The sequence below is a fragment of the Saliniramus fredricksonii genome, assembly GCF_900094735.1.
Lineage (GTDB): Bacteria > Pseudomonadota > Alphaproteobacteria > Rhizobiales > Beijerinckiaceae > Saliniramus > Saliniramus fredricksonii.
In genome coordinates this window covers 1-55,657 of record NZ_FMBM01000002.1, presented here as the reverse complement: position 1 = coordinate 55,657, position 55,657 = coordinate 1, and the positions used below count along the sequence as shown (strand labels likewise).

Here is a 55,657-nt window from a genome sequence, read left to right as displayed (position 1 = left end):
GTCGCGGGAAACATGACGAGCGTCAGCAACAATGCGAAGCTCAGCCGCGCCCGCGCCCCCAGAGACTGCTCGCCGATGGCGGGGAGAAGCATCACCAATGTGCCGACCCGCGCGAAGGTGAGCAGGAACGCCACGGCGATCTGGGGAATCAGCAGGTCCATGGGCAATGATGTTAACCATATTCCGCGCGCCGTGCCCCTGATTCGTGCCGTGCCTCACCATCAAAATCGTCGCGCGGGATGCGCGCCTGCCGGTCATCAGCCTCCCGTGGCGATCTGCTCTGCGATCCGGCGCATATAGCCGCCGAGCGCATCACTCATGAAGGGCAGGAAGATCAGCAGCGAGCTGAACACGGCGATGATCTTGGGCACGAAGATCAGGGTCTGCTCCTGGATCTGCGTCAGGGCCTGGACCAGCGAGATGGCGAGACCGACGCCCAGCGCCACCAGCATCACCGGTGCGCCGACACGCAGGAATGTGAAGATGCCGTCACGCGCGATGTCGAGAATGAGCGAGCCTGTCATGGGATTGTTCCGATACCTGTTCATGGCTGCGCAAGCGCCGTCAGACCGGCATGCGCATGATTTCCTCGTAAGCCTGGATCACCCGGTCGCGCACGGCGACGAGTGTCTCGATCGCGGCCTCGCTTTCGGCCACGGCGGTGACGACGTCGACGACATCGGCCTTTCCGGCCGCGACGGCTGCGCCCTGCGCCTCGGCGGCCTGCCCGCTCTCGCGCACGGAGCCGAGGGCGGAGCCGACCATGGCGGAGAAATCGGGCAACTCACCCGTCTGAGCCGTACGCCCGGCGCCGGCGGCGGTGCTGGTCTGGCCGATATTCTGGACGGCGGCATAGGCGCCGGCCGCGAAAGCGTTGGTAGCCATGGGCGGTTACTCCCTCTTGCCGCGCCGTCAGGCGCGCAGGATGTCGATCGTGCGCGTGATCATGCGGCGCGTGGCGGTGACGAGGTTGAGATTGGCCTCGTAACTGCGCTGGGCCTCACGCATGTCCATCTGCTCGATGAGCGAATTGACGTTGGGCAGTTTCACCTCGCCGTTTTCGTCGGCGGCGGGATGGCCGGGGTCGAAACGCGTGCGGAACGCGCCCTGGTCCTCGCGGATGCGCCCGAGTTGCACCGTGTGCGACTGCAATTCGCGGTCGAACCGGTTGGTGAAGCTGGGCACGCGCCGGCGATAGGGATCACCGCCGGGGGTGTTTGCCGTGGAATCCGCATTGGCGAGGTTTTCGGCGATCACGCGCATGCGGCCCGACTGGGCCTTCAGGCCGGATGCGGCGACGGAAATGGTCTTCATGAAGTCCATGGGCGATCACCTTGAAAGAGGTCAGCGTCTGCCTGTCGCGATGCGCAGCATCGAAAGGCTCTTTTCGTAGAGAGAGGCGGCGAGCTGATAATCCGACTGGTTCTGCGCGGATCTCAGCATCTCCTCCTCGAGGTTCACGGCATTGCCGTTCGGGCGCACCTCGAAGCGCGCCGCGTTGCGTTCACTCATGCCGGGGCGCGCCTGGTCCAGGGCGAGATGCCCCGGCGCCGTACGCGCCACCTGGAGATTGCCACCGACGGGACGCCCCCGTGCATCGAGCTGCGGCTCGGCCACGTCGCGCGGCTTGAAGCCGGGCGTATCGGCATTGGCGACGTTTTCCGCGATCACCTTCTGGCGCGTCTGGTGCCAGTGCATGCGCGTCTTCAGCTTCTCGATCAGCGGCAGACCTGCGACGGACACCGGACTTCTCCGTTACTCGAATCGCGTGCGGCCCTCCGGCGGCACTGGGCAAAATTTGCCGTGCGTATGGTTAACGGGGAGTTAAGGAGGGGTTAAGGATGACATGCAAATGCCGCTTTTCCCCCGTTGAAATCCACAGAATGCTTGCGCGCAAATGCATTGAAGGCGATAACGCGTGTGGCCCTATCGATCAGCACGGCCATTCGTCTGCCGTGCGCAAAGAAGAGCGTGCGTCCATCTATGCTCGGTTTTGAAGTCTCACCCGTCGTTCAATACGTCATCGCCTTCGCGATCATCGCGATCCTTCTGGCCCTGTTCGCCATCGTCCTGAAGCGGATCGGCGGCAAGCGTTTCGCCATGGGTGGCGAGCGCGGGCGCGGGCGTCAGCCAAGGCTGGGTATCGTCGATGTCTATGATCTCGACCGCCAGCGCCAGCTCGTGCTGCTGCGCCGTGACAATGTCGAGCATCTCGTCATGCTGGGCGGGCCGAATGATTGCGTGATCGAGAGCAATATCGTGCGCGCGCCCCATGGCCGGGCAATGGCCCCGCCGGCGATGGAGGTTCCGTTCGAGCCTGCGCCGGAACAGGCTATCACCGGCCAGCCGGGCTATCAGCCGGGATTGTCGCAGGGTTCGCCCCCGCAAGCGGCGGCACCGATCGCCGCCGCCGCGATGGTGCAACCCGCCGCTCAGCCGCCGCCTGCCGCCTCGACCGGCGCGCCCCCTGCGCAAGCAGAACCCCCGCCACCCCCGGGATTCGCCCCGCAGCCGCGCCGGAACGCCGGGCCACAGCCGGAGATGGAACCGCCGGCACAGCAAGGCCTCTCGCAGGCGATGGAGCCGGTCGTCGCGCAGCCCGCGCAGAAGCGCGCATCAGAACCGGGGGCCGAATCCAGGCGCGGCCTGTTCGGCTTCGGGCGACAGGCGCAAACACGACCCGCCGAAAAGCCCGCGCCGCAATTCCCGCCGCGCCCGCGCACCACGCCGGTGGCGCCCGACAATCCCCCGCCTTACCCGCCGCGTTCGCGCACCACGCCGAACCTGCCCGATGCGCCATCCGACAGCGCCGGGGAAGCGCCGTCTCACGCGGCGGTCGGAGGCGGTATGGACGCAACGCGCCTTTCCGGTGCAGGCCTTGCAGCTGCGAGCGCCGATGACGCGTTGACTCGCGCCGGCGGCGAAGCCGTGCCCTCCCCCGCTTCCGCTCCGGAGGCCGCTCCCGCCGCTCGCGAGGATGCGCTGTTTTCCGATATGGCGCGCGAGCTCGAAGCCGCATTCAAGCGCCCGGCCCCGGCTGCGCCCGCAGACGCGCGGAGCGCCCGCGTAACACCATCCCCCGACGCCCCCGTCGACACACGCGGTGATGATGCACCGGCTCCAGAAGCGCCCGTTTTCATCAGCTCCGAGCCGCCCGCCTTCCCGGCGCGCACCGCCCCGCCGGTCGCAGAGGCGCCGCGCCGACAGAGCGAGGATGCTTTCTCCATCGAGCAGGCTTTCGCCGAGGCCGTACCGAGCAGGCGCGAGGCCGCCGGGTCTGCAATTGACAGGTCTCCTATCGACGACTCTCCTCTTGTCGAGTCTTCTCTTGCCAAGTCCGCTCTTGCCGAGTCCGCTCTTGCTGAGTCCGCTCTTGCCGAATCTTCGTCCACCGGGACCGCGCCTGAGATCACGGCACCCGAAACCGCGCCGGTCACCGGGGACGGCTCAGACGATCATGCCCCCGCCGGAAGCCCGCATGCTCCTGCACCCGGCATGACCCCGGCTCCGACTTCCGGTCCGGCGCATTTTGCCTCCGCCATCGAAGAGAGCCCGCAACCGCAGGCCCCTCCACGCGCTGATGTGCAGACGGATACGCAAGATCCGGACCCGCGCTTCCCGGAAACAGAAGAGCCGGCAGCATCTCCGGCCTTCGCCCAGGCGCAGGCAATCATCGCTGAAGAAGCGCTCGCGGAAGCAGCGGAAGCCGAGGCCGCGCCGGAAGGTGCCGCGCATACGCATGCGCGCTCCGTCGATGATGTCGCGTCGCACGCACAGCCGGGATCCGAAACGGCACCGGAGCCGGAACTCACGGCCGATGCCGACACCACGGAGCCGGCCATCGAGGAAGAGCCAGCCGCCCATCCCGCAACCGGGGCATTCGCGCCGCAGGACACTGTGCGCGCAAAGCGCGATACGACCGTGCAGGATGGCGTCACAGAAGAACCCGCAGCCCAGGCATCTGCAGACGAGGCATCCGCAGACGAGGCGCCCGCAGACGAGGCATCTGCAGACGAGGCACCCGCAGCGGAAGAGGCCAACACGGCAGATCAGCCACAAGCCGAACCGGCGCCGAAAGAAGAAAAGCCCGGCGGCAAGGTCGATCCGTTCTCGGTAGACGAGATCGAAGCGGAATTCGCCCGTCTGCTCGGACGCAGCACGGACAAGGGTCCCAAAAGCTCTTGATAGCCCGCTTGCGCCCGCTTGCCGCGCTTGCGCTGCCGTGATTCGCGTCGCACCGTCCCGTAACAGGACATGCGGAGCGAATCAGCGGTGCAGGCGGATCACGGGGGCAGGAGCCACACAGGCATGGGTTGCGCGAACGCGCTGCGGCGTGATCGCCGGGAGCGCGCGCGCGCGCGTCTCATGGCCCTGCGCATGCCCGCCGCCTGCCTGGTCGGCACGGGTGCCTTCCTCCTCGCCTTCCCCAGCCTCGCCCAGACCCTGACCCTCGATCTCGGTGAGGAGGGCGGCGTCACCGAGCGGGCGCTGCAACTGATCGCGCTGATCACGGTCCTCGCGCTCGCACCCTCGATCCTGGTGATGGTGACGTCGTTTACCCGGATCGTCGTGGTGCTTTCCCTGCTGCGCTCCGCATTGGGCACGATGACGGCCCCGCCGAACGGTGTCATCATCGGACTCGCGCTGTTCCTCACCGCCTTCGTCATGGCACCGACGCTCCAGGAAGCCTACGAGGAAGGCGTCGCCCCGCTCATCGCCGGTGAAATCAGCCAGGAAGAGGCCTTTACCCGCGGCGTCGCTCCGTTTCGCACCTTCATGCTCGCCCATGTCCGCGAGCGCGATCTCGAACTCTTCATCGACATGTCGGGTCAGACCGATCTCGAGGGCCCCGACGATGTCCAGTTGCACGTGCTGGTCCCGGCCTTCATGATCTCGGAGCTGCGGCGCGCCTTCGAGATCGGCTTCCTGCTCTTCGTGCCCTTCATCATCATCGATCTGGTGGTCGCCTCGATCCTGATGTCGGTGGGCATGATGATGCTGCCGCCGATCACGGTCTCGCTGCCATTCAAGCTGATCTTCTTCGTGCTGGTCGACGGCTGGAACCTCGTCGCGGGATCGCTGGTACGCAGTTACGGCTTGTAGCGCCTCAGATGTCGTCGCGCTTACGCGGCTTGTCGGTTTCATCCGCATTCTCGTCGCGCAGATCATCGTCATCAAGAATGCGCAACGCCGCCCCTTCGAGATCCTCGTACTGGCCCGAGCGCAGCGACCAGAGGAAGGCGATCAGCCCCATCAGGCCGAGGCTGAGTGCGATCGGCAGCAGGTAGATCAGGACATTCATGATGCAGCCTCCGAGGGCGTGACCGCCGGAGCGGGGGTGATCATCGCCGTCGCCTGTGATCTGGCATGCGTGGAAGCCGGAGCAGTACTCGCTCGAGCCCCGCGCCCCGCGCCCCGCGCGCGCATGGCGTTGAGCGTGACAATCACCGAGGAGCCCGACATTGCGACCGCCGCGATCAGCGGGGTGACGTAGCCGAGCACCGCAATCGGCACGGCGATCAGATTGTACACAGTCGAAATCCACAGATTCTGGCGCATGATCATCAGCGCCTTGCGCGACAGGGCGACGGCTTCGGCCACCGGGCGGAGGCGATCGCCGAGGGCGAGGGCATCGGCACAGTTCTGGGCCAGATGCGAGGCGCTGATCGGCGAGATCGAGGCATGGGCAGCCGCCAGCGCCGGAGCGTCATTGAGCCCGTCGCCCACCATCAGCGTGCGCCGCCCCTCACCGGCGAGACGCGCGAGAATGGCGGTCTTGTCGCCGGGCTTGCAGCCGGCATGCCAGTCAGCAATGCCGAGCGCCTCGGCGGCCCGGCGAACCGGCCCTTCGCGATCGCCGGAGACGATCATCACTCCGAGGCCGCGCCGTTTGAGATCGGCGACGACATCGCCGGCATCGGCGCGCAGGACCTGGCGCAGCAGCAGCACCGCCACGCGCGCACCATGGCGCAGGACGATCGGCGTCGCATCGGGCTCGCCACGCAGGGCATCCGTGACGGCATCCTGCGCATCGCAGAAATCCGGGCTGCCCAGCCGCGCCTCGATGCCGTCGACCATGGCGCGCACCCCGCGTCCCGGCTCCTCGACGACATCGTCGAAGGGCGCTCCCGCCGCGCCATCGCGCGCCAGTGCCCGGGCCAGGGGATGGTTGGAGCTCTGGCCAAGCCTGCTTGCGAGCGCCACCATCGCGTCATCGAGGGCGCCGCGATTGACGAGCCGCGCTTCGGGCGTGGTGAGCGTACCGGTCTTGTCGAAGACCACCGTATCGCAGGCGGCGATGCGCTCGACACCGTCACCGGCGGTGAGCAGAACGCCGGAGCGAAACAATGCGCCGGAGACCACGACCTGCACCGCCGGGACGGCGAGCCCCAGCGCACAGGGACAGGTGATGATCAGAACCGCGACCGCCGTGATCACCGCGAAATGCAGATCCGCGCCGACCAGCAGCCAGCCGATCAGCGTCAGCGCAGCGGCGGCATGCACCACGGGCGAATAGAGTTGCGCGGCACGATCGGCGATCTGCACATAGCGCGACTTCGCCATCAGGGCCTGATCGAGCAGCTTGTTCACCTCGGCGACGAGGGAATTCTCCGCCGCCGCGACGGCGCGCAAGGTCAGCGCTCCGGACAGATTGAGTGTCCCGGAATGCAGCTGTGCGCCCTCCCCCACCGGCTCGCGCGCCGTCTCGCCGGTGACGAGACTGGCATCGACATCCGACAGCCCCGTGACGACCACCCCGTCCACAGGCACCCGGTCCCCTGGACGAATCTGGAGGAGATCGCCGGTCCTGACCGCGAGAACCGGGATTTCAGTCACCCCGCCATCGGCATCGAGCCGCCGCGCCGTCTCGCCGCGCAGGGCGAGCAGATTGCCGGCCACGGCGCGGGTCTTCCTGCGCATGATCTGATCGAGCACCCGCCCGGCGAGCAGGAAGGTGAGCAGCATGGTGGCGGCGTCGAAATAGGCGTGTCTGGCTGAATTCATGGTCTCGATGACCGAGATCCCCACCGCGAGCAGCACGCCCAGCGAAATCGGCACATCCATACCGAGCGAGCGCGCCTTCAGCGAGCGCAGCGCCCCGCGAAAGAAGGGCTGGCCGGAATAGGCCACGGTGGGGATCGCGATCAGCGCCGAGATCCAGTGGAACAGATCGCGCGTCTCGGTATCGATATCGGCCACATTGCCCGACCAGACCGAAACCGAGAGCAGCATGATGTTCATGGTGGCGAATGCCGCCACCCCGAGACGCTTCAACAGATCCGATGTCTGCGCCGCCTCGATCTCCTCCTCACGGCTGCGCGTGAAGGGATAGGCCTTGTAGCCGAGTTTGTGCAGCCGCGTGACGGCAAGCCCGGGATCGACGGGGGCCGTTTCATGGCCATCACCATCCATCGCCGCGTCGAAAACGAGATGAAGACGCTTGTTCGTATAATTCAGCCGTGCATGGGCGATACCGGGTCCCGCGACACCCTGTTCGATCTCCCGGATACAGGCGGCACAGGTAATGCCGTCGATCGCGAGATCAAGCTGCGCGCAACCCTCCCTGTCGCGCGTCACGAATGCCGAATAATCGATCCGTTCGCTCATCCGTTCAGCGTAGCATGACGCGGTTGCGCGAATGGAAGACCTGTTCGTCACCCTCGCTGAAGGTCAACACCAGATCCCACTGTCCCGCCGGCACGTCCGCGAACCGGGCCTCGTAGACGCCGTACCCGATACGCTCCAGTGTCGCGGGGCGATCAAGATTGCTGTCGGCGGGGCGCGCGAGCACCACCTCCCCGGCCATGTCGGGCAGCATGTTGCCGTCACGATCACGCGTGGTGATCTCGGCATAGGCGCCGCCATCGGCGCGGCGCTCGACGAAAGCCTCGATTTGCCAGCCCCGCGCCTGCTGCTGTTCCGCGCTCGCGAGCGTGGTGTTGAACTCCTGGCTGGTGCGGTAGGCGCTGTCGGTCTCGAGCCCCCGGAACGTCGCGATGGCATTGGGCAGGAGCAGCCCGAGATTGACGAATATGACGACACCGAAGAAGGCGAGAATCATCGCCAGAACCTTGCGCCCGGTCAGCGGCTTGCCGCCGGGGACGTAGTCGTTTTCGAAACGCTCGGGGGAGGACATCGTTCGGCTTCCTGTTTTGCCCGACCCGCTCTCACTCGGCGGGTCGGATGAAATTGTCACTCGTCGTGGCGACCTCGCCGCTCTCAGGCTCTGTCAGCACGAAGGTGATCGGCGTCGATTCGGGGATGTTCGCAGGATCGGGAATGGTGACCAGCACGCGGACCTCGCGGGTCTGGGCCGGGCCGACGGGCATTTCGATCACGCCCTCCGAGACATGCAGCGCACCAAGCGCATCGAGATCGACTGCGGGCAGCCCCGTCACCGCGAGGGTGAAGGCACGTTCCTCCAATGCCTTGTTGGACAGGCGAATGGTGTAGGCGTTGCGGATCGAACCATCGGAAAGCTGCACATAGAGCGGATTGCGGTCGTGCTGGGCCGAGACGTCCATCGAGCCACGACCGACGAAGGTGAACAGCATGATCCCCGCGATCAGCCCGATCAGCGCCATGTAGACGATGGTACGCGGGCGCACGATCTTCGAGCGTTCCTGCGGCTTGCCCTCGAGGCGGCGCTCCAGATTGTACTCGCTGTCATAGGTGATGAGATCGCGCGGCAGGCCGACCTTTTCCATCACGTTGTTGCAGGCATCAATGCACAGGCCGCACTGGATGCAGCCGAGTTGCGAACCGTCGCGGATATCGACACCGGTGGGGCAGACGGCAACGCATTGGCCGCAATCGATGCAATCGCCCGCCGGCTCGCCCGCCTCGCGCAGGGCGCGGTTCTTCTTGACGGAACCGCGCGGCTCGCCGCGATCCGCCATGTAAGTGACGTTATAGGCATGCTCGTCGGTCAGCGCCGCCTGGATACGCGGCCACGGGCACATGTAGACACAGACCTGCTCGCGCATCCAGCCGGCCAGCGTGTACGTCGTGAAGGTGAGGATGCCGATCCAGAGATAGGCCACGAAGGGCGCCTGGAAAGTCGCAAGATTGTAGACGAGCGTCGGCGCATCGGCGAAATACAAGACCCACGCCCCGCCGGTCCACCACGCGATCATCAGCCAGACGAAATGCTTGGAGGCGAATTTCGAAACCCGCTCCGCGTTCCATGGCCCGTTATAGAGCCGCAACCGCTCGCGCCGGTCACCCTCGATACGCCGCTCCACCGCCATGAACAGATCGGTCCAGACCGTCTGCGGGCAGAGATAGCCGCACCAGATCCGCCCGGCCACGGCATTCATCAGGAAGAGGATCAGGGAGGCGAGGATCAACAGCCCCGTCAGATAATAGACTTCCTGCGGCCAGATCTCGATGAAGAAGAAATAGAAGCGCCGCGCCGGCAGGTCGATCAGCACCGCCTGATCGGGCGCATTCGGCCCGCGATCCCAGCGCAGGAAGGGCAGGAAGTAATAGACGCCGAGCGTGGCGACGAGGATTGCCCACTTGATCTTGCGGAACTGGCCCCAGACGCTTTGCGTGAAGAGCTGCTTGCGCGCCTCGTAGAGCGGGCCTTCGATATAGACCTCATGCTCTTCGTCGGGCTTGAGTTCTGGCTTGTTGGTGACGGCTGCGTCGGACATTTCGCCCCCGATACGGGATCCTGAAGATTGCACCGACTCTTATGCGAAACCAGCACTCCCGGCTTTGACAATGATCAAGCAGGGCTGCGACAAGCCGTCATGCAAGCGTTTTTACGCAGCTCCCGCGCTCAAGGCACCAGCCAATGCGCCTGGTGATCATCCGGGTCGAGACGAAAACGCGCGCGCCGGTGGCCGGCATGGTCGAGATAGAGTGTCTCGATCTCAGCGATGGTGATGGTCACCGCCGAGAAATTGGCTGCTCCTGCGACAATCGCGGCTTCGTCTTCAGGTAGCACGAATCCGCCCGCCGCCGCGATCGCGGTGCCCGGGGCCGGCTGTGTCGCGTAACAGGCCCGGCTCATCATCCGCGAGCCGTCCCAGGCCGCCTGCGCCAGAGCATCCCCCGCATGCAGTTGCGCCATTCCCTCCGCCCGCAGCTGGAACTTGCCACGCGCGTCATAGACATGCACGGCAACGCGCGGATCTGCGGCGATCTCTTCGCTCTTGAGGCCACGCTGGTCGGTGTGGAAGCGCAGGCTGCGCGCGCCCGTATCGACGGCGCGCAGCACCACCGTGCGCATGCGCGGGCGCCCGTCCGTGCCGAGCGTGGCGATGGTGGGGGTATGGAAGGGCGAGCGCCGGTCCTTCACCCCGCGCGCCAGGCAGGCCCAGGCATGGCGCAGGGTGGCATCGAGGTCATCGACGAAATCCGGACGGTAATGGGGCTCACCGGTTTCGCGCCGCTTCGTCTTCTCGCTCATCGCAGCCTCTTTAGCCCGATTCATGCTCCCGGGCTGCCCGCTCGCGCGCGATCAGCATCAGGTTGCGTGTGTAGATGAAGGTACCCAGCGCCTGGCCGAGGATGAAGACGGGATCCTGCCGGTAGATCGCATAGCCGAGCAGAATGAAGCCGCCGCCCAGCGAGAAGAACCAGAAGGAGATCGGGATGACACTGCGCCCCGCGCGCTCGCTCGCGATCCACTGCACCAGAAAGCGGGCGGTGAACATCAGTTGCCCGAGCAGGCCGATCAGCACGACCATGTCGAAATTGGCGATGAAGATCGTATGCAGCCCCGCACCGATATCATCGATCAGATTGGCGATCATGAACGCGTTACCTCTTCCACCTGCGGCACGCGCCGCCTGCGCCGGATCAACCACCAGACGCCCATCAGATCAAGCAGACCCACCCAGAGCCGGTCGAACAGGCCGTAATTCGACACGCCGGCGAAGCGTGAGCGGTCCTGCACGTCGACATGCACGATATCCAGACCCTCGCGCCGGATCAGCGCCGGCATGAAGCGGTGCAGCGCATCGAAATAGGGCAGACGCAGATAGGTGGCGCGGGCAAAGCATTTCAGCCCGCAGCCGCTGTCGCGGGTACCGTCTCGCAGAATCGCGCCGCGCACCGCATTGGCCAGCCGTGATTGCAGCCGCTTGCGCAACCCCTTGCGACCGAGCCGCTGGCCTGCCGCGAGGCCAACCCCCGGCCCGCCGGCCTCCAGCGCCGCGAGGAGTTTGGGAATGAAGGCCGGATCGTTCTGGCCGTCCCCGTCGATGGTGCAGCAATACAGCCCCGAGGCGCCCGTCACCCCCGTGCGCACGGCGGCGCTCTGGCCACAGCTCTGCGCATGGCGAAACACTTTCAGATGCGGTTTTTCCGCCATTGCCTCGCGCAGGATGCGCGGCGTCTCGTCGTTCGAACCGTCATCGACATAGACGATCTCGAACCCGTCGATCTCCGCGCAGGCTGCCTCGATCTCCGTGATCAGCGGCAGCAGGTTCGCCGCCTCGTTTCTGACGGGGACGATGACACTGAGACGGGGGCGGGAATGATCCTCGAGCGTCATGGTGCAACCCTGTAGACGCCGATATCGAGAGCGCGTCCGCCATTGATGTTGAAGCCCTCGACCCGCGTGAGCAGGGCCGGCGTGACCTCGCTCTCGCGTAGCGCAGCAATGAAGGGTTCCTGCTGGCGGGATTCGACGAAGACCATCCGGCAATCGCCCCCTTCGAGGAATGAGACGGCATCAGCGCCGGAATTCAGCATGGCGAGATCCGTCCCCACGAGGAAGACGAGGCTCGGCTCGCGATAGCCCAATGTTCCGAAGGCCGGATCGGCACAATCGAGACTGCGCGCCACGGCGGCCAGATCAGGCGAGACCTGCAGCGAGCGCAGGAGCGGCTGCACGAACTGGAAGACACCGATGGACAGCACCATGGCCGAGGCGACGGCGGTCAGGGCGGCGGGCACCACCCGGCCTTTCAGGAACTGTCGCCAGGCGAAGAGCCCGATCAGCGCCGCCACGACGACGAGCGGCATCCCGAAGAGCAGCGTCCCGTCACCGAGCTGGATCCCGGCGATCGGCAGGGCGATGACGAGCACCAGCGGCACAAAGGCGAGAAATATCCCGACGGGGCGCGCCAGCGGACGATGCGGGCCGACGAAACCGTGGCTGATCGCCATGGCGGTGAGGATCGCGATCGCCGGATAGACCGGCATCACGTAATGCGGCAGTTTGGTCGGCACCAGTTCGAAGACGATCCAGCCCGGGACGATCCAGGCAAGCAGGAAGGCCACGACATCCACCCGCCGGTTCGCCCAGGCGAAGGGCACGGCGATCGAAGCCAGAATGGCGGCGGGCCAGAAGGTGACGAAGAACAGCGCGAGATAGGTCCCCGGCGGCGCCCAGTGGTAGATCTGCGCGGTGCCAAGCTTGCCCAGCATGTCCTGCCCTGCCGATGCAGCGAAGAAATCGGCACCGGCCCGCCAGCCAATGGCGATGAACCAAGGCGCGGCGATGGCGAGGGCGATCAGGATGCCGATACCGGGGCGCAGGGCGCGCAGCCAGTCGAGGGAGCGCTCGCGGATGCTCAGGGTCACGGCGGCGAGACCGGCGAAGAGAAGGATCACCGGGCCCTTGATCAGAACGCCGAGCCCGATCGCCCCCCAGAACAACAGCACATGCGCCCATGGCAGGATGGCCGCGCCCCGGACCAGATAGGCGCGCGCCAGCGCACCCATGGCGACGACGATACAGGCCAGCAGCATGGCGTCGGTCTTGGCGAGCCGCGCTTCGACCATCAGGATCAGGCTGGCCGCCATGAAGGCGGCGGCGAGAAAGGCCTCACGCCTTCTGGCGAGAGCGAGCCCGGCCCAGTATGTGGCGAGTACCGCACCCAGCGCGCCGAGGATCGAGGGCACGCGGTAGATCGCGACATTGGTGCGCGCCTCCGGCACGCCGAGCATTTCCGCGACGCTCACGCTTGCAGCCTGCATCCAGTAGATGCCCACGGGTTTCTTGTGGCGCGCCTCGTCCTGGAAGCGGATATCGATGAAATCGCCGGTCTCCAGCATCTGCTTCGTCGCCTGCGTATAACGCGGCTCGTCTCGGTCCATCGGCTGCAGAAACGTGATTCCGGGCAGGAAACAGATGCAGGCGATCAGCATCAGGAGCGCGCAGGCGCGCGCATGCCCCCCCTCGACGAACAGCATCAGACGCCCGGCCAGACCGCGACCCTGCTGCGGCTGTGCGCGGGAAGGGGCATCGATCACGTCACGGGAGAAAGCACTGCTTTCGCGGGGCATCGTCATGCGGGACTCCGGCCGGCTCCCCGCCATCCGGGCGAGGAGGCAAAGGATTCCGGTCATCTCTCCAATCCGGCGCGAAATGTCAAACCCCGGAATGCTCCCGGGTCATGGATTGCAGGTCCTTAAGCAGCCCTTACCGGGATCTCCGAGAATCGAGGCTTTTCACTGACGGCTGATTTTCCCTGACGGCAGAGAGGTTTGGGCGATGCCGGGATTCGATAAAATTTGAACTGTCTGCTTCAGCGGCAAACAAAACCGATGCGCCATCGTCTCCCCGTGGACAGGGAGACGATCATGCTTTTGACCATGTCGAAACGTGCAGCCATCTTCGCATTGGCTATCGGGACATTCCTCGCCTTGCCGGTTCTCGCCGATGCGCGAGAGACGATGCAGGCCTCGGGCGCCGGAAACGCCGGCGTGCCCATCGAACAGGGCAGCGCAAGTCCCATCGCCGGCTGGGTGGATTTCTGCCGGCAACATCCGCAGGAATGCCGTGTCGACATGTCCGAAGCCGCCATCATCACCTTGACGCGGGACAACTGGGCGCTGATCAACGAGATCAACCGTGCGGTCAATGGAGAGATCATCGCCAGGACCGACATGGAGCTCTACGGCACCCCCGATCACTGGACCTTTCCCGATTCCGGCTACGGCGATTGCGAGGATTACCAGTTGCTCAAGCGCAAACGCCTCGCCGATGCCGGGCTGTCACGCCGCGCCATGCGCATGACCGTGGTGATCGACGAGCAGGGCGAAGGCCACGCCGTCCTGATGGTCCGCACCGATCGCGGCGATTTCATCCTCGACAACGTCACCGACGAGGTCGTGTCCTGGCACGAGACACCTTATGTCTACGTGTCCCGCGAAAGCCAGCACGCCACCGCCTGGACGTCGCTCGGCCATACTTCGGCCCCGACCGCCACGGCGGCGCGCTGAGGAGGGCAGCCGACGCACGAGATTGCGACCCCCGGTCACGTCCCCACCTCCCGTCCCCAGACCGGGCTCGCATACGGGGCCAGCTGCCAGACAGCTGGCCCCGTTCCTTTTGACCGCCTGTTCCGCTTCACGAACGTTGTAGCGCCGCAACGCCACAGCCCGGCGTTAACCGTGTTTCCCCTTAGGGCTTGAACGCGTCCCCGGCGCCTGTCAGCTTTGGTTAACATTTTATTAAAATGTCTGGCAGATTGGGGAGCCGGGGGCATGCGGGATCATCAGGCACGGGATGTCGCGGCAGAGGTGGTGCCGGCGCGGACCTCCGGCGGCAGGGAACGGAGCTTGCGCTTCGGCATGATCGCGGGGGCGATCATGCTCGCCATGATGACAATGCTCGACGCCGCCCCCGCACAGGCCCAGCAATATGCCACCGTGCCCGAGCGCGTCACACCGCTCGAAGCCGTCGGCGACGCCCGTCCGATCCCGGCCTGGCGCGTCTTCTGCCAGCGGCATCCGCTCGAATGCGCGGTCGATCCGCGCGAGGCGGGCCATGTCACCCTGACGCCGCAGATCTGGGCGCTGATCACCCGCGTCAACCGCGAGGTCAATGCCGCCATCGCCCCGATGACCGACATGGAGCAATGGGGCACCGCCGATAGCTGGGATTTTCCCGAGGCGGGCTATGGTGATTGTGAGGATTACCAGTTGCTCAAGCGCAGGCGCCTCGCCGATGCCGGCCTGCCGCGCCGGGCCATGCGCATGAATGTGGTGCTCGATACGCGCAATGAAGGCCATGCCGTGCTCGAGGTCAGGACTGATCGCGGCGTCTTCATCCTCGACAACGTCACCGACGCGGTCCTGCCCTGGGACGAGACGCCTTACGTCTATATCAAGCGCGAGGGGCGCGACGATGCGCGCTGGGTATCGCTGGGGGGTGTCGCGGCCTCGCCCACAGCCGTGGCCGGCACCCGCCGCTGAACGGGCCGGGCGGCGCGAATGGCGCAGGGGCCGGCATGCCCGTCTGCGTGCTTGCCCGCTGCAAGATGCCTTCCGGCGGGTTAGACTGGCGCCGGTTTCACGACGTGGTCATGCGTTCGTGCCGATATAGCAGCCCCGGGAGCCCTCAGATGGACAAGTTCGACCTCGCCATGCGCGATATCCCCCTCGTCGCGGTATTGCGGGGGATCACGCCGGAGGAGATCATTCCGGTTGCCGACGGGCTGATGGCGGCGGGTTTCCGCCTCATCGAGGTGCCGCTGAATTCGCCGCGCGCCTTCGACAGCATCGCAGCGCTCGCCGCGCATTGCCCGCCGGAAGTGCTCACCGGCGCGGGCACGGTGCTCGACGTCACGCAGGTGCGCCGGCTTGCGCAGATCGGCGCACAGCTGATGGTGACGCCCAATACCGATCCAGACGTGATTCGCGCCGGTGCTGCGGCGGGGCTCATCCCGTTGATCGGCTGCCTGACCCCCAGCGAGGCGCTCAGCGCCGTGGCGAACGGGGCGCGCGCGCTCAAGATCTTCCCCGCCTCGCGGATGGGGCCGGATTATCTTGGGGATATCCGCGCGGTCCTGCCCGCTGGCACCAGGCTCATCCCCGTCGGCGGCATCAATGCGCAGAGCATGGCAGCCTTTCACGCGAAGGGCGCCGACGGGTTCGGCTTCGGCACCAATCTCTACAAGCCCGGCATGAGCGCCGAGGAGGTGGCGTCGAATGCGCTGGCTCTGGTTCGGACTTGGCGTGCTCTTTGAAACGCGCCATCATCTGTCTCGAAAAAAGGCCGCGCCGGAAACCGGTGCGGCCTTTTCATGATCGGATGATATCGGGAAGCACAGCCGGGCGCGCCCGGCAGTTCAGCTCAGAGTACGCCGTGTGTCCTGCAAGCCCTGCTTGATCAGTTCATCCCCGAGCGGCCCCTGAACGGAGCCACGCAGAACGGTCTCGGAAGCCTTGACCGCCGAGGCGATGGCAGCATCGCGGACCTCGATCATGGCCTGTTCCTCCGCCTGGGCGATCTTGGATTCGGCCGATGCGGTGCGCCGCGCGATGAAATCGGTGAGACGCGCCTCGGCCTCTCTGGAGATGCGTTCCGCCTCCTCGCGCGCGGCATTGACGATCTCGGTCGCCTCGCTCTCGGCGCGTTCGCGCTTGCGCTCGTATTCCAGAAGCAGGGCTTCGGCTTCGGCGCGCAGTCGGCGGGCCTCCTCAAGCTCTGCGGAAATCCGCTCGGCGCGCTTGTCGAGCCCGCCGCCGACTTTCTGGAAGACATTGAAGCGGAAGAGCAGCCAGATCAGCAGCAGAGTGCCGAGAGTCTGCCAGAAATAGGTGTTGGCGAGCAGTGCACTCATGATGACGGCTCCTTGTTCAGCGCTTCATCGCGGCGTCGAGTGCAGCCGAGACGGCGCCCTGCGGCGGCGCGTTGCCGGAAAGGCGCTCGACCATGGCGGTCGCGGCTTCCTCAGCGATTTCGCGGACATTGCCCATGGCCTCGGCCTTGCGGCTGGCGATGGTCTTTTCCGCATTGGCGAGCCGTTCGGCGAGATCCGCCTCGAGCTGCGTGCGCTTTTCTTCGCTTTCGGCGGCGAGCTTGTCGCGCGTCTTCTGCGCGAGCGCCTGCGCCTTGGCCTTGGCCTCGGCAAGCGCTTTTTCATAAGCTTCGCCTGCCTCTTCCGCCTTCTGCTTGGCGAGGGCGGCAGTGTCGAGATCGCGGGCGATGGTCACCTGACGGTTCTCGATGATGCCGTGCAGGCGTGGCGCGATGATACGGACCATCAGCGTGTAGAGCACGGTGAAGGTGATCACGAGCCAGATCAGCTGCGACAGGAAGGTATCCGTCTCGAAAGGCGGGAACGCGCCCTGATCTGCAGCGGCCTGCGCTACCACAATGCTGGTTTCTATCGCCATCTTACTGACGCCTCTTCAATGCGCGTGCCGGACTGTCCCCAGCCCGGCGCGCATGCGATTGGCTGGCTCACGCAACGGGGCAGCCGGATGCCGCCCCGCCGCACTCTCCCGATTCCGGAAGAGCGTCAGACGACGAAGAGCAGAACCAGCGCGACGACGAGACAGAAGATCCCGAGGCCTTCCGCAAGGGCGGCACCGATGAAGGCGCGGGCGAACTGGCCATCGGAAGCGGTCGGATTGCGCAGCGCACCGGAGAGGAAGTTGCCGAAGATATTACCCACGCCGAGCGCAGCGATACCCATGCCGATGCAGGCGATACCCGCGCCGAGATACTTGAAGGCCTCAGTGAGTTGAATCGGATCCATGTTGAACTCCTTGGGATTGACAGGCGAACTGAAGGGTGTGGACGAATGCGCCGATCCTCAGTGTCCGGGATGCAGCGCGTCGTTGAGGTAGATGCAGGTAAGCACCGTGAAGACGTAGGCTTGAAGGCCTGCAATGAAGATCTCGAAGGCGATCAGGGCGAATGTCATCAGGAAGGGCAGCGGAAACAGGACGTACCCGATGCCACCGACCGACAACAGCGACACGATGAAGCCGGCGAACACCTTGAGCGCGATATGGCCCGCCAGCATGTTGGCGAACAAGCGCAAGCTCAAGGAGATCGGACGGGAAAAGAACGATATCAGCTCGATCAGCACGATAAACGGAAGCAGCCACGACGGCACACCGGAGGGCACGAAGAGGCCGAGAAAGTGGAAACCGTGCTTGACGAGTCCGTAGACGATAACGGTACCGATCACCAGGATCGCGAGTGCGAAAGTGATGATGATATGGCTGGTTACCGTAAAGGCACCCGGTATCATCCCCACGAGATTGGCCACGAGTACGAAAAGAAACAGCGAGAAGACCAGCGGGAAGAAACGCATGCCCTCCTTGCCGGTCACCTCGCGCAGCATGTTCGCCACGAATTCGTAGATCGTCTCGGCAAGGCTCTGCCAGCGATTGGGCACCAGCAGCGTGCCCCGCGTCGCCAGCATCAGGCCGCCCGTGATGAAAGCGACGATGAGGATCATGTGGAGACCGGAATTGGTCAGGGCGACAGGCGAATCACCGATCATGCCGAAGCGGATGATCTCGGAGATCTCGAACTGCTTGACCGGGCTCGCCATCGTCTTCGGATCCTCGTTGCTCGCCGGACGCCGCATCAGGATGCGTGAGCCAGCCGCCAAAACCAGTTTTTCCGTCGCTGCGCAGCCCTGCGGCGACGCCTTCAGTCACGCGCGTCGTCCTCGGGCCGCCGTGCAGACACGGGGGACTTATCCGAGGTCGCCTTGCGATTCAACTCCCCGGATGCGCGCAGCATGTTCAGCATGCCCGATCCGAAACCCAAAAGCAGGCCGATGATGAACCCCCAGGGCGACGAACCCACGAAACTGTCCAGCATCCAGCCGAGAAATCCGCCGGCAATCACGCCGGCAATGAACTCGGCCGAAAGGCGAAATGCCTGGCCGAGCCCGCTGGCATCGGAGGCCTTGCGCCGTGCGGCTTTTGCGGCTTTCTCCTGCCCGGACGAGATTTCGCCCAACCGGGAGTCGAGACGCGCGAGCCTCGTGGACAATTCGGCTTCGTCGCCGGGTTTCGGCTCGTCTTTGTCATTCCCGTGCCGTTGCGGATCAACCATCATGACACCGTCAAGGGAGGGAAGGACAAGAAAAACCGGCCCCCGTCAGCCGCGCGCACCATATTGGGGGCTCGATACCGTGTCAAGGATCACGATGAAACTATTAACTATTTGATTCATATAAATAAATCGGCCCAGCGTGAAAACTTCGTCCGGTTTGTTTCGCACCTGCAGCGTTTCAACCGGCCTCCCGCAGCTGTTCCGCCTGCTCCAGATCGACGCTGACCAGTTGCGAGACGCCGCGCTCGGCCATGGTCACGCCGTAGAGCCGGTTCATCCGCGCCATGGTGATCGGATTGTGGGTGATCACGAGAAAACGCGTGCGCGTGGTGCGGGCCATCTCGTCGAGGAGATCGCAATAGCGCTCGACATTCGAATCATCGAGCGGCGCATCGACCTCATCGAGCACGCAGATCGGCGAGGGATTGGTCAGGAACACCGCGAAGATCAGCGCCGTCGCGGTCAGCGCCTGCTCGCCGCCGGAAAGCAGCGTCATGGTCTGCGGCTTCTTGCCGGGCGGACGCGCGAGGATTTCGAGCCCGGCTTCCAGCGGATCATCCGAATCGACCAGGGTCAGCTCCGCCTCGCCGCCGCCGAACAGGGTCGCAAACAGCGCCTTGAAATGGCCGTTGACCACGTCGAAAGCCGCCAGCAGGCGCTCGCGCCCCTCGCGGTTGAGGCTCGACACGGCCTGGCGCAGGCGCTTGATCGCCTCGACCAGGTCGTCACGCTCGGCGCCCAGCGTGTCGCGCCGCTCCTCGATCTCGCGCAATTCGTCTTCCGCGCGCAGATTGACCGCGCCGAGGCGCTCGCGATCATGGCGCAGGATCAGGAGCCTGTCCTCGACATCGCCGGCGGGCGGCGGCTCGGCACCCGGCTCCAGCCCGGCAAGCTGATACAGCCCGTCCGGCGTGGTCTCCAGGTTGTCGCGGATTGCCCGGTCGAGCTCGGCGAGCCGCGCCTGCTGGGCATCGCGGCGTGCCTGCGCGGCCGCTGCCGATTCACGCGCCGATGAGAGCGCAGCGAGCGCCTCGCGGGCAGTCCTGTCGGTCTCGGCCTGCGCCGTCTCGCCCTCGGCCAGCCGGTCGGCGGCTGCGCGCCGGGCCGCCTCGGCCTGCTCGATCTCGCTTTCGAGACGCCGGCGGCGCATGTGAAAATCGTCCGGCGCCTCGCGCAGGGCTTCGAGCTCCTCGCGCGCCGCCGCGACGCGCTCGTCGACATCTTCGAGCGCCGCGCGGGCGTTTTCTGCGCGCTCACTCCAACTGCCGGTTTCGAGGGCGATCGCCTTGCGGCGGCTCTCGGCCAGTTCCGCCTCGCGCACCAGACCCTGAAGCGTGGCGCGTGCCTCGGCAGCTTCAGAGCGCGCCTGTGCGGCAGAAAGCCGCGCATCCTGGAGACGCGCCTCCAGTTCCGGCGCGGGAGTAAGGTCATCGAGCGCCTCACGCGCCTCCCCGGCGCGGCTCTCGGCCTCTTCCAGATCGGCATCGAGGCGCGCGAGCGCGTCTTCGAGCCCCGACAGACGCGCGATCCGGTCGGCATCGGCCCGCTCGGCCTGCGAGCGGCGTGCCGCCGCATCGTCGCGCCGGCGCCGCGCCTGGCGGGCCGCCTCCATCGCCTGATTCTCGCCCGAGGCCGCTGCGCGGGCCGAGGCCTGGGCAAAATCGAGATCACGCCGGGCGAGATCCGCCTCGTCGCGCGCCTGTGCCGCTGCGCGCTGCAGATCACCCAGCCGGTTGCGCTCGGCGAGGCGTCGCGCGGCGGCGGAAGGCGCGTCGGCGGCGGCGGCATAGCCGTCCCAGCGCCACAGATCCCCCTCAATCGTGACGAGCATCTGCCCCGTGGCGAGGTGCCGGTGCAGCCGGGCGCCGGTCGCGTGATCGATCACGCCGATCTGCGCGAGCACGCGCGCGAGCGCCGGCGGCGCCGCGACATGATCCGAGAGCGGCGTCACGCCGTCAGGCAGGGCGGGATCACCGTCGCTGTCGAGCCTGCACCAGCGGATCGGCGCCGCCTCGTCCTGCGCGGCCTGGAGATCTTCGCCGAGCGCGGCGCCCAGCGCGATCTCGTAGCCCTTGTCGACACTGACCGCGTCCAGCATGGGCGCATGCGCATCGCCTTCGGGGGCGGCGAAGAACCTGGCGAGCGTCGCCGCTTCGGTTTCGAGCTTTTGCGCCCGGCGTTCGGCCTCGGCGAGCGGCCCGCGCGCCGCGCTCTCCGCATCGCGTGCGGCAACCAGCGTTTCGCGGGCGCTCGCGGCACGGGCATCGGCCGCGTCGGCACGTTCCGATGCGTCCTCATGCGCCGCGCGCAGGGTCTCGAGATCGGCGGCCGCACCCGAATCGGCAAGCGCTGCATGCTGGGCTGCGATCTCGGCCCGCTGGCGGGTATAGCGCGCGGCGCGTTCGGCCTCCTCGCGGGCACTGCGTTCGAGACCGGCGCGACGCGCATTGAGATCGGACATGGCGGCCTGCGCGGCGTTGAACGCCTCCTCGGCCCGCGCGAGCGCCGCGTCACGCTCTGCACAACGCACCTCCGCCGCCTCGCGCGCAGCCTTCACCTGCGGGCCGTCGGTACCCAGCCCCTCCGCCTCCTCGCGCAAACGCGCGATGCTGGCCTGCGCATCGGTGATCAGCGCCTGCTGGCGCTCACGGTCACGCCCGAGTTCGACCAGGCGACGCTCCAGGGCCTGGGCACGATCGCGGGCGCGGGTTTCCTCCGCTTCGAGCGCGGTGCGCACGAGCACGAGACGCTGCAGGCCGGCGGCGGCCTCGGCTTCCTTCTCGCGCAGACCGGGAAGCGCATGGGCGGCGATGGCCTGCAGCCGGGCTGCCTCCGCCTGCCCGGCGCTGCGCGTGGCCACTTCCGCCGTGATGGCGGACAGGGCATTCTCGGCCTCCACCGCCTCTGCCCGCGCTTCGCGATAACCGATCAGCTGGAGTGTGGCTTCGAGCCGGCGGATATCCGCGGAGAGCGTGCGGTAGCGCGTCGCCTGCCGGCTCTGGCGCCTGAGACTGTCGGCCTGCTGGTCGATCTGGCCGAGCACGTCCTCGACGCGGGAGAGGTTCTCCTCCGCCGCGCGCAGGCGCAGCTCCGCCTCGTGGCGGCGTGCATGCAGCCCGGCAATGCCGGCAGCATCCTCCAGAATGCGCCGGCGCGCCTGCGGCTTGGCAGCGATGATCTCGCTGATCTGCCCCTGACGCACCATGGCGGCGGAGCGTGCCCCGGTCGCCGCATCGGCAAAGAGCAGCTGCACGTCGCGCGCACGCACCTCACGCCCGTTGATGCGGTAGGTCGAACCGGCTTCGCGGGTGATCTTGCGCGAGATTTCGAGGATTTCAGCGTCGTTGAAGGCGGCGGGAGCGGTGCGGTCGGCATTGTCGACGGTGACCGTCACCTCCGCCGTGTTGCGCGCCGGGCGATGGCCCGAGCCGCCAAAGATGACGTCGTCCATGCCCGAGGCGCGCATGCTTTTATAGGAGCTCTCGCCCATCACCCAGCGCAGGGCCTCGACGAGATTGGACTTGCCGCAGCCATTGGGGCCGATCACACCGGTCAGCCCGGGCTCGATCAGGAATTCCGTCGGCTCGACGAAGCTCTTGAAACCGACGATGCGCAGGCGCGTCAACTGCATCGGCGCACCCTCCCCCCGAAAGCAGGATCGCGGGCGGACGCGCGCCGCGCGCCGTCATCACGGCTGAGAGGATCAGCCGTCGAGTTTGGGTGCGAGGATTTCCTCGAACTGATCAATCGACAACGCTCCGCGATGTATCTCGCCGTCGACGATGAAGGTCGGTGTTGAATTCACACCCTGCTCCCGACCCTCATTGGTGACAGCCATGATGCCGTCATAGATCGCCTGATCATTCAAGCAGGATTCGAATTTTTCCTGTGAGAAACCGACCTGACGCATCATTCCGGCGAGTTCGTCGAGCGGGCGGTCGCCGAAAGCCCATTGCCGCTGGGTCTCGAACAGCATGTTCACGATCGGAAAATACTGTTCCTCGTCGCAGCGCGCCAGCATGAACCCGGCGATCGCGAGCTGATCGAGCGGGAATTCACGAAAGATCATGCGCACCTGACCGTTATCGACATAGCGCTCGCGCAGGAGCGGATAGGTGTTGGTGCGGAAATTCGCGCAATGCGGACAGGTCAGCGAAGCGTATTCGATGATCTCGACCGGCGCATCCGGGCTGCCGACCATCATTTCCCGCCATTCCCCGGCATCCGCTTCATGGTTGTCGGCAAACGCTGCCTGGCCGAATGCGAGGCTCGCGGCCCCGGCACCGACCAGAAGACCCATTGCGTGACGCCGATTGATCATTGCACTTCCTTTCGCTGAGTGCGCACGGGCGGGCCGCGCACAAATCTACCGGAATTCATTCTGACGAGCCTTGTGGCAAGAATGCGCCCCGGCGCGCAAGTCCCGGGCGGCTCACAGTCTCGTGTACCGCGCACACTCACCGCCTGCCATGGCGCGGGCCCTTGCCGGCGATCACCGCCTCGCCGAAGCGCGCCAGCGCCGCGCGCAGGCCGGGATCGTCGATGGCGTCGACTTTGGCGGCGACCATCTGTGCCGTCTCCGGATCCGCCGGCACCGGTGCGGCCACGCGCTCGGGCGGGCGCATCACCGGGCCCTGGCGAATCACGACGCGCCCGATACAGGCCCAGCCATAATGGGCGTTGAGGCGCTCGATCACGAGGGGCACGGATTGCTGGAAATCCAGCGCGAAGGCGCCTTCGACCCGCACCACCAGCGTGGCGGGATCGGGGGCGCGCTCGGGATCACGCGGACCGCGCCGGCGCGGCCATTCCAGCTTCACCGGCTGGGAGAAGACAGCCAGATGGGAGCCGACGATTTCCGGCCATGCCGCGATCACGTCTCCGGAAGCAAATCCCTGTTTCGCCAGAGCCGGCGCCATGCAGCGGTCGAGCAGTTCCGCAAGCGCTTTCGCGCGCGCTGGACGGCGCGCGGGGCGAGGCGCGGGACTGTCGTACGAGGGACGCCGGGTCCGAGCGGGTTCATCTGCGACCATGACTTTGGAAACCTTGCACAGGTTGAGCGCCACGCGACGGAGCCGGGCGGGCGAGCCGTATCTTCAGCGCCGCTTCGTTGCGCACGGTCCGCCAGCCTCGATATCCGGCAACGTCAAGCCGGGAAGCACCCTTGTCAAGCGCGGCGAGCGGATCGGTTCATGCGATTTTCACGCATCGGCAGGCCGGCGGCGATCACGCGGCGCAGGCACTGCGCCACCGATCGGGATGACCTTACGTAAGTTTTGTAACGCGATTTTTACATCTGTATGTGCGGATGATCTCATGACAGCGACAATGGGCAGTAGAGATTTTCAACGACAGTCACCGGATTCGGAGCGGGTCCTGGTGATCGGTGACGATACGCGTGCGACGCTGGCAGTGGTGAGATCACTCGGGCGCGCCGGCAAGGAAGTGCATCTTGCACCGTTCAACTGGCATTCCCCTACGACACATTCAAGATACGTGACCCGGGTTCACCAATTGCCGCGCAACACCCGGATGCAGAGCTGGGCCAAAGCTGCTGCGGAGATCCTCGCCCGCTGGCGCTTCGACCTCATCATCCCCTGCTGCGATCGCGGGATCATCCTGATCGAAAGCGCGCCCGAGACATTCGCCGGCCAGACGATTGCACGCCCCGAACCGACGGATGCGGCGGCACAGCTCTTCGACAAGGCGCAGACGCGGGCCCTCGCCGAAGAACTCGGTATCCGGGTGGCGCCCGGCTGCATGTTGGATGACGGCGCCACCGCAGAAACGCTCGCCGACAGGCTCGGCCTGCCGCTCTATCTCAAGCCCCGGCGCTCCTACGAGCCGGGAAGCCTCGGTGAGCGCGGCAGCGTCATGCGCGCCCATACGCCCGAGGCTCTTGCCGAGGCCCTGTCACGCATTGCCGCGCCGTCCGGCTGGCTTGCCGAGGCCGCCATACCCGGTACCGGCGTGGGCTATTCGGTCCTTGCCCATCAGGGCGCCGTGACCCAGGCCTTTCAGCATTGCCGATTGCGGGAGGCGGCGGCCGGCGGCAGTTCCCTGCGGATGAGCGAGGCGCCGGATCCCGAACTGGGCGCGACTGTGGCGGCGATGGTGGAACGGCTGCACTTTTCCGGCGTATGCATGTTCGAATTCCGACGCCGGCCCGACGGAGGCCATGTGCTGCTGGAAGCCAATGCCCGTTTCTGGGGCTCGCTGCCGCTTCCGGTCGCGCTCGGTGTCGATTTCCCGCTGTTCCAGTATGATCAGATCGTGCACGGCATCACCCATCCGCAGGTCGCCTATCCCGCCGGGACATGCGCGCGCAATCTGCTGCACGATGCCCGCAATATCGGGCGTGAAGCCATCAGCGGGCACGGTTTGCTCGATGCGGCGCGCGATCTCTCGGCGCTGGCCGCCCACCCGCTTCTGGCGGCATGGGGACGCGAGCGCTCGGATACGCTCGTGCAGGACGATCTGATGCCGGGGGTGCTGGAAATCACCGGTGCGGGGCGGATGGCGATCAACCGCTGGCGCGCGAATCGCAGCGGTGCCGCAGAGCGGCGCAATGCCGGGCAGACCGGTTCATGACGGCCTTCACCGCCCTGGCCGGAGGATTGCGCGACAGGTTGCGCGATGCTGATCGCATGGATGCCGCAGCCGCATTCGCGATTCGCGTCAGCGGGGCGGGGCTGACTCTGCTCAGCCAGCTGATCGCGGCCCGCTGGCTCGGGCTTGCCGGATTCGGGGCATTCTCCAACGCCTGGGTCTGGGCAGCGCTCGCGGCGGCGCTGGCGCAGGCGGGCCTCGCATCGACGACGACCCGGTTTGCTTCCGCCTATCGCACGCAAGGCGACCGGCAAACCCTGCTGGGCCTGATCCTGTTCTCGCAGGCCGTGGCCTTCGGGCTCGGCCTCGTCGCCATGGCGACGATCATGCTCGTCGCGACGCGCCCCGCCATCGGCCTCGGCCCGGCACAGATCGACGCGCTTCTGGTCGGCGCGCTGGCCGTGCCGCTGCTGGCGCAGATCGATATCGGCAAGGGGCTGACGCGCGCCGCCGGCTCTGCGGCGCTGGCGTATCTGCCGGGCATGCTGCTGCGGCCCGCCCTGCTTCTGGCCGGGATCGCCGTTCTGATCGGCATCGGGGCCGCACCCGATGCGGCGACGGCCATGTGGGCGAGCCTCGCCGCCGTGATCGGCGCCTGGATCATCCAGTGGGGAATCGCGAGCTGGCGGCTGCGCAGCGCCTGGCGTGTCTGGCCCCCGTCCTGGCAGAAGCGCCGCTGGAGCGGCGTATCGGCGGGCGTTCTGGTCTCGGATGCCTATCTGCTCGTCGTGGCTTCGGTGGATATCATTCTTCTGAATATTCTGGCCTCGCCGGAGACCGGCGGCGCCTATTTCGCCGCCGCCAAGCTCGCAGCCTTGACCTCCTATGTCTTCTTTGCCGTCTCCGCAGTGGCGCAGGGGCGCCTCGCCGCGCTGGCGGCGCAGGGCGCCACCGACCGATTCGAGGAAACCAGCCGGCGCTTCTGCGGTCTGACATTGTGGCCGACCCTCGCCGCGGCGACCGGGCTGGCGCTGGCGGGCCCGTTCCTGCTCGAACTGTTCGGACCGGGTTTCCGTGAGGCTTCCGGCCCGCTGCTGCTCCTGATCGCGGCCTATATCGTCCAGGCGACGACGGGCCCGATCCGGGTGCTGCTCATCATGACCGATCACCAGAGGCATCTGGCGCTGCTGCTGACAGCTTGCGCCGTGCTGTGCATCGGCCTCAATCTCGTCCTGATCCCCGCCCTCGGGATCTGGGGCGCGGCATGGGCCTTCTTCGCCACGACGACGACGGCGAGCCTCTCCATGGCCCTGCTCGCACGCCGCTCACTCGGTTTCTGGTGTCTGCCACTGCCGATAACATCGGCCACGCAGGGCTGAGGCCGGGCGGCGTCGGGCCATCGAATAAATTGATCGTCGCTTGTGGCGGGCACATGCGCCGCGCGAAGCCATGTCGGTAACAGACTTCAATGCTTCGGGGCGGCAGCGAAACGACGCCATCGGCGCATACTGTAGAGACTATGCAGCGCCAGGGTCGCAACCACGATCAAGCCGCCTGACAAGGCATAAGCCGTGGGTGCCTCGGCGAGGACGGCCCATATCCATAACGGCCCGAGCACGGTTTCGAGCAGAAGAAACAGGCCGACCCGGGGAGCGGGCAGATACCGGGGCGCCATTGCCAGCAAACCGAGCGCCAGCGGCACCAGAAGCAATCCCTCAACGCCCATCAAGACCATACTCTGCCACGATCCGAGCCAAAAACCACCGACGAAGGGCATCAGTACGATCGCAGACATAAGGCCGCCCAACGCCGGAGCCAGAGCGAGATTTGCCCGGGTCCGGCGTGATACGACGAAGGCACACGCCATGCTCAGCGCTGCGACCAGCGCGATGGCATCCCCGGCATTAATTCCACCTCGCAGCCCTGGCCATGCGACCACCAGCATACCGCTGAAAGCCACGCCGCATGCAACCAGCGTCGCGCGCGACGGGCGCTCGTTGAGAATGACGATAGCGAGAATAGCTGCCCAGAAAGGCGCCGTCGCAATGATGAGGAGCATGTTGGCAATGCTTGTCATCATCGCACTCGCGACGAAACTGATACTGGCGATGCCGTAAAAACAGGCAACCGTGACGCCGGTCTTTCCGTTCAGCATCCGCAGGTCCGCATGCGGACGAACCACTTTTAGAATAAACAAGGCAGCGCAGCCGGCGGCAAACATGGACAGGCCGCGCCAGAACGCCATCTGCAGGGGTTCAGCACCGATCATCCGCAAGAGCAGTGTATCGAAGCTTAAAAGGAACGCGCCGGCAAACGCGATGAGCACACCGGTTCTGGAGCTATCGGCCAAGACCACCTCCTGGATTCGCAGCGCGACGAATGACGCTAGCCAGTCGGGCTGAATGGTCGACAGGTGCGTCGCCGAGCACACCCCGAATGGCGCCGGATACTCTGATCATTCGCTCGCCTGAAAGTTGTTTGATTGTGAAAGGCGAGCGGAACGGTATCTTGTGGAGAATTTCCGGATCGGCCACCCTCAAGACCGCGAAGGGGAGCGGCTGGTTTAGTGGTGACAGTATCGAAACACCGTCGGTCGACAATTCTTGGGCTTGCGCTTCATCCATCTGCAACGCAAAAGTGTTGATCACGCGTCCTTCAAGGAGTTGGGCGCGCGCCAAGGCTTTCCGGATGGTCGGAAACGCAACCGTCCCCGCTTCCGCCATTTCCGCTACGGCGCGCAAATGCGGGGCATCCAACTCATCACTGATGCCCAAAAGGCCAAGGCCTGTGGCCAGACCCGTATGTTTGTGAAGCGGGCAGATGAACACATCTGCAGCGAGCGCCGCTTCATGATGTGCTGCAGTGGCAAAACTCTGAGCTATGTCGCAGACAGATGGCTTGCCAGCCTCTAGAAGTGGCGGTGCGACACATCCGGTCGTCGGATCAATATGCGTTTGAAGCGTCAGAATGCGCTCATCACCCCCGGGCAACCCGCCGGCAGCCAGAATCCGGTATGGCGCATATGCGTTGTTTGCAGGCTTGAGGCCGAAACCTTCCGCACAGAGCCCGACAATTGTCGTCAGCAAACCATGCGTCGTATTATTCAATATAAACAATCTGTGTTTTATTCCGAGGTGAAAAGCAAGCAATTGCTTTAGCTCAAAGCGAATTACCGCACAATCAGAATAGTAGTTCTCATTTTTTCGCACCAGATCCGGATGTAACGCAGCTGAATCGATTTTTCCGAAGGCGCCAGCGGTTCTTAATTTTGACTTATTCATCGATCAGATCTTGCGCTAGCAGTCGGGGTATCACACAATCCTTGAAGATGGAGGCTATTGGAACCCGGGTTTTTCCATTGACCCAGCGAATTTCTTCGATTTCGGAATTTGGATAACATTCCCCGTATACAGATACGAACCAAGCGTGAATTATAATTATCTTATGGTCAAACGCAGCTTCTCTCTCAAAAGAATCGAAATACAGTGCGTCGGATATTTCGACGCCAATTTCTTCTGCGACCTCACGACGCAAACACTGGATTTGTGTTTCCCCCGGCTCAATTTTCCCGCCGGGAGAAATGAAAATATTCGTGAAACGCTTACGTACAACTAGGAGAGTTTTTTCACGAATAATAATTGCTGCACATTTTTCCATGAGCAAGGCATCCATCTTTACTCTCTTCACTCTCAAAGTGAGTTGTTGTATTTTATTTATATATTCTAATATAGATTTCTATACAGTATGAAAATGAGAGTTTTGCACCAATGATTCCATTTCTTTTGGTGAAAAACCAATTCCTGCTGAAATAAATTTCACAATATCATGAAAAATATCTTCTTTTTGCTTCAAATATTCATAAATTGTTTCATCAGATGGGACAGAGAAGCTGTCAGAAAATATAGATATCCCCTCAAGAGATTTCGTCGACAATCCGAGCTGCAAAAGCCGATACTTTACATCTTCTGACGACTTTGCAAATTCGTATATAGGACTATTATATTCGATATCATAGTGTTTCATCATATCAATAAAGTACTCTTTTGCAACATTTCTCTGTTCGGGGTAATCTCTTTGATAGTAAGCAATTCCATCATTGACTTTCTTGATACAATTTCTGTGACAATAATCAATTATATGTGCGTGAATTGCAATTTTTTCACCAAGCAGCACAAGATTTTTTTTATGATGAAGAATATCTTTCTCAATTTCAGCGATCGCTATAGAGCGAAAACTTCCACTAATGTCCTGAATGACATGATCAACAACCAATGAGCCAAACCGATCACGAAGTTCTTTGACACGGTAGGAAAGTATGCCCCTATGGAGCGAGCATCCGCTATTGCCACTCCAAAGGTGAACTGGAATCCCTCGTAACATGAGATGAGAAGCAGCAAGCGTGCTATCTCTACCACCTGTGAACATTACTAATTCAGCTGATTGATTTTTCTGCATGATGTTTTCCTTCCATAACCTTGAGATTTTACGTGACAATGCAATAAATTATTTAATATTAAATAACTGTATTAAATGATTTATTACGTCGGATTCTTCATCAAATATCATCATCTTTTCAGTCTCATTCGGCTTAATATAGCCATTGCCTGCCACAGATACATTGAGCCAATTTATCATTCCATGCCAGAAATCTTTGCCATACAATACAACAGGCTTATCCGGCATTTTTTTTGTCTGAATCAGAGTCAATATATCAAATAGCTCATCCAATGTTCCCATACCGCCTGGCATAACCACAAATGCGTCGGAACAACGGGCAAATGCGAGCTTTCGCGTAAAGAAATTTTCGAATGTGAGCGAAATATCCTGCAGGTCGATGCTGGGAACTTCGAATGGCAAAGCAATGTTGAAACCGACTGAGCGTCCTCGTGCACTCTGCGCTCCCTCGACTGCAGCGCGCATGATACCTGGACCGCCCCCCGAGATCACTGTGAACCCTTTCTGTGCCAATGCCTGCCCCAGCCCGTGCGCACTACGGAACTCATGCGAATCGGCAGGCGTACGCGCGCTGCCAAAAATACTCACGGCTGGATGCAGCGAGGCGTGCAACTCTTCGATACGCTCAAGCTCAAGCAGTACATCTGCAAACATTGTTGATGCTGTTTTCATTCATCCACCTCTAAACATCAGCTTTATAGCGAATATGCAACTTGTGGTGCAAATCAATTTACGTCACACTTCCTGCCAATAAATTTCGCGGCTCAGGAGCAATCCGCGACCTCACTGGATCGGGGCGAGCTCTCTGATTCACTATTCCGGCGCGTCATCTTACCCGTCAGCCGGTTTCAACCGGCCGGCATGATGATTTGAGAGAGGCGGTTAAGGATGCGACAGCTTCCGATTTTACGTGCACTGCAAACTTTCGAAGCGGCTGCGCGGTATCCCAGTTTTTCTGCTGCGGCTGCAGCTTTGGGCATGACGCATGGTGCGATCAGTCATCAGATTCGCGCACTTGAAGATTGGCTTGGAAAGAAAGTCTTCGACAGGCGTGGCAACGGCGTTGTTCTGAACGCCGATGGCCAACGGCTCTATCAGGTCTGCAGCCAGAGCTTTTCAATGCTGGAGCAGGAAGTCCACCAGATTCGAACCAGCACCCACGAGCCTGTACTCTCGATCGGCTGTTCCACAACCCTGCTTTCTTATTGGCTTTTACCACGGATTGATAAATTTTTGGAAGCAAAGCCCGATGTATCGCTTCGGTTTCAGACGCGCAGCGACATCTCCGCTCTGACATCGCGGTACATTGATGTGCTGATCACCAGCGACCCGGTTTCGCCGCTAACGGGGATACATGCGACCCGCCTTGGGAATGCACGGATTGGCCCAGTGTGCGCACCGGATCGGTGTCCGATTCCGCGACAGCCTCACGATATCACCGACATGCCATTGCTCCACGCCTCATCACGTCTGGATGCCTGGGAGGAATGGGCTGATGAGGCGGGCATAGGCTTGCGCAAGCGAAAGATGCTCATCTTCGAGACGCTTTCCTTGTCGATCGAGGCGGCCTGCAGCGGGCTTGGTTTCGCAATGACACCCGACTTTGTTGTACGTTCAGAATTGGAGAGGGGCAGGCTTATCGCGCCCCTCGGTTTTCTCGCAGTCGAGCGCACGACCTGGCTGTACATGCGCGAAAGCGATACGCAATCCGGAAGTGTTCCAGCGTTTCGCAACTGGCTGATCGAGAACGCCGCATTGGGATGATGCGCCGAAATGGCGCATTCAAGCGCCCGATCTGCCTCTGTCAGGTCGGATCGCGCTCGAATGCGATACTGAACCGTACGTGCCGAATCTTTTGTCTGAAAGCTGGCCTGCGAAGCGCTCACCCCTTCTGCTCAACCGCTCCGACCGCCGCCAGAAACCGTCTGGCATCGCCGACGATCGCCTTGCGGCGCGCTTCGCTCATGCGGGCGAGGTTGCGGTAGGGCATGCCCATGCGGGGGTTGCTGGAGAGGCGGTCTTCGTTCTCGATCAGGAAGTTCCAGTAGAGATAGTTGAACGGGCAGGCCTTCTCGCCGGTCTTCGCGCGCACATCGTAGGCACAGCCCTTGCAGTAATCCGACATGCGGTCGATATAGGCGCCCGATGCGGCATAGGGCTTGGAGGCCAGCAGCCCGCCATCGGCGAAGAGCACCATGCCGTGCACATTGGGCAGCTCGACCCATTCATAGGCATCGGCATAGACCAGCAGATACCATTCCTGCACCTCGCGCGGGGTGATGCCGACGAGCAGGGCGAAATTGCCGAGCACCATCAATCGTTGAATGTGATGCGCATAGGCGTTGGCCCGCGTCTCCTCGACGCAGGCACGCAGGCAGGCCATCGGCGTATCCGCGCTCCAGTAGAAATCCGGCAGCTTGCGCTTTGCTTCAAGCGCGTTGGTCCCGGCATAATCGGGCATCTTCAGCCAGTAGATGCCGCGCACGTATTCGCGCCAGCCGATCACCTGCCGGATGAACCCTTCCACCGCGTTCAGCGGTGCCCGGCCCGTGCGATAGGCCTCCTCGACGGCGACACAGACCTCCCGCGCGGTGAGCAGGCCGGCATTGAGATAAGGCGCGATCACCGCGTGGAAGAGGAAGGGCTCGTCGCGCTTCATCGCGTCCTGGTAATCGCCGTAATTCTCGAGCCGCTCGTTGACGAAGCGCGTCAGCGCCGTGCGCGCATCCTTGCGGGTCACCGCCCAGCGGAAGCCTTCGAGATCGCCAAAATGGTTGTCGAAGCGGCGCGCGACGAGGTCGAGCACGTCCCGCGTGATCGCGTCGGGGCGAAAGGCGGTAGCTTTGGGAATGCTGATCTTTGTCGGCAGCTTCTTGCGATTCTCGGCATCGAAATTCCAGGCGCCACCCTCGGGTTCGCCATCGTCCGTCATCAGGAAACCGGTCTTGCGGCGCATCTCGCGATAGAAGAATTCCATGCGATAACTCTTGCGGCCCTCCGCCCAGGCGGCGAATTCCGCGCGCGAACAGATGAACCGGTCATCCTCGCGGATCGCGACGGGGACGGCGGATTCCTCGCGCCAATCCTGCATCATCTGCCAGACGCGCCATTCGCCCGGCTCGGTCACGACGAGGCGATCGGGCCGGTGGCGCGCGACGGCGCGCATGACTTCACCGGTGAAGGAGCCGGTATTCGCCTCGTCTTCGAGGCCCACGTAATCCACCGTGATCCCGTCGTTGCGCAGTTCCTGCGCGAAGTGGCGCATGGCCGAGAGGAGGAAGGCGATCTTCTGCTTGTGGTGGGGTACATAGACGGTCTCGTCATGCACTTCGACCATCAGCACAACATCCCGTTCGCGATCGATATCCTTGAGCGCGGCGATATCGGGGGTGAGCTGGTCGCCCAGGACGAGGCGCAGGCAGCACTCCTGCGCGCTCGTGCTGCCCTGCTCATGAGAAGCAGCCTTTTCGCGTTTCGCCATGGCACCCCTCCCACGGGTAACCTTCTGTTGTGCCGCCATCCGGCATGATCGCGCAACAGATATGGCGCACGGACCATGTTTCCAGCATGCTCGGCGCACCATCCGAATGAAGGGATTGCCCCATGCGCTTCGCCTTTGCCGGGATCGACATGCTGGCACCGGCCTTCGAGGCCCTGCTGCAATGCGGCTGGACGCCGCACAAGCTGTTCACCCGCCCCTGCGACGGGCTCGTCGATTTCAACGACCGGGTGATCACAATCGCCCGGCAATGCGCCATTCCGGTGCAGGATACGCGGATCACGCCGGCGGAAATCGCCGCTCTCGCCGATGACGGCGTGGCGTGTCTTGTGGTCGCCGGCTACAAATGGCGGGTCACCGGCTGGGAAGGGGTGGTCCCCTACGCCTTCAACATCCACCCCTCGCTCCTGCCCGAGGCGCGCGGCCCCTTTCCGGTGATTCGCGCGCTTCTGGAGGGGCGCCGCGAATGGGGCGTGAGCGCGCACAAACTCGCCCATGATTTCGATGCCGGCGACATCCTCGGACGCGAACGCTTCCCCGTCGCCGACAGCGATACCCTCGACAGCGTGATGATCCGCTGCCAGTTCGCCGCAGGCCGGCTCGCGGCGCGGCTCGCGCAGGATTTGCCGGCACATTGGCACACCGCCGAGGCCCAGGGGCCGGGGAGCTACTGGCAGCGCCCGAGCGATGCGGATCGACGCCTGCGTTTTGAGGCGGGGACGCGGGCCGTGCTCGCCACCGTGCGCGCCTTCGGGCGGGTCGAGACCATCGCGCGCCTCGACGGCCACGATTATCACGTTGCGGCCGCCTGCGGCTGGCAGGAGGCACACACATTGCCGCCGGGCCTCGTGGTGCACGACCATGGCGGCCACCTCACCGTGACGACGCGCGACGGATTCGTGGTCCTCACCCGCTGGAATCCGTTACCGCTGCATCAGCGTGGGCGCCAGGGATCTGCCTGATGTGAGCCGACCGCCAAAGGGCGGAAACAGGGATTGGGCCCTTCATGGCTCAAGACCGCCCTGACAGTCATAACGGGTCGATATTTTATTGACAAATTGTCGATGAATCGTTATTGAACGAAATTGGATAGTGTAGCGCCTTGAATTTGCGCGCGCCCTCCTCCGCGTCGCAGTGGGCCGGAGCAGGCGCAGCATGTATTCGTTTTTATTATATATAGCTTGCGTTTTTCGCGTGGTGCAGCACTGTTTCAATGCATCCAAAGCATTCTGATTTCTATTTCATCGCTCTAAAGGCGCATTGAAAAAAGGCGCTACGCTAGAAAAACAAAAAATTTCAATGATTTATGATTGAATGCATATCAAGAATATCTTTCTTGTAAAAAATATCTTTTTCTTGTTGACAAAAGCAACGAAATATAGCAATTTTTTATCGTCACATGCGGGTTTCGGATACGCGATATTGCATCATCTTCATCGGTTTCCGGGCAGGCAAGTGGCAGCGTATGCGTGATCCCCTCGCGCATGCACGGTCCTCGAGCCGTCTCTGTCGGCTCATGGTTTCCTCCCAACTTTTTCAACGGCTCCTTCGGGAGCCGTTTTTTTTGGTTACGACAGAGCCAGCCTGTGGCTCCTCAGCGCTGCTCGAAAGAAGCGACATGATCAGGATGCCGCTGATGATTTCCACCCGACGATTTTCCCGCATGCATCATAAGTGCAACGCGATTTCCGTGAATGGTGCGATAGCGGCAGTGATCAACAGGATCAATCCGCCCGGATCATCGAGAAAGCTGGCGGACTCGCGCTGACACTGGGAGACGAAGATCCGTCTCTGGTCGCGGAAACAATGTGTCGCGACCGCTGCAACATGTTGATGTCTTCGCCGTCGTTCATGCTCAGGCTGATTGATGCTTTCGGCACGGAGGAAAAGCCCCCTCTCACGCGGATCATTCTCGGCAGTGAGCGCCTTGATGCGAAGGACCTCGAAGCTGTTCGCGCGGCCTTCCCGACGGCAGATGTTCATACCTCCTACGGCACCACGGAACTCGGTGTCGGCCTCGCATTCAGCTGGAAGAATGAGCGGTCGATCATATTTGACGAGGTGGATCTCGTTGTCGAGATCGTCGATCCCGAAACAGGTGAACCGGAAGATGAGGGAGAGCTCGTCTTCAGCACAATGTCGCGACGGGCAATGCCGCTTCTGCGCGACCAGTCCGGGGACCGTGCGCGTTGGGCCGATCATGGCGCTCCCTATGCTCTGCGTGCAGTTGAGATCCTTGGTCGGACCGATGACGTTCTCGTTGTTGCCGGCAGCAAGATTTCGGCTGAGGTGATCGCTGTCACGGTCAGAGACGTGGCTGGAGGGCAGCGGCGCCGCGTGGCCGTCTCGATGCACAAGGGCGAGGGCCATCAGATCCTCCACGTCAGCGTCGAGGGTGAGATCGATGCTGATGCCTTGCAGGAGAGGCTTTTCGAACGCGCTCCACGCTTGCGAGACCATGTCCGCGCCCGAAAACTTACAATCGAGATTGTATCAGGTGCCGATCTTGGAGGGCAAGTGAAGCCGCTCTCGGTTTCCCAATTAACAGATTGAAAAAATATAGCTTTTCTGACTTCCCAGGAACCTCTCTTCGAGTCGGGGTTTGTGGCCGTATAGCTAATGCGGTGTGGGAATCCGAGATATGAAACATGCCGCAACCGATTCTGATAGCAATCTCAGGGTGCGGCGAGGTTCAACAAGATTCATGTGCACCTGCTGAACTTCGTCGATATCGATTCGACAGAATGGAGGCTGACATGAGCGAGATCGTATTGGGAAGCTTACTGGCAATTGCCGGTCTTGTGTCTGCCGCAGTAGCTGGGCGACACCTTGCAGCATCTTGGGTGCCGGGCGCACTCGGCGGCATTACAGGTGGCTTCGGCATTGGAGCACTCCACATTGCCGGCTATGGCGATATCGGACTTCTCTCGTTGTCTGGAATCCTGGTAATCTACGGCTTATTCGTCGGTGCGGTCGCGATTCTGGCGAGCCGAAGCTGATTGGCCACACCCGTCATGGTGTAGCTCGTCGTGAGCGGAGCCGTCCGTTCGCGCGCTTTTGATTGCGCTGTAGCGGACGGTCGGCTTCGCGGGACGATCAAAGTGAGACTCCGCATTGCTTCGCCTGAATTGTTCCTAAAGGATTGCTTGTTGCGTCATTAAGAATGTTCCCGAAGTGATTGGCATTCGGGGGCGAGCATGAGGCGGATCAGCATGGCCACAAGAGATGAACTTCTGCGAGCTTTGGCAACCCGCTAACGGTCTTCTGGCCGTGCCGAGAAGGGGGTAATTCTGTCGGAGTTTGTCGAGATCTCCGGGTATCATCGCAAATATGCGGAGTGTTTGCTGCGTTGCGGATACCGCGCTGATCGCTCCAAACCGCGCCCTGGACGGCGCATCTATGACGAGGCCACCCGCGAAGCACTCATCGTATTGTGGGAGGCGTCGGATCGGATCTGCGGCAAACGCCTGAAGCCTCTTATCCCCTTGCTGGTTCCGGCGATGGAACGTCATGGCCACCTTGCGCTCGACGATGAGGTCCGGCGTCGTCTGATGGCAATCAATGCATCGACAATCGATCGCCTCCTCGCACCAATTCGCACTGTTGCATCCGGAGGGCGCCGGCGGCGCAATGGACCTCCCTCGGCTGTGCGTAAAAGTGTTCCGATTCGCACGCATTCCGATTGGAACAACCCGGAACCGGGCTTCACGGAAGCAGACCTCGTGGCGCACAGCGGTCCCTCGGCCAGCGGTAATTTCGTGCAGACCCTCATGCTGACCGATATCGCCACCGGTTGGACCGAATGTGCGCCGTTGCTGTTTCGCGAACGGCACTTGCTCGGTTCGGTCCTGAGCGAGCTGCAGAAGTTGCTTCCCTTTCCCCTTCGTGGATTCGATACGGACAACGATACCGTCTTCATGAACGAGACGATCAAGGCCTGGTGCCTTCGGGAGAAGGTGACTTTCACCCGATGTCGGCCGTACCGGAAGAATGACCAGGCTCATGTCGAACAAAAGAATGGTGCCATCGTGCGCCGGATGGTCGGGTACCAGCGCTATGCCGGGATCGCTGCGGCGACTGAGCTCGGTTGCTTTTATCGCAACATGCGTCTTTTCGTGAACTTCTTCCAGCCCTCCTTCAAGTTGCTGGAGAAGCGTCGCGAGGCCGCGCAAGTCACCAAGCGCTATCATCCGCCATTGACGCCGTATCAGCGTGTGCTGGCGCATCCCGAGATCCCCGGCACCGTCAAGGAGGAGCTAACCCGCACTTTCGAGGGATTGGACCCCGTCGCATTGCTCGCCGAGATACGCAGCTCTCAGAAAAGGCTGACCGAACTGGTCGATATGCATCCCACTTCGGATCAATCCGACCCAATGAAGGATGTCGAACGGTTCCTGTCAGGGCTACGCAATGCCTGGAAAGAGGGTGAGGTTCGACCGACGGCGAGGCGCAGACCGCTAGCGCCTCGCGGGCGACGACGTCCTGACCCGCTCGCTGCGGTCACGAACGAACTGCGTGCTTTCTTCGAAGAAAACCCCGCACAGACCGGGCGTGAATTGCTCGAGCGCATACAGTCTGCCTTTCCAGGAAGATATCCTGATGCATTATTGCGTACAGTACAAAGACGCATCAAAGGATGGCGTGCCGAAATGGCCTGGGCGCTTGTATTCGGCAGCTCCGAAACGATGAGCGCGGATGGGGCGGCCGCTGACGCGCTGCGCAATGGGGAAGCTCCGCGCGTCAGCGGCCACCCCATCCTCACCGAGAGCATCGACTGATCGGGCAGATCGAGCCCAGGAACAGTATCGTGACGCAACGACAACCAACTCTCGGGAACATACCCGGGTGAGGCAATACGTCGGCTCATCCAGATTGACGCGCTACAATCTACATGAAGACCGCCGTTGATGCGATCTTCGTCGGCAAGGAACGGGCCTACAACCGGCGCTTCCAGCAGATGTGCAGCCATTATCTCGTCGAACCGGTTGCCTGTACCCCGGGCTCGGGATGGGAGAAGGGACAGGTCGAGAACCAGGTCGGCACGATCCGCGAGCGACTGTTCGTTCCGCGGGTGCGGGTCAAAAATATCGACGAGCTCAATCAATGGCTGATCGATCAGTGCATTGCACGGGCCAAGGTTCAAATGCACCCGGAGATTCCGGGCAAGACGATCTGGGAGGGGTCGCGTCCGTCAAGCTGGTGTAATTTTCTGGATGGCCTGAGGTCATGATCAGGCGGCTTTTGTGGTTATGCTGAGGATGGGATCGATCTCTTCCTTGTCGATCTGTGCGAATGCCTCGACCATCATGTAGCGGCTTGATGTCTGCCATTCGTCATTCTGCTCGAAGAGCACGGCGCCGATCAAACGCATGATGGATGCTTCATTGGGGAAGATCCCGACGACGTCGGCGCGTCGCTTGACCTCCTTGTTCAGACGTTCAATTGGGTTCGTGCTGTGCAGTTTGGTGCGATGCTGGCGCGGGAATGACATGTAGGCCAGCACGTCGTGCTCGCTGGCATCCATGAGATCGGCCAGTTTTGGCCAGCGCGGGCGCAGTTGCTCTGCGACCTTGCGCCAGGTTTCGCCGGCATGGGTGCGGTCGGGTTGATCGAAGGCCTGTCGGATGGCAGCGGCGACGACAGTATGCTGACCACGCGAGACATGGGCCAGGGCGTTGCGCATCCAGTGGACGCGACAGCGTTGCCAGGTTGCTTCGAAGACCCGGGCGATGGCGGCTTTGAGGCCTGTATGCGCGTCGCTGATGACCAGTCTGACGCCCCCCAGGCCGCGAACGCGCAGGGATCGAAGGAACTCGGTCCAGAATGTCTCGGCCTCGGACGGGCCGATACCGAGGCCGATGATCTCACGGCGTCCCTCGGTGTTGGCGGCCACGGCGATTATTGCGGCGACTGGTACGATCCGTCCGCCCTGGCGCACCTTCAGATAGGTGGCGTCGAGCCAGAGATAGGGCCATTCGCCGGTGAGCGGGCGGTTCAGGAACTCGCCGACACGTTCGTCGATGTCCTTGCACAGCTTCGACACCGTGCTCTTCGAAATGCCGCTCAGCCCCATGGCCTGCACCAGCTCATCGACGCGACGGGTCGAGACACCACTGATCCACGCCTCCTGGATGACGGCCACCAGCGCCTGTTCCGAGGTCTTGCGCGCTTCGAGAAAGCCCGGGAAGTAACTGCCTTGACGCAGCTTGGGAACCCGCAGGTTCAGCGTGCCCAGACGGGTATCGAGAGCGCGCTCTCGATACCCGTTACGCCACGTTGTGCGTTCGCCGCTGCGCTCGTGCTTGCCAGCGCCGATCAGGCCTTCGACATCCGCCTCCATGATCAGCTGCAGGACGGCCTCGGCAACGCTGCGCAGAAAGTCTCCCTGATCGTGCTTGGCCAGAAGTTCGGACAGGTCCATGTTCGTCTTGGTCATCGGGGTCTCCATGTGGTCCGGGGTTGAAGTCAGCAAACTCCACCTCGACCATACACCTCGATGGCCACCCAGGATCACACCGTTGACGGCACTGAAATTACACCAGCTCCTTGGACGCTACCTCTGGGAGGTCTTCGAGGCGGAGCGGGCGAGCCTCGTTCCCTATCGCGGTCGGTTCGATGGTTTCCATGCCGTGGAGGCATCGGTATCGAAGACCTGCCTCGTACGGTTCGACAACAACAAATACTCAGTCGAGGCCGGCGCCATCGGTCGCCCGGTTGAAGTACGGGCCTATGCCGATCGGATCGAGCTGCGCCAGGACGGTCGCGTTGTCGGTGAGCATGCCCGCTCCTTCGGGCGGGGCGTCACCGTCTACAATCCGTGGCACTATGTTCCGGTTCTGGCCCGCAAACCCGGCGCCTTGCGCAACGGAGCGCCGTTCAAGCACTGGGTTCTGCCGTCATCCATCGAACGCGTCCGGCGCAAATTGCGTGGCGTTCCGGACGGGGACCGGCAGATGGTGGATATTCTCGGCGCGGTTCTGATGGACGGGCTGCCGGCGGTCGAGGCCGCCTGTGCTGAAGCTGTGAGCCAGAATGTCCATTCCGCCGATGTCATCCTCAACATCCTGGCACGCCGACGCGATCCCGGCCCGCCGGTCACGATCATGACCCCGGAGGCTCTGAAGCTGACCTGCGCTCCGGTTGCCGATTGCACACGCTACGACAGCCTCCGGAGGGCCATATGATGGAACGCAGCCACATCCTCGAAGCCATGGGCGAACTCAAGCTCTATGGCATGCGCAATGCCTATGACGAGATCATCGCCGCGGCCATCAAGCGCCAGCATGAACCAACCCGCGTCGTCGGCAGCCTTCTGGATGCCGAGATCAACGAGAAGAAAGCGCGTTCGATCAAGTACCAGATGACGATCGCCAAGCTGCCGCTCGCCAAGGATCTCGACGAGTTCGACTTCGACGCAGCTGCGATCAACGAAACGCTGGTCCGCAACCTTGCCGCCGGCGGCTTTCTTGAAGAGCAGCGCAACGTGGTGCTGATCGGTGGGACAGGTACCGGCAAAACGCAGGTATCCATAGCGAGCCGGGTCTGATGCCACGGGGAAAACGATTGGGATAAGTGCCCTGACAACGTGATCGAGGATCAGGCCCGGTTCCCGGCATGCCGGGAACCGGGCACGGTGTCGACGCGAACCAGGCCGGTTCGGGCTCGAAGACCCTGAGAGATCCTCCGATCGTCTCGTGACCGTGACGCAGTCAGCCCGACCCAGCCGCGCCGACGGGCAAGTGTAACACGATTGTTGAGCGCCTTCGCGGGCGCTGCCACGAATGACCCACCTGACTGTGCCGGCGGCGATCGGTTCCAAACTAGGGAGCCCTGAACAAGATGCATAGAACCGTCGGAATAGACCTTGCGATCCGTGGCGACCATGTCGCCCAAATCTTCGAAAATGGAAAGCCCGTCGGCCGGCCTATCCGCTTCCGCCACGACGCGCCCTCGCTTGATGCATTCGTCGCCTCCGTATCGGCGGACGTGCATACCGGCACGGCCGTGCAGGCGATCATGGAGCCGACAGGGATGAGCTGGTTCCCCGTCGCCCACCGCCTGGGCGACGCCGGCGTCGAGGTCGCCCGCGTGAAGGGCAAGAGGGTGAAGGCGCTGCGGCGGTATCTTTCCGAGCACGCCAAGACTGATCTCGCCGACGCACACGTGCTCGCCGCCATCCCCTCCTTCGGCGGCCCTCGGCTCGACCCTGTTCATGTGCCGTCGCCGAAAAGCCATGCCCTGCAACGGCTCACAAAGCAGCGCGGTCGGCTTCAGGATGAGGTGGCCGCCAGCAAGCGCCGGCTCATGGATCTCGTCCGGTGGGCCTCTCCCGTTCTCGAGCGTGTGCTCCCCGACCTGCGTACCCGCCTTTCGCTGGCCGTACTCCAGCACTGGCTCGACCCGGATCGGGTGCTCCGCGCCCGTAAGAGTACCCTCGCTCGCTTCATCGCCGAGCACGCGAGTGGCAATCAACCGCACTCCGGCCCCTTCGTCGATGCGCTCGTCGACGGAATCCGAGACGCCGCCAGACAGGCTCGCAAGCTGCACCGCCACCACGTCGACTTCGTCGAGTTGCAGATGGAGGTCGCTGTGGAAATCGAGTTGGTGCTGCGCAAGATTGAGCTGCTCGGCACTCTTGAGAGACGCATCGAGAGGCTGTATTCCGAGCTGCAGCCAGACGATGTCCTGCGCACCATCCCCGGCGTCGGCCAGCGCCTCGCGCCCGTTCTCGCCGGCGTCATCCACGATGCCGGGAGGTTCCGATCGGAGCGCCACCTACGGGGCTTCTGCGGTCTCTTTCCCCGACGAGCTGACAGCGGCGGTGCAGAGCGTCCCGGGCAGAAGATCACGGCGAGTGGGAACGATCGCATCAAGCGCGCGCTCATGCTCGCCGCCGACACGGCTCGAAAGATCGACCCAAAGCTCGCCGAGACATATTGGCGCCTGATGACCACCAAGGGGCATCATCACAAACAAGCTCTATGCGCCGTTGCCAATCGCCTCGCGAACAGGATCTACAGCGTGCTTCGCGATGGCCGCCCCTATGTCCTGCGCGACGTCGACGGCCTCGAGATATCCGTGGCGGATGCAAAGGCCATCATCGCCGAGCGGTACCACGTTCCGAACGGGTTGCGCGCATCGCGGCGAGCCAGCCGGGCGCCGAGAGCCGGAGCGTGAAAAAACTGCTTGGCTCTCGGTACAAGATCACACTGCCATCGCGATCGCTCGGGCCTGCATTCGCGCAGGTGCTCGTGGCCGGTTCTTCAACGTCGTCGACCTCGTCAACAAACTGGAAGCCGAGGGGCGTGCCGGTCGGCAGGGACGCATCGCCGATCATCTGGCGCGTCTCGACTTCGTCGTGCTCGACGAGCTGGGCTATCTGCCCTTCGCCCAGACCGGCGGACAACTGCTGTTCCACTTGATCAGCCGGCTCTACGAGCGCACGTCGGTCATCGTCACGACCAATCTCGCCTTCGGCGAATGGCCCAGCGTCTTCGGTGACGCGAAAATGACGACCGCTCTCCTCGACCGGCTCACGCATCACTGCGACATCGTTGAAACCGGCAACGAAAGCTGGCGCTTCAAGAACCGCGCCTGATCATCCCGCGAGAAACGCCAACGGCTGTCGGATCGCTGCTCCGCCTTCGGCTCCGCAACGATCCGACAGCCGAAAAACACTGCATCCGAGGGGTCCCTTTTGGGCGCCGATAGGGGGGCCCTTTCCAATGCCGATTGACAGCCTGGAAGGCGCAGGCCCGCCTCACAAAGCGCTATCGTGCCCTGGTGGCACGCGGCAAACGCAGCACCGTCGCCATTACCGCAGTCGCGCGCGAGCTCGTGGGCTTCATGTGGGCGATCGCCAGAATGCAGCCGGAACGCACCTGAGCAGAGAAGAAGGCTTTCATCATCGCGCATAGCGGCGGGGACGCGGCGACGAGAGGGGAACTCCCGTTCGCGCTTTGTGGCCGGCATCGCCGACGCCCGTTGTAAGAGAGGACCAGCCCCGGACGCAATCATGGACATGCGGTTCCGACCCGCGCATCAGAGCTTGTTCATCAACGTCCCGGCCCGCGTCTCCACCTCTATGCGCCTCCAATAGGCAGGCAGCTCGCGTTGCCTGACGCTTCTGCACGCCTTATCCCCTTGACGAAGGACATCAGAGCGCGACGAGCGTCACCTATGCGGCGAGGCTTGCCTTTTCGGCGAAGTTCCAAGGCATCAATTCTTCGATGCGGTTCTGGGTATGGCCGTCGAGGATGGCTTGCAGGGTCGCGGTCAGATAATCGATCGGGTTTATGTCGGACATCTTGCAGGTGGCGACCAGTGAGGCGAGCATGGCCCAGTTCTCCGCACCGATTTCGTTTCCGGCAAAGAGCGCATTCTTTCTCGTCAGGGCGACCGGCCTGATCTGGTTCTCGACCGGATTGGTATCCGGCTCCAGCGTGCCGTCTTCGAGGAAGCGGGTCAGTCCCGGCCACAGGCCGAGTGTGTAGCGGATATCCTCGGCAAGACGGGATTTCGGCGGAATGCGTGAGAGCTGGGTCTCCAGCCAGGGTTTCAGGGCTTCGATGACCGGCGCCGTGTGCGCCCGGCGTGCCTTGAGGCGGATTTCCGGATCCTGTCCGCGCACCTCCTTCTCGACCCGGTAGATCAGGGCGATGCGCTTGAGCATCTCTTCGGCGATCGGGGAGCCGTCGTTCTCGAAGCGCTTCACGAAGCGGCGACGGACGTGCACCCAGCAATGCACCAGCTGCCACGGGTCGCGCGTTTCCGGACCATGCACATTGTCTTGCCCGGATTCACGGTCGTGCGTCGTCAGGGCGTCATAGACGCCGTATCCATCGCATTGCAGGAAGCGGCCGCGATAGCCCGACAGGAACCGGAGCGGATGTTCCTTGCCCCGCCCGGGCGCGTAATGGAACACAACGATCGGCGGACCGGTCCCGCCATGGCCGCGATCATCGGCGACCACGGCCCAGAAGTATCCGCTCTTCGTGCGTCTTCGACCGGGATCGAGAACCGGGGCGCGGGTCTCATCAATGAAGAGCCGCCGGGCATCACGCAGATGCCGGCGCATGTGTTCGATGACCGGGCCGAGATGGAAACAGGCACGCCCCACCCAGTTGCCGAGCGTGCCGCGATCGAGGCTGATCCCCTGCCGCTGGAAGATCTCGGCCTGACGGTAGAAGGGTTGGTGGTCCCCGAACTTGGAGACGATGATCGCGGCGATGAGCCGTTGCGTCGGCAATCCGCCGGGGACGATGTGTTCGGGGGCATGGGCCTGGGCAACAGCCTGCGAACAACGCCGGCAGGCGTATTTGGGACGACGCGTCACCAGAACCCGCAACTGTGCCGGAATCACGTCGAGCCGCTCAGAGACATCCTCGCCGATCCGGGTCATCTCACCGCATCCGCATGGACAAACCGTGCTGGCCGGCTCGATCACGCGCTCCACCCGGGGCAGATGCGGCGGGAGATGGCCACGGTTGCGCTTGGAGGAGCGGGCGGCATCACTACGCGTTTCACGGCTCAGGGCGGCCTCGGCTTTTTCCTGAGCGGCCTCGACGATACCCTGGGCCAGTTCGACATCTTCCAGGGGCAGATGGAATTGCTCGGGAGAGAGCTTCTCCGAGCGTTTGCCGAACTTCTCGCGTTGCAGGGTGCGCAGGATATCTTCCAGCCGACGCTGGGCCTCCTGCGCATCGGCGAGCACGGCTTCGACCTCGGCCAGACGAGCCTTCAGAAGAGCGTTTTCCCGGGCGAGAGCGGCGGCTTCCATACCGCGAAGTGAATCACGGAACGCCAGATTTTTCCATAAAAAACAGCATCTTCGCCGAGATTTTCCGCCTATCCCGCACAGGCCGGGCGGCGCGTGCGCTGCGGCCTGACAAGCCGCCAGTCCAGACCCTCGAACAGGGCCGAAAGCTGCGCCGCGGACATCTTCATCACCCCGTCATGCACCCGCGGCCAGACGAACTTGCCGCCTTCGAGACGCTTGTGAACCAGAACCATGCCGGTCTGATCCCAGACCAGTAATTTGATCCGATCCGCACGTTTGGCCCTGAACACGAAGATCGCCCCGCAGAACGGATCATGCCCCAGCATCTCCTGCACCGCGAGGGCCAGACCATCGATCCCCTTGCGGAAGTCGACGGGACGCGTCGCCACGGAGACCCGGACCGACCCGCCTTGTCCGATGATCATGGCGCCGCTGCCCGCACGGCACGGATGATCCGCGTCAGCTGAGCTTCATCCACATGGCCGCCCACACGGATCATGGCATCGCCGAGCACGATCTCCGTCATGCCGGATTCGCCGGCCTCCTCAATCGGGGGCCCTTGCGGTTGACCGATATGCGAGCCGCCCTCCTCGGCAACCAGCTGCGCGAAGAACGGCAGGGATGCAGCACTCTCGGGCAGCACCAGCTCGCCTTTGCGCAGCCGCTTGCGCCACGTATAGATCTGCCAACGGGTCGCATCATATTTGCGGGCGATATCGCTGACCCGGACACCCGGCAACAGGCTCTCCGCCGCAATGCGTGCCCGCTCCTCACGCGTGCGTTGCCGCCGTCCGCTCGCACCCTCGATCACCTCCAGGCGCGACACACGCCCGGAAGAGCCGTCCAAAAGGACGTCCATTTTGACGTCTTCACCCAAACCAGACACCTCCGCCTTCATCCGGGGGCAAAATGACAGGTTCAGGTCAATCCCGGCAGGAGGCGAACGGCATCGCGCTTACCGAAATCAATGACCTTTGAATCATGCTTGAAGATGGCGTTTCGAAGCCTACCAGGCTTGCGGACTATGGCATGAAAACGTTCGGGGAGGTCTTCGTCAAAGCTGAGTTGACGCGTTGAGGGATGCAACTTGCATTAGAGTGGCATCAACATAAAGCCGAGAACAGGCACAAAATGGCTCTGCTGAACGAGTTGAGCGCGTTAATGCGGCGATCACCTCGAAATCGCTAAAATCGCTCACCGTCTCTGCAACGCAGTTTGGCAGCACGGGACGATGGCGTTTGACTCTATTCGAACTTGCTATCTTCCAGAACTGCTCGGGAAGCTTTGCTACCCTGTTTATATCCAGGCAGGAAATTTCCAATAAAAGGGATACTTTCCGTCGCACGACCACGGTGGTTCGCCCGGTCGATGATAGCGTTGTACATAGCCTCGGGAGAATCCTGATTGCGCGCCGATTTCTCAGAGGCAACTGTCTGCGCATTATCGGCCAACGCAGGCAGGGTGCCAAACACCTGCGCCATTGACATTCCTACGGCTAAAGCGAAAGCAGTTCTCATTGGGCGGCCCTCACATCATCCACGTATTGTTGGGTAACCGATTTGCTCGCTGGGAACTTTGACGCGAAAAACGCAAACATTTCCTCATCAGTCTCACGAAGGACCGTGGTGGCCGTATTATGCCGGAACTGGATCGTATCTGTTTCGTTTAAGGGCCATGACGAAGCCCAGACAGACGAATAGTAATCATCGCGATATTCTGCACAAGCTGACTTCACGATACGATCGGATACGCGCCCGTCTGCTACCTTTTCGTGCTCGATGTTTTTCACGATATACGCTTCTAGCAAGCAATTACGATACGCAGACCGATTGTCCGCAAGTCTAGACACTGCACCCGACATTCCTGAGAGAGATGCCGCATTCAGCGCTTTAGTCTGAGAACTAACAGGCAAATAATCTGTTCCTGTCACACAGGCACTCACGGTGGTCATGCCGAACAGTAAGAAAACTGTTAATACTTTATTCTTCAAAAGAGCTCTCCTCCAGCGCAGTTAGAATTACAAATCAAATCATAATCGCATTGATTTTATGCCGTAGTTTTGACTGTGTCAAGCGGTGGCGGCGATGTTGCTCAAACGGTAACCCCATGCCGCCTTCATGCAAGCCTCTGTGATTTTGAACAGGTTGGCAGCGGTTGTGTTTCCTTTCGCGGTCAATGAGGAGCTATACGCGAATCTGGGTGACGCAGTTTGAGGAGGTGGCGTATCGTGGCGGGTGCTGAAGCCTGCCAGAACTTCCAAAAGGAACGATACGCCTATGAAAGATGATATCACGATTACCCCGCTGTACCAGCCCGGATCTGTTGCGGATCCTCTGACAGAAATTGCCCGTGACGGCGCCCGCAGGATGCTTGCGGCGGCACTTCGGGCCGAAGCCGATACCTTTGTGGAGCAATATGCCGAGGAGGCTTTGCCGGATGGCCGGCAACGGATCGTCCGGCATGGTTATGGGCCACAGCGCAGCATTCAGACCGGCATCGGTCCGCTCGACGTGCGCCGCCCGAAAGTCCGCGACCGGGCCACCGATATGCCCGCGGAGAAGAAGGTCCGCTTCACCTCAAGCATCCTGCCGAAATGGGCCCGGCGGTCGAAAAGCCTCGATGCCCTGCTGCCGGTGCTCTATCTGCGCGGGATCTCCACCGGCGATTTCCAGGAAGCGCTGTCAGCGTTGCTCGGGGTAGATGCACCGAACCTGTCGCCTGGTGTCATCTCCCGTCTGACGGGCGATTGGCAGCAGGAATACGATCGCTGGCAGGGCCGTGATCTCTCGGCCCGGCGGTATGTCTATATCTGGGCCGACGGTGTCTATCTGCAGGCCCGCATGGAACCGCAGGCCGAGTGCATACTGGTCATTCTCGGCGCCACGCCGGAGGGGAAGAAGGAGCTCGTCGGCTTCCAGGTCGGCATGCGCGAGAGCGCGCAGAGCTGGCGCGAACTGTTGGTCGACATCAAGGCCCGCGGCCTCAAGGTGCCGCCCGAGATCGCCGTGGGCGATGGCGGCATGGGGTTCTGGAAGGCCCTCGACGAGGTCTTCCCGGGAACGCATCATCAGCGCTGTTGATGGATTGGATGCCCCCTCCCAACGGCATCGCAATGTGCCAACGTGGTGATCTGCAGGTCATTCACGAGAGGAGGAAGCATCCATGGACAACATTAGCATCATCGGCCTTGACCTCGCAAAGCGGGTCTTCCAGGCGCACGGCGCGCGAGCGGACGGTAGCGTCGGCTTCCGCAAGAAGCTGGGTCGCTCGCAGGTTCTCGGCTTCTTTGCCAAGCAGCCGCGCTGCATCGTTGCTATGGAAGCGTGTGCGACGGCCCACGAGTGGGGCCGCGCGATCGGCGAGCTCGGTCACGAGGTCCGCCTGATCCCGCCGATCTACGTCAAGCCGTTCGTCAAGCGGCAGAAGAACGACGCGGCCGACGCAGAGGCGATAGCCGAGGCGGCGGGTCGCCCGACCATGCGCTTCGTCGCGGTCAAATCCGAGGCGCAGCAGGCGAAGGCGATGGCTTTCCGGACGCGGGACCTCCTCGTCAAGCAGCGCACGCAGCTCATCAACGCACTGCGGGGCCACCTCGCCGAGCACGGCCTCATAGCGCCGCAGGGGCCGGCTCATGTCAAGGTGCTGGCGGACGCGCTGGAGGCAGCCGGCTCGCGTCTCGAGACGCTCGTGATCGAGCTGGGGCGCCTCTATCTCGAGCAGATCGAACTGCTCTCCGGCAGGATCGCGGATCTCGACAAGGTGCTGAAGCGCGAAGCGGCGCGGGAAGAAGACACCGCACGACTGATGACCATGCCTGGCGTGGGCCCGCTGACTGCGATGGCGGTCCAGACCTTCGCCCCGCCGATGGAGACGTTCAGGCGTGGACGCGACTTCGCAGCCTGGACGGGGCTCGTCCCTGTCCAGCGATCGACCGGTGGGAAGCAGATCCTCGGACGAACGTCCAAGATGGGGCAGCGCGACATACGGCGTCTCCTGATCATCGGCGCGATGTCGGTGGTCCGCTGGGCCGTCAGGAAGGGCGCGCCGGAAGGCAGTTGGCTCGCACGCATGCTGGCCCGCAAGCCACGCATGGTCGTCGCCATCGCGCTGGCCAATAAGATGGCGCGCGGGATCTGGGCGATGTCGACGCGGGGAGAGAACTTCAGGGGTCCGGTCGCCGCGGTCTGATGACGACATCAGCCGAGGCAGCCGGGCCGTTGGGCGTGTGAGGAAGTCGACAGCAAGGTAAGGGCAAACGATCGGTCAGATCGGGATCGAGAAAAGCATTTGAACCCAAAGAGCCTCGAGCTCGCGCTGTTGATGTGCACTCGATCCGCGTATCTCCATACTGGCCCGCGGTCCGTTCAGAGCCGCATCTCAAGGCCTGATACATGACCGCACCCGATCACGCGCTTGAGCCGAGCAGAAACCTCTTGCACGAACGGGGGCATCCATACATGGGTTCACAAGACGGCTAACGTCCTGAACAAGTTCCCGAAATCCATGCAGCCGGCGGTGAAGGCCGATCTGCGCGAGATCTGGCAGGCCGAAACCCGCGCCGCGGCGGAAACCGCCATCGACACCTTCGCCGAGAAATACGGCGCCAAATACGAGAAGGCCGTGACCTGTCTCACCAAAGACCGCGAAGCCTTGCTGGCATTCTACGGTTTCCCCGCCGATCACTGGGATCACCTGCGCACCGGCAATCCGATCGAGAGCGTGTTCGCCACCGTCAGGCATCGAACCGTGCGGACCAAGGGAGCATTGTCGCAGAAGACCGCGAAGCTCATGGTCTTCAAGCTCGTTCAGGCCGCCGCAAAGACATGGCGCCGCCTGAAGGGCGCGAAGCAGTTGCCAATGGTCATCGAAGGTGTCAGATTCACCAACGGTGTCGCCGTAAACGGTACCGAAAACCGCGCCGCCTGATCAGGCCGTATCACCCAAAATCCCGCATAGCTCTGGAAGACATGCAGGGGCGCGGTTGAGTGCGTGGAGAAATTGTTGACCGATGTTCAGCGCGAGAAGACATGCCGGGCCTCTATTGTGGACAGCCGGACCATGCGTGCCGCGCCCTGTCGAAGGCGCGGCAAGGGAATACGCGGGATGAAGTGAGTATCGTCAGGCAGCTACGGCGCCAGGCTCGCTGCCATGCGCAAAATCGAAGCCTTCATCCGTCCATCCGGTAACGCCACCGATCATTTCCTTGACCGGACGACCGAGTTGCGCCAGACGCACCGCTGCCTTGTTCGCGCCGTTGCAATGCGGCCCGGCACAATAGACGACGAAGAGAGTTTCGGGTGGCCAGATCGACAAACGCTCTTCCGTGATCTCTGCATGCGGCAGCGATACCGACCCCGGGACATGAGCCGTTTCGTAAGCGTTCCGGCCACGTACATCAAGCACGACGAAATCCGTCGCGCCGCGCGACAGCGCATCATGCACGTCCCAGCAATCCGTCTCCAGCGACAGGCGCTTCGAAAAATGAGCCTCGGCATCATGAGACGATGCGGCTGGAATCCGGGTAACATTGTTTGACATGTGACACCTCCTGTTCTGGAGCCACAGTGTCGCCGAGCCTTTAGGCAATAAAAAGTGGCGATATCGTCAATATACGTCAAGATGCTGCCACGCAGGAAACGAGGGATACGGGTCATGAATTTCCACGACAGGCCTGGGATTACGGGGGCGAACGCAGATACGTGCACGCACCTGTCCGACGCGGCGGAAAGCAGGGGCCATCCTGCCGCCGGGGGGCGGCGCCGTCCGTCTGCATTCTTGCTTATGACGGCCTGTGCACCTTCGAATTCGGCATCGCCGTCGAGGTCTTCGGCCTGCCGCGTCCCGAATTCGACAAATGGTACCGTTTCGCCGTCGTCGCCGGCGAACCGGGGCCTTTACAGGCAATGGGTGGCATCAGGGTCGATGCGCCCTACGACCCCGACAAAATCAAGACAGCAGACCTGATCGTCATTCCCGGCTGGCGAAGCGCTGATGCACCCGTGCCGCATGCCCTGTGCAGCGCCTTGCGGCATGCGCATTCCGCCGGCGCCCGGATCGCCACCATCTGCTCCGGTGTGTTTGTCGCCGCTGCCTGCGGGTTGCTCGACAACCGCTGCGTCACAACCCATTGGCGTTATTTGGATACATTGAGAACACTCTACCCGGGCATCAACGTTGATGGTGACGTGCTGTATATCGACGAAGGTGACGTTCTCACGTCGGCGGGTTCGGCGGCGGGGCTTGACCTGTGCCTGCACATCGTCCGCCGGGATTTCGGCGTCGAAGCCGCAAACAGTGTCGCTCGTCGTCTCGTTCTGCCGGCGCATCGGGAGGGTGGGCAGAAGCAATTCGTCCCCCGCCCCGTAGCACGCAATCGCGGCCACCGCCTCAACGCGGTGCTCGATCGTATTCGCACCCAGCTCGACGAAGCGTGGCCGGTTGCGCGGATGGCCGACGAGGCAGGCATGAGCACGCGCACATTAATGCGACGGATGAGGGAAGCAACCGGCCGGACGCCGCAGAACTGGCTCGCCGCAGAGCGCGTCGCCCACGCTGTCTCCCTGCTGGAAGGCGGAAATGCCGATCTGCAGGATGTCGCTGGCGCATGTGGCTTCAACAGCGTCGAAAGCCTGCGACACCATTTCCGCATCATCAAGGGGCGTCCGCCCACATGGTACAGAGCGCATTTCTCGTGCATGGAGAACAGGGGACCCTTCGAAACAAACCCGGTGTCGCGCGCCACTAGGCGTTGAAAGCCACGCGGCGTTTCCTTCGTTAAACCCGGATCGTGACGCCCGAGATGCCGGGCGATCACGTCGACGGCGCGCCGGGCTGCGGGAACAGCCCCAAAATAGAGACAGAAGTCGTGTGGCAATCCCTTGTGCAAGAGCACGCTCTGCAAGATGTCGGCTGACTCACAACACGAAACCAGAGCGCGGCCCTCGTCATGAAGGATGTCGCACTCAGCTAGATGGATTGTACATGGCGGCAGGTTGCGGAGGCTGGCCGGGGCCAGTTTGCATGGAGAGCCACCTAGCGGAACAAATAGCGGCTCGATGAATCCGCCGAACCAGTTCATCGTGTCCTTGTCGAGGAAATGACCGGATGCGAATTGCTCGGGATAGGTCCTGCCCGCGTCTGCGACGGGGTAAATCAGGTGCATGGCGTCGAAACGACCACGCAACGGCCCGTGTGCCAGAATCATGGCGAGAAGCGCACCGACGCTGTCCCCGGCAATCATCATTGCACCATGTGACCCGGCCCACCCCAACTCCCGCAGAGCTACTTCGGCGGATGATGTCACGGAGGCCAGTATATCGTTCGCTGAATGCTCCGGCGCCTTGGGATAATCGAGGGCGAGGATCTCCATTCGCGACACGAGGGCCAGATCGGCGAGGAACGGGAGAAAAGTGCTGCTATCATAATAGACAAGCCCGCCCCCATGAATGTAGAGCAGACGCCCCCGGCTCTCACCGGGCGGAAGAATCCGGTGACCGCGAAATGTAGCGTTTATCTGCTCTACCCGAATACCCGCTGGAACGGGCGCGGCATTACGGGCGACCCATGCAGCGGCAGCGCGGCGTCCATAATCAGGGAGTTCTCGCGGGTTTGCGACCAGCGAAGAGCCTGCGCATTGCCGCCAGCCGGGCAAAGCCCTTGTCGAGACCACCCGCGACCCGCACTTCACTCATCATCCACCTCCCCGCCGACCCGAAGAAGGCAAAAGCTGTGTGGCCGACACTCTCCGTCAACGTCCGGCTTGAGCGGCCCAAGCGCGGTTTCGATGGATTGACCTGTATCGAGCGGCATTGCCACAGCCATCTCGATCGCCGCCACGGTTTCCCAGAAATACGTTTCCCGGGTCAGCACCGTGCCTTTGGCGATAGGCCCGAAGTATCTGCTCCGCGCGCGACCCTCTTGGCCGCGGGCGCAGCGCCGCAAGGTAAACCGGGGTGATTTCAATAGAAAGCCCGGCGAGAGCAAGATCATCTTCGAGAGATGGCGCATCCGCGTCATCGGTAAGCACGAGGGCCATGGCGCCCGCGCATGCACCGGCCAATGCCTTGGCAAATTCGATCGTCTCGGCATAAACGCCCTGCGAAAACAATCGCCGGCTTGCCCGAGCATCCGGGCATCGCGTCGACCGCCCGCAACGCTCCGATGACACTATCACCATGCGCCGACCCATCCGAAGCATATCGGACGGGCACCAGTCCGCGCTCGGCCATCGTCCGTGCCAACCAGCGCGCATAGTCATCATCGTTGTCACAGATGCGGTATGTGCAGCGATACCGCGTCAATGCAGACATCGTCGCGGCAGGAAGCAACATGGGGATACCGGCCGCTTCGTAAACGGGTGCCGCCGCCGCAGCTGCAGCCGATGCGAAATGCCCGACGACGCAGTCCGTCCCTGATGCGACAATAACGTCCGCAATGGCACGGCCAGCGACGGGGTCCGCACCATCATCGTACAAGACAATTTTTACGCCGGTATTGGAAAGGAGGTCGCCGACAATGTCCACTGCGGCGATGAATGTCAATGTATGCACGCTCCGACCGGGATCAAGGCAGGCGACGCAGGCAATCGTCCGCGTCATCCGACACCCCCCGAAAGGCTTGCGGCGAAGCGGCGGGCCATGGCCGGGATGTACTTTGCTCCCCGCCCGGAAAAGCCAGTAAACAATCCTGCTCCGCCCTCTTCAGGAGGCAATCGGATGAGCGGCAGGAAATCGGACGTATAGGCGTCGTATCCGGGATGCGAAGCGATCGCGCTATTGGACCGCGTCCGAAGAATACGTCGGGAAAAGCAAGATTTTGAGCATCTGCTGCCGCGTTGTCTACCTTGAGCTCCTCCGGAACAGTCGCATCCTTCTGAATGGCTCCACCGACGAAATAACTGCGCCTGCAGCCAGGGCGGATATACCCCTTCGATACCTCGTCGATGAGGCAGATTTCCGGCGCGCCCGCAATATCGTCGATGAAGGACGTCAAATTGATGGAACGCGCGAAGAGTCCCTCCGGCTGTTGCAGCCGCAGCGTGTCAGCCCCCGATGCGAGGATCACCCGGCGTGCAGTGATGCGCCCGGCACCGGTCGTCAGCACAAACGTGATCACAAGCGGGATACAGGTCGACGACTGTACAACCTTCGACAAGCGATGCCCCGAGCCGGACCGCCTCATCAGCGAAGAACCGAGCGCCGGCACGCGGATCTACATAACCGGCAAGCGGCTCCCACAAGACGCTGCGGGCAGATCGCCGAAAATGATCGCCCAGCAGGCCACAGAGGCCGGATATCGTCGGGCCGTCAATGGTCTCGGCGGGGTAGGCCGCCCGACTTTCCATCCGGGCAAACTCTTCGATCCTAGAACGGTTGGACGGAGCGGGCGCATAGATCATTCCCGGCCTGCGGAATATGCCCGGGCGTGAGACTTCGACGTCAGCCCATAGGCCGATGCCATCGCGATTCAGCGCGACGAGGCGTGGCTCGTCATCGTAGAGGCGCACCATTCCGCGCGAATGCGCCGTGGCCCCGCCGCCGCGATTGTCGTGCTTTCGAGGATGAGTGGCCTATGACCACGTTCTGCCAATGACCAGCCCAGAGAAGAGCCGGCCAGCCCGCCGCCTATGATGACGATGTCTTCCATCGACGCCCCGCCCCCCCGACATTCAACCTGCCGCAGTTTGCTCTTCCTGTCTCCGGTAGGCGTCAACATCCACGTGACTCCACCAGATCGTGTATAAATGGAAAGCATTCGGGCCGTCATTACGCACAAAATGGCTGAGACCTCGCGGAATCATGACGATATCGCCCTGAGCCACTGGATGGTCGATGCCGTCGATGACGACCACGGCGTCCCCCTGCACGGCAATGAACATCTCGTCTTCATCGTCGGGAATATTGACAGATGATGAGCGTCGAAGTCCCCGGCCGGACGATACAGTATCCCGCCCCAAATGGTGGGACGATACCTTCCCAGGGAAACGTCCGGATTCCATCGAGGCCGTATTCATACTTCAGCTTCGATGTCTCAAATTTTTTCACGTATTCCATGACGTCAAACTCCCTTTTCTAATGACCTGGCAATGGCGGCGAGATCGCCGAGCGTGCGTGGCGGATCAAGACCTCCAGTGCGGTTTCGAGATCCGCATCGTATCGTGCTGCGAGTTCGAACAGCAGATCGACGACGGCAAGAGAGTCCAGGCCGATGTCGTCAAGGCCGACTTCGCGCGCCAGACTCGTCACTTTATCGCCAGATCGGGGGGCGCTCGGCGATCAATCCACGAATCGTGTCGAGACTCGCAGCGTCAGACATGTTGAACCTCCGCAATCGGCACGACCTCGCCATCGCCTGTGATCGTGAAGCTGTATTCGCTGCTTTCGGCGGCAGCGGCGGCGACTTTGGAGAGGAGCAGCTTTTCGTCCGTCTTGCCCGTCGCGCTCAGGGCAACCTTGTCTGCGTGGACCCAAATCGCTGGGCGCATGTAGCCGGGAAGCTCACGGCTGAGATGGCATCGCGCGTGGTCGATGATGGTAAGCGCTTTCGGATACGATGATAATCGCGATTTCGGGTCGATCGCCACGTTCAACCAGACCGATCGCAA

General features: G+C 62.7%; 53 protein-coding genes and 10 pseudogenes (1 of these 63 cut by a window edge). 22 read left to right on the top strand and 41 right to left on the bottom strand.

Going from position 1 to position 55,657, the window contains the following annotated elements:
- The 5 genes from fliR to flgB all read right to left on the bottom strand — a co-directional run.
- A protein-coding gene (gene fliR / locus GA0071312_RS06830) for a flagellar biosynthetic protein FliR (protein ID WP_074444337.1) crosses the window boundary here: on the bottom strand, window positions 1-161 show its 5' end (the start). 595 nt of this gene lie to the left of the window's left edge; 161 of the gene's 756 nt are visible here — the first part of the coding sequence; its start codon is at window positions 159-161; its stop codon lies beyond the left edge, outside the window.
- A gap of 96 nt (window positions 162-257) precedes the next feature.
- Window positions 258-524, bottom strand: a complete 267-nt coding sequence (gene fliQ / locus GA0071312_RS06825; protein ID WP_074444336.1) for a flagellar biosynthesis protein FliQ — start codon at window positions 522-524, stop codon at window positions 258-260.
- Window positions 525-564: 40 nt separating this feature from the next.
- Window positions 565-885, bottom strand: a complete 321-nt coding sequence (gene fliE, locus GA0071312_RS06820; RefSeq protein WP_074444335.1) for a flagellar hook-basal body complex protein FliE — start codon at window positions 883-885, stop codon at window positions 565-567.
- Window positions 886-912: 27 nt separating this feature from the next.
- Window positions 913-1,323: a flagellar basal body rod protein FlgC gene (gene flgC, locus GA0071312_RS06815; RefSeq protein ID WP_074444334.1), complete on the bottom strand. Its 411-nt coding sequence runs from the start codon at window positions 1,321-1,323 to the stop codon at window positions 913-915.
- A gap of 21 nt (window positions 1,324-1,344) precedes the next feature.
- Entirely contained in the window at window positions 1,345-1,743 is a 399-nt protein-coding gene (gene flgB / locus GA0071312_RS06810) for a flagellar basal body rod protein FlgB (RefSeq protein WP_074444333.1), read from the bottom strand.
- A gap of 240 nt (window positions 1,744-1,983) precedes the next feature.
- Here flgB and GA0071312_RS06805 point away from each other — a divergent pair, with 240 nt between their 5' ends.
- The gene (locus GA0071312_RS06805) at window positions 1,984-4,185 is read left to right on the top strand and encodes a hypothetical protein (RefSeq protein ID WP_074444332.1); all 2,202 of its coding nucleotides are present in this window, start codon (window positions 1,984-1,986) and stop codon (window positions 4,183-4,185) included.
- A gap of 123 nt (window positions 4,186-4,308) precedes the next feature.
- On the top strand, window positions 4,309-5,103 hold the full coding sequence (gene fliP / locus GA0071312_RS06800; protein WP_420819959.1) for a flagellar type III secretion system pore protein FliP: 795 nt from the start codon (window positions 4,309-4,311) through the stop codon (window positions 5,101-5,103).
- Between the two features lie 4 nt (window positions 5,104-5,107).
- On the opposite strand, the gene ccoS is transcribed toward fliP, so the two are convergent.
- From ccoS to GA0071312_RS06760, 8 genes are all read right to left on the bottom strand, one after another.
- On the bottom strand, window positions 5,108-5,302 hold the full coding sequence (ccoS, locus tag GA0071312_RS06795) for a cbb3-type cytochrome oxidase assembly protein CcoS (protein WP_074444331.1): 195 nt from the start codon (window positions 5,300-5,302) through the stop codon (window positions 5,108-5,110).
- Window positions 5,299-7,608 carry a heavy metal translocating P-type ATPase gene (locus GA0071312_RS06790; RefSeq protein WP_074444330.1) on the bottom strand — a complete coding sequence of 770 codons (2,310 nt, stop codon included), beginning with the start codon at window positions 7,606-7,608 and terminating at the stop codon, window positions 5,299-5,301. The genes ccoS and GA0071312_RS06790 overlap by 4 nt, the downstream gene beginning before the upstream one ends.
- A gap of 4 nt (window positions 7,609-7,612) precedes the next feature.
- Window positions 7,613-8,137, bottom strand: coding sequence for a FixH family protein (locus GA0071312_RS06785; protein WP_074444329.1), 525 nt, complete (start codon window positions 8,135-8,137; stop codon window positions 7,613-7,615).
- 31 nt (window positions 8,138-8,168) lie between these two features.
- The gene (gene ccoG, locus GA0071312_RS06780) at window positions 8,169-9,659 is read right to left on the bottom strand and encodes a cytochrome c oxidase accessory protein CcoG (RefSeq protein WP_083204403.1); all 1,491 of its coding nucleotides are present in this window, start codon (window positions 9,657-9,659) and stop codon (window positions 8,169-8,171) included.
- A 128-nt stretch (window positions 9,660-9,787) separates the two neighbouring features.
- Window positions 9,788-10,420 (bottom strand): pyridoxamine 5'-phosphate oxidase family protein, encoded by a 633-nt coding sequence (locus tag GA0071312_RS06775; RefSeq protein ID WP_074444328.1) that lies wholly within the window; start codon window positions 10,418-10,420, stop codon window positions 9,788-9,790.
- 10 nt (window positions 10,421-10,430) lie between these two features.
- A complete protein-coding gene (locus GA0071312_RS06770; protein WP_074444327.1) occupies window positions 10,431-10,766 on the bottom strand; it encodes a lipid-A-disaccharide synthase N-terminal domain-containing protein in 336 nt (111 codons plus the stop codon).
- Window positions 10,763-11,509: a glycosyltransferase family 2 protein gene (locus GA0071312_RS06765; protein WP_074444326.1), complete on the bottom strand. Its 747-nt coding sequence runs from the start codon at window positions 11,507-11,509 to the stop codon at window positions 10,763-10,765. Before GA0071312_RS06765 ends, GA0071312_RS06770 begins: the two co-directional genes overlap by 4 nt.
- Window positions 11,506-13,254 carry an ArnT family glycosyltransferase gene (locus GA0071312_RS06760; RefSeq protein WP_074444325.1) on the bottom strand — a complete coding sequence of 583 codons (1,749 nt, stop codon included), beginning with the start codon at window positions 13,252-13,254 and terminating at the stop codon, window positions 11,506-11,508. The genes GA0071312_RS06765 and GA0071312_RS06760 overlap by 4 nt, the downstream gene beginning before the upstream one ends.
- A gap of 291 nt (window positions 13,255-13,545) precedes the next feature.
- On the opposite strand from GA0071312_RS06760, the gene GA0071312_RS06755 reads away from it, so the two are divergent.
- The 3 genes from GA0071312_RS06755 (at window position 13,546) to GA0071312_RS06745 (ending at window position 15,935) form a co-directional block, all read left to right on the top strand.
- Window positions 13,546-14,187, top strand: coding sequence for a transglutaminase-like cysteine peptidase (locus tag GA0071312_RS06755; RefSeq protein WP_165603977.1), 642 nt, complete (start codon window positions 13,546-13,548; stop codon window positions 14,185-14,187).
- A 264-nt stretch (window positions 14,188-14,451) separates the two neighbouring features.
- Window positions 14,452-15,162, top strand: coding sequence for a transglutaminase-like cysteine peptidase (locus tag GA0071312_RS06750; protein ID WP_238947145.1), 711 nt, complete (start codon window positions 14,452-14,454; stop codon window positions 15,160-15,162).
- 149 nt (window positions 15,163-15,311) lie between these two features.
- On the top strand, window positions 15,312-15,935 hold the full coding sequence (locus tag GA0071312_RS06745; protein ID WP_074444324.1) for a 2-dehydro-3-deoxy-6-phosphogalactonate aldolase: 624 nt from the start codon (window positions 15,312-15,314) through the stop codon (window positions 15,933-15,935).
- A gap of 102 nt (window positions 15,936-16,037) precedes the next feature.
- Here GA0071312_RS06745 and GA0071312_RS06740 read toward each other — a convergent pair whose 3' ends face one another.
- The 8 genes from GA0071312_RS06740 to GA0071312_RS06705 form a co-directional block, all read right to left on the bottom strand.
- On the bottom strand, window positions 16,038-16,532 hold the full coding sequence (locus GA0071312_RS06740) for a F0F1 ATP synthase subunit B family protein (protein ID WP_074444323.1): 495 nt from the start codon (window positions 16,530-16,532) through the stop codon (window positions 16,038-16,040).
- Between the two features lie 16 nt (window positions 16,533-16,548).
- Entirely contained in the window at window positions 16,549-17,088 is a 540-nt protein-coding gene (locus GA0071312_RS06735; protein WP_074444322.1) for a F0F1 ATP synthase subunit B family protein, read from the bottom strand.
- 125 nt (window positions 17,089-17,213) lie between these two features.
- Window positions 17,214-17,453: a F0F1 ATP synthase subunit C gene (locus GA0071312_RS06730; protein WP_074444321.1), complete on the bottom strand. Its 240-nt coding sequence runs from the start codon at window positions 17,451-17,453 to the stop codon at window positions 17,214-17,216.
- Between the two features lie 57 nt (window positions 17,454-17,510).
- On the bottom strand, window positions 17,511-18,260 hold the full coding sequence (locus tag GA0071312_RS06725; RefSeq protein WP_074445969.1) for a F0F1 ATP synthase subunit A: 750 nt from the start codon (window positions 18,258-18,260) through the stop codon (window positions 17,511-17,513).
- 101 nt (window positions 18,261-18,361) lie between these two features.
- The gene (locus GA0071312_RS06720; RefSeq protein WP_074444320.1) at window positions 18,362-18,775 is read right to left on the bottom strand and encodes an AtpZ/AtpI family protein; all 414 of its coding nucleotides are present in this window, start codon (window positions 18,773-18,775) and stop codon (window positions 18,362-18,364) included.
- A gap of 175 nt (window positions 18,776-18,950) precedes the next feature.
- The gene (smc, locus tag GA0071312_RS06715; protein WP_074444319.1) at window positions 18,951-22,403 is read right to left on the bottom strand and encodes a chromosome segregation protein SMC; all 3,453 of its coding nucleotides are present in this window, start codon (window positions 22,401-22,403) and stop codon (window positions 18,951-18,953) included.
- A 72-nt stretch (window positions 22,404-22,475) separates the two neighbouring features.
- Complete coding sequence (locus tag GA0071312_RS06710) at window positions 22,476-23,093, bottom strand: DsbA family protein (RefSeq protein WP_074444318.1); 618 nt, start codon at window positions 23,091-23,093, stop codon at window positions 22,476-22,478.
- Window positions 23,094-23,229: 136 nt separating this feature from the next.
- The gene (locus GA0071312_RS06705; RefSeq protein ID WP_074444317.1) at window positions 23,230-23,805 is read right to left on the bottom strand and encodes a DUF721 domain-containing protein; all 576 of its coding nucleotides are present in this window, start codon (window positions 23,803-23,805) and stop codon (window positions 23,230-23,232) included.
- Between the two features lie 283 nt (window positions 23,806-24,088).
- On the opposite strand from GA0071312_RS06705, the gene GA0071312_RS19915 reads away from it, so the two are divergent.
- Window positions 24,089-25,363 carry a carboxylate--amine ligase gene (locus GA0071312_RS19915; protein WP_165603976.1) on the top strand — a complete coding sequence of 425 codons (1,275 nt, stop codon included), beginning with the start codon at window positions 24,089-24,091 and terminating at the stop codon, window positions 25,361-25,363.
- Window positions 25,360-26,700: a lipopolysaccharide biosynthesis protein gene (locus GA0071312_RS06695; protein ID WP_074444315.1), complete on the top strand. Its 1,341-nt coding sequence runs from the start codon at window positions 25,360-25,362 to the stop codon at window positions 26,698-26,700. Before GA0071312_RS19915 ends, GA0071312_RS06695 begins: the two co-directional genes overlap by 4 nt.
- Before the next feature lie 86 nt (window positions 26,701-26,786).
- Here the strand turns inward: GA0071312_RS06695 and GA0071312_RS06690 are convergent, their stop codons facing one another.
- The 5 genes from GA0071312_RS06690 to GA0071312_RS06670 form a co-directional block, all read right to left on the bottom strand.
- Window positions 26,787-27,671 (bottom strand): DMT family transporter, encoded by an 885-nt coding sequence (locus GA0071312_RS06690; RefSeq protein ID WP_165603975.1) that lies wholly within the window; start codon window positions 27,669-27,671, stop codon window positions 26,787-26,789.
- On the bottom strand, window positions 27,661-28,602 hold the full coding sequence (locus GA0071312_RS19615; RefSeq protein WP_131817728.1) for a DUF6024 family protein: 942 nt from the start codon (window positions 28,600-28,602) through the stop codon (window positions 27,661-27,663). Before GA0071312_RS19615 ends, GA0071312_RS06690 begins: the two co-directional genes overlap by 11 nt.
- A complete protein-coding gene (locus tag GA0071312_RS06680; protein WP_074444312.1) occupies window positions 28,595-28,993 on the bottom strand; it encodes an NUDIX hydrolase in 399 nt (132 codons plus the stop codon). Before GA0071312_RS06680 ends, GA0071312_RS19615 begins: the two co-directional genes overlap by 8 nt.
- Window positions 28,994-29,056: 63 nt before the next feature.
- Window positions 29,057-29,776 carry a hypothetical protein gene (locus tag GA0071312_RS06675; protein WP_238947143.1) on the bottom strand — a complete coding sequence of 240 codons (720 nt, stop codon included), beginning with the start codon at window positions 29,774-29,776 and terminating at the stop codon, window positions 29,057-29,059.
- Between the two features lie 48 nt (window positions 29,777-29,824).
- A complete protein-coding gene (locus GA0071312_RS06670) occupies window positions 29,825-30,448 on the bottom strand; it encodes an LOG family protein (protein WP_074444310.1) in 624 nt (207 codons plus the stop codon).
- A gap of 216 nt (window positions 30,449-30,664) precedes the next feature.
- Here GA0071312_RS06670 and GA0071312_RS06665 point away from each other — a divergent pair, with 216 nt between their 5' ends.
- On the top strand, window positions 30,665-31,540 hold the full coding sequence (locus GA0071312_RS06665) for a LysR substrate-binding domain-containing protein (protein WP_074444309.1): 876 nt from the start codon (window positions 30,665-30,667) through the stop codon (window positions 31,538-31,540).
- 118 nt (window positions 31,541-31,658) lie between these two features.
- On the opposite strand, the gene GA0071312_RS06660 is transcribed toward GA0071312_RS06665, so the two are convergent.
- Window positions 31,659-33,257, bottom strand: coding sequence for a cryptochrome/photolyase family protein (locus tag GA0071312_RS06660; protein ID WP_074444308.1), 1,599 nt, complete (start codon window positions 33,255-33,257; stop codon window positions 31,659-31,661).
- A 122-nt stretch (window positions 33,258-33,379) separates the two neighbouring features.
- Here GA0071312_RS06660 and GA0071312_RS06655 point away from each other — a divergent pair, with 122 nt between their 5' ends.
- The 5 genes and pseudogenes from GA0071312_RS06655 to GA0071312_RS06635 all read left to right on the top strand — a co-directional run.
- Entirely contained in the window at window positions 33,380-34,237 is an 858-nt protein-coding gene (locus tag GA0071312_RS06655; protein WP_074444307.1) for a formyltransferase family protein, read from the top strand.
- Window positions 34,238-34,949: 712 nt separating this feature from the next.
- Entirely contained in the window at window positions 34,950-35,828 is an 879-nt protein-coding gene (locus tag GA0071312_RS06650) for a phenylacetate--CoA ligase family protein (RefSeq protein WP_074444306.1), read from the top strand.
- Between the two features lie 203 nt (window positions 35,829-36,031).
- A complete protein-coding gene (locus GA0071312_RS06645; protein WP_131817727.1) occupies window positions 36,032-36,274 on the top strand; it encodes a hypothetical protein in 243 nt (80 codons plus the stop codon).
- Between the two features lie 198 nt (window positions 36,275-36,472).
- Window positions 36,473-38,053: pseudogene (locus GA0071312_RS06640) on the top strand (transposase).
- Between the two features lie 113 nt (window positions 38,054-38,166).
- Window positions 38,167-38,454, top strand: a pseudogene (locus tag GA0071312_RS06635) (IS21 family transposase); the annotation flags it as partial.
- A gap of 51 nt (window positions 38,455-38,505) precedes the next feature.
- Here GA0071312_RS06635 and GA0071312_RS06630 read toward each other — a convergent pair.
- On the bottom strand, window positions 38,506-39,711 hold the full coding sequence (locus tag GA0071312_RS06630) for an IS256 family transposase (protein ID WP_074444054.1): 1,206 nt from the start codon (window positions 39,709-39,711) through the stop codon (window positions 38,506-38,508).
- 115 nt (window positions 39,712-39,826) lie between these two features.
- On the opposite strand from GA0071312_RS06630, the pseudogene GA0071312_RS06625 reads away from it, so the two are divergent.
- From GA0071312_RS06625 to GA0071312_RS19370, 5 genes and pseudogenes are all read left to right on the top strand, one after another.
- Window positions 39,827-40,459, top strand: a pseudogene (locus GA0071312_RS06625) (Mu transposase domain-containing protein); the annotation flags it as partial.
- Window positions 40,459-40,809 (top strand): annotated as a pseudogene (locus tag GA0071312_RS06620) (ATP-binding protein); the annotation flags it as partial. The pseudogenes GA0071312_RS06625 and GA0071312_RS06620, both read left to right, overlap by 1 nt.
- 305 nt (window positions 40,810-41,114) lie before the next feature.
- Window positions 41,115-42,452, top strand: a complete 1,338-nt coding sequence (locus tag GA0071312_RS06615) for an IS110 family RNA-guided transposase (RefSeq protein ID WP_074443772.1) — start codon at window positions 41,115-41,117, stop codon at window positions 42,450-42,452.
- 28 nt (window positions 42,453-42,480) lie between these two features.
- Window positions 42,481-42,873 (top strand): annotated as a pseudogene (locus tag GA0071312_RS06610) (ATP-binding protein); the annotation flags it as partial.
- Between the two features lie 140 nt (window positions 42,874-43,013).
- A pseudogene (locus tag GA0071312_RS19370) lies at window positions 43,014-43,160 on the top strand (IS110 family transposase); the annotation flags it as partial.
- Window positions 43,161-43,452: 292 nt separating this feature from the next.
- On the opposite strand, the gene tnpC reads toward GA0071312_RS19370, so the two are convergent.
- The 5 genes from tnpC to GA0071312_RS19605 form a co-directional block, all read right to left on the bottom strand.
- Window positions 43,453-45,054 carry an IS66 family transposase gene (tnpC, locus tag GA0071312_RS06605; protein ID WP_074444303.1) on the bottom strand — a complete coding sequence of 534 codons (1,602 nt, stop codon included), beginning with the start codon at window positions 45,052-45,054 and terminating at the stop codon, window positions 43,453-43,455.
- A gap of 68 nt (window positions 45,055-45,122) precedes the next feature.
- Window positions 45,123-45,479: an IS66 family insertion sequence element accessory protein TnpB gene (tnpB, locus tag GA0071312_RS06600; protein ID WP_074444302.1), complete on the bottom strand. Its 357-nt coding sequence runs from the start codon at window positions 45,477-45,479 to the stop codon at window positions 45,123-45,125.
- Window positions 45,476-45,913: a transposase gene (locus GA0071312_RS06595; protein ID WP_238947142.1), complete on the bottom strand. Its 438-nt coding sequence runs from the start codon at window positions 45,911-45,913 to the stop codon at window positions 45,476-45,478. The genes tnpB and GA0071312_RS06595 overlap by 4 nt, the downstream gene beginning before the upstream one ends.
- 385 nt (window positions 45,914-46,298) lie before the next feature.
- Window positions 46,299-46,535, bottom strand: coding sequence for a hypothetical protein (locus tag GA0071312_RS19610; protein WP_131817726.1), 237 nt, complete (start codon window positions 46,533-46,535; stop codon window positions 46,299-46,301).
- A 32-nt stretch (window positions 46,536-46,567) separates the two neighbouring features.
- Window positions 46,568-47,044, bottom strand: coding sequence for a hypothetical protein (locus GA0071312_RS19605; RefSeq protein ID WP_131817725.1), 477 nt, complete (start codon window positions 47,042-47,044; stop codon window positions 46,568-46,570).
- A gap of 286 nt (window positions 47,045-47,330) precedes the next feature.
- Between GA0071312_RS19605 and GA0071312_RS06590 the strand changes: the two are divergent.
- The 3 genes and pseudogenes from GA0071312_RS06590 to GA0071312_RS06580 all read left to right on the top strand — a co-directional run.
- A pseudogene (locus tag GA0071312_RS06590) lies at window positions 47,331-48,131 on the top strand (IS256 family transposase); the annotation flags it as partial.
- An 85-nt stretch (window positions 48,132-48,216) separates the two neighbouring features.
- Window positions 48,217-49,242, top strand: coding sequence for an IS110 family RNA-guided transposase (locus GA0071312_RS06585; protein ID WP_074443356.1), 1,026 nt, complete (start codon window positions 48,217-48,219; stop codon window positions 49,240-49,242).
- A 270-nt stretch (window positions 49,243-49,512) separates the two neighbouring features.
- A pseudogene (locus GA0071312_RS06580) lies at window positions 49,513-49,980 on the top strand (transposase); the annotation flags it as partial.
- A 192-nt stretch (window positions 49,981-50,172) separates the two neighbouring features.
- Here the strand turns inward: GA0071312_RS06580 and GA0071312_RS06575 are convergent.
- Window positions 50,173-50,592: a rhodanese-like domain-containing protein gene (locus GA0071312_RS06575; RefSeq protein WP_074443108.1), complete on the bottom strand. Its 420-nt coding sequence runs from the start codon at window positions 50,590-50,592 to the stop codon at window positions 50,173-50,175.
- A gap of 161 nt (window positions 50,593-50,753) precedes the next feature.
- Here GA0071312_RS06575 and ftrA point away from each other — a divergent pair, with 161 nt between their 5' ends.
- Entirely contained in the window at window positions 50,754-51,806 is a 1,053-nt protein-coding gene (gene ftrA, locus GA0071312_RS06570; RefSeq protein WP_074443109.1) for a transcriptional regulator FtrA, read from the top strand.
- 116 nt (window positions 51,807-51,922) lie between these two features.
- Here the strand turns inward: ftrA and GA0071312_RS20585 are convergent.
- The 7 genes and pseudogenes from GA0071312_RS20585 to GA0071312_RS06540 all read right to left on the bottom strand — a co-directional run.
- Window positions 51,923-52,723: pseudogene (locus tag GA0071312_RS20585) on the bottom strand (alpha/beta hydrolase fold domain-containing protein); the annotation flags it as partial.
- 14 nt (window positions 52,724-52,737) lie between these two features.
- Window positions 52,738-53,061, bottom strand: coding sequence for a hypothetical protein (locus GA0071312_RS19140; RefSeq protein ID WP_131817724.1), 324 nt, complete (start codon window positions 53,059-53,061; stop codon window positions 52,738-52,740).
- Window positions 53,062-53,066: 5 nt separating this feature from the next.
- On the bottom strand, window positions 53,067-53,651 hold the full coding sequence (locus tag GA0071312_RS19365) for a type 1 periplasmic-binding domain-containing protein (protein ID WP_108721834.1): 585 nt from the start codon (window positions 53,649-53,651) through the stop codon (window positions 53,067-53,069).
- Between the two features lie 443 nt (window positions 53,652-54,094).
- A pseudogene (locus tag GA0071312_RS20580) lies at window positions 54,095-54,699 on the bottom strand (FAD-dependent oxidoreductase).
- A gap of 22 nt (window positions 54,700-54,721) precedes the next feature.
- The gene (locus GA0071312_RS06545; RefSeq protein WP_083204399.1) at window positions 54,722-55,066 is read right to left on the bottom strand and encodes a cupin domain-containing protein; all 345 of its coding nucleotides are present in this window, start codon (window positions 55,064-55,066) and stop codon (window positions 54,722-54,724) included.
- 58 nt (window positions 55,067-55,124) lie between these two features.
- A complete protein-coding gene (locus GA0071312_RS19905) occupies window positions 55,125-55,298 on the bottom strand; it encodes a hypothetical protein (protein ID WP_165603973.1) in 174 nt (57 codons plus the stop codon).
- 62 nt (window positions 55,299-55,360) lie between these two features.
- On the bottom strand, window positions 55,361-55,657 hold a 297-nt coding region (locus GA0071312_RS06540; RefSeq protein ID WP_238947140.1), incomplete at its 5' end, for a hypothetical protein.

Excerpts from the sequence above, each read along its gene's own strand:
- fliQ (WP_074444336.1), bottom strand. The coding sequence starts at position 524 with ATGACAGGCTCGCTCATTCTCGACATCGCGCGTGACGGCATCTTCACA.
- fliE (WP_074444335.1), bottom strand. The coding sequence starts at position 885 with ATGGCTACCAACGCTTTCGCGGCCGGCGCCTATGCCGCCGTCCAGAAT.
- flgC (WP_074444334.1), bottom strand. The coding sequence starts at position 1,323 with ATGGACTTCATGAAGACCATTTCCGTCGCCGCATCCGGCCTGAAGGCC.
- GA0071312_RS06805 (WP_074444332.1), top strand. The coding sequence starts at position 1,984 with ATGCTCGGTTTTGAAGTCTCACCCGTCGTTCAATACGTCATCGCCTTC.
- fliP (WP_420819959.1), top strand. The coding sequence starts at position 4,309 with ATGGGTTGCGCGAACGCGCTGCGGCGTGATCGCCGGGAGCGCGCGCGC.
- ccoS (WP_074444331.1), bottom strand. The coding sequence starts at position 5,302 with ATGAATGTCCTGATCTACCTGCTGCCGATCGCACTCAGCCTCGGCCTG.
- GA0071312_RS06790 (WP_074444330.1), bottom strand. The coding sequence starts at position 7,608 with ATGAGCGAACGGATCGATTATTCGGCATTCGTGACGCGCGACAGGGAG.
- GA0071312_RS06785 (WP_074444329.1), bottom strand. The coding sequence starts at position 8,137 with ATGTCCTCCCCCGAGCGTTTCGAAAACGACTACGTCCCCGGCGGCAAG.
- ccoG (WP_083204403.1), bottom strand. The coding sequence starts at position 9,659 with ATGTCCGACGCAGCCGTCACCAACAAGCCAGAACTCAAGCCCGACGAA.
- GA0071312_RS06775 (WP_074444328.1), bottom strand. The coding sequence starts at position 10,420 with ATGAGCGAGAAGACGAAGCGGCGCGAAACCGGTGAGCCCCATTACCGT.
- GA0071312_RS06770 (WP_074444327.1), bottom strand. The coding sequence starts at position 10,766 with ATGATCGCCAATCTGATCGATGATATCGGTGCGGGGCTGCATACGATC.
- GA0071312_RS06765 (WP_074444326.1), bottom strand. The coding sequence starts at position 11,509 with ATGACGCTCGAGGATCATTCCCGCCCCCGTCTCAGTGTCATCGTCCCC.
- GA0071312_RS06760 (WP_074444325.1), bottom strand. The coding sequence starts at position 13,254 with ATGACGATGCCCCGCGAAAGCAGTGCTTTCTCCCGTGACGTGATCGAT.
- GA0071312_RS06755 (WP_165603977.1), top strand. The coding sequence starts at position 13,546 with ATGCTTTTGACCATGTCGAAACGTGCAGCCATCTTCGCATTGGCTATC.
- GA0071312_RS06750 (WP_238947145.1), top strand. The coding sequence starts at position 14,452 with ATGCGGGATCATCAGGCACGGGATGTCGCGGCAGAGGTGGTGCCGGCG.
- GA0071312_RS06745 (WP_074444324.1), top strand. The coding sequence starts at position 15,312 with ATGGACAAGTTCGACCTCGCCATGCGCGATATCCCCCTCGTCGCGGTA.
- GA0071312_RS06740 (WP_074444323.1), bottom strand. The coding sequence starts at position 16,532 with ATGAGTGCACTGCTCGCCAACACCTATTTCTGGCAGACTCTCGGCACT.
- GA0071312_RS06735 (WP_074444322.1), bottom strand. The coding sequence starts at position 17,088 with ATGGCGATAGAAACCAGCATTGTGGTAGCGCAGGCCGCTGCAGATCAG.
- GA0071312_RS06730 (WP_074444321.1), bottom strand. The coding sequence starts at position 17,453 with ATGGATCCGATTCAACTCACTGAGGCCTTCAAGTATCTCGGCGCGGGT.
- GA0071312_RS06725 (WP_074445969.1), bottom strand. The coding sequence starts at position 18,260 with ATGGCGAGCCCGGTCAAGCAGTTCGAGATCTCCGAGATCATCCGCTTC.
- GA0071312_RS06720 (WP_074444320.1), bottom strand. The coding sequence starts at position 18,775 with ATGATGGTTGATCCGCAACGGCACGGGAATGACAAAGACGAGCCGAAA.
- smc (WP_074444319.1), bottom strand. The coding sequence starts at position 22,403 with ATGCAGTTGACGCGCCTGCGCATCGTCGGTTTCAAGAGCTTCGTCGAG.
- GA0071312_RS06710 (WP_074444318.1), bottom strand. The coding sequence starts at position 23,093 with ATGATCAATCGGCGTCACGCAATGGGTCTTCTGGTCGGTGCCGGGGCC.
- GA0071312_RS06705 (WP_074444317.1), bottom strand. The coding sequence starts at position 23,805 with ATGGTCGCAGATGAACCCGCTCGGACCCGGCGTCCCTCGTACGACAGT.
- GA0071312_RS19915 (WP_165603976.1), top strand. The coding sequence starts at position 24,089 with ATGACAGCGACAATGGGCAGTAGAGATTTTCAACGACAGTCACCGGAT.
- GA0071312_RS06695 (WP_074444315.1), top strand. The coding sequence starts at position 25,360 with ATGACGGCCTTCACCGCCCTGGCCGGAGGATTGCGCGACAGGTTGCGC.
- GA0071312_RS19615 (WP_131817728.1), bottom strand. The coding sequence starts at position 28,602 with ATGAATAAGTCAAAATTAAGAACCGCTGGCGCCTTCGGAAAAATCGAT.
- GA0071312_RS06680 (WP_074444312.1), bottom strand. The coding sequence starts at position 28,993 with ATGGATGCCTTGCTCATGGAAAAATGTGCAGCAATTATTATTCGTGAA.
- GA0071312_RS06675 (WP_238947143.1), bottom strand. The coding sequence starts at position 29,776 with ATGCAGAAAAATCAATCAGCTGAATTAGTAATGTTCACAGGTGGTAGA.
- GA0071312_RS06670 (WP_074444310.1), bottom strand. The coding sequence starts at position 30,448 with ATGAAAACAGCATCAACAATGTTTGCAGATGTACTGCTTGAGCTTGAG.
- GA0071312_RS06665 (WP_074444309.1), top strand. The coding sequence starts at position 30,665 with ATGCGACAGCTTCCGATTTTACGTGCACTGCAAACTTTCGAAGCGGCT.
- GA0071312_RS06660 (WP_074444308.1), bottom strand. The coding sequence starts at position 33,257 with ATGGCGAAACGCGAAAAGGCTGCTTCTCATGAGCAGGGCAGCACGAGC.
- GA0071312_RS06655 (WP_074444307.1), top strand. The coding sequence starts at position 33,380 with ATGCGCTTCGCCTTTGCCGGGATCGACATGCTGGCACCGGCCTTCGAG.
- GA0071312_RS06645 (WP_131817727.1), top strand. The coding sequence starts at position 36,032 with ATGAGCGAGATCGTATTGGGAAGCTTACTGGCAATTGCCGGTCTTGTG.
- GA0071312_RS06630 (WP_074444054.1), bottom strand. The coding sequence starts at position 39,711 with ATGACCAAGACGAACATGGACCTGTCCGAACTTCTGGCCAAGCACGAT.
- GA0071312_RS06615 (WP_074443772.1), top strand. The coding sequence starts at position 41,115 with ATGCATAGAACCGTCGGAATAGACCTTGCGATCCGTGGCGACCATGTC.
- tnpC (WP_074444303.1), bottom strand. The coding sequence starts at position 45,054 with ATGGAAGCCGCCGCTCTCGCCCGGGAAAACGCTCTTCTGAAGGCTCGT.
- tnpB (WP_074444302.1), bottom strand. The coding sequence starts at position 45,479 with ATGATCATCGGACAAGGCGGGTCGGTCCGGGTCTCCGTGGCGACGCGT.
- GA0071312_RS06595 (WP_238947142.1), bottom strand. The coding sequence starts at position 45,913 with ATGGACGTCCTTTTGGACGGCTCTTCCGGGCGTGTGTCGCGCCTGGAG.
- GA0071312_RS19610 (WP_131817726.1), bottom strand. The coding sequence starts at position 46,535 with ATGGCGCAGGTGTTTGGCACCCTGCCTGCGTTGGCCGATAATGCGCAG.
- GA0071312_RS06585 (WP_074443356.1), top strand. The coding sequence starts at position 48,217 with ATGGACAACATTAGCATCATCGGCCTTGACCTCGCAAAGCGGGTCTTC.
- GA0071312_RS06575 (WP_074443108.1), bottom strand. The coding sequence starts at position 50,592 with ATGTCAAACAATGTTACCCGGATTCCAGCCGCATCGTCTCATGATGCC.
- GA0071312_RS19140 (WP_131817724.1), bottom strand. The coding sequence starts at position 53,061 with ATGCGCCATCTCTCGAAGATGATCTTGCTCTCGCCGGGCTTTCTATTG.
- GA0071312_RS19365 (WP_108721834.1), bottom strand. The coding sequence starts at position 53,651 with ATGACGCGGACGATTGCCTGCGTCGCCTGCCTTGATCCCGGTCGGAGC.
- GA0071312_RS06545 (WP_083204399.1), bottom strand. The coding sequence starts at position 55,066 with ATGAATACGGCCTCGATGGAATCCGGACGTTTCCCTGGGAAGGTATCG.